General features: G+C 34.3%; 44 protein-coding genes. 28 read left to right on the forward strand and 16 right to left on the reverse strand.

The window, feature by feature from the left end:
- Positions 1 to 471: 471 nt before the first annotated feature.
- The 4 genes from CD155_RS02615 to CD155_RS02630 all read left to right on the forward strand — a co-directional run bounded on the left by CD155_RS02615 (position 472) and on the right by CD155_RS02630 (position 5,203).
- Positions 472 to 1,680, forward strand: a complete 1,209-nt coding sequence (locus tag CD155_RS02615) for an NAD(P)/FAD-dependent oxidoreductase (protein WP_070832126.1) — start codon at positions 472 to 474, stop codon at positions 1,678 to 1,680.
- Positions 1,681 to 1,792: 112 nt separating this feature from the next.
- Positions 1,793 to 3,274, forward strand: a complete 1,482-nt coding sequence (locus CD155_RS02620) for a M17 family metallopeptidase (protein ID WP_103212435.1) — start codon at positions 1,793 to 1,795, stop codon at positions 3,272 to 3,274.
- A 215-nt stretch (positions 3,275 to 3,489) separates the two neighbouring features.
- Positions 3,490 to 4,806, forward strand: a complete 1,317-nt coding sequence (locus tag CD155_RS02625) for a Na+/H+ antiporter family protein (protein WP_037541241.1) — start codon at positions 3,490 to 3,492, stop codon at positions 4,804 to 4,806.
- Between the two features lie 22 nt (positions 4,807 to 4,828).
- Complete coding sequence (locus CD155_RS02630) at positions 4,829 to 5,203, forward strand: PaaI family thioesterase (protein WP_002441773.1); 375 nt, start codon at positions 4,829 to 4,831, stop codon at positions 5,201 to 5,203.
- Between the two features lie 77 nt (positions 5,204 to 5,280).
- Here the strand turns inward: CD155_RS02630 and CD155_RS02635 are convergent, their stop codons facing one another.
- The 9 genes from CD155_RS02635 to CD155_RS02675 form a co-directional block, all read right to left on the reverse strand.
- Positions 5,281 to 6,438, reverse strand: coding sequence for an FAD/NAD(P)-binding protein (locus CD155_RS02635; protein ID WP_103212436.1), 1,158 nt, complete (start codon positions 6,436 to 6,438; stop codon positions 5,281 to 5,283).
- Between the two features lie 227 nt (positions 6,439 to 6,665).
- Entirely contained in the window at positions 6,666 to 7,022 is a 357-nt protein-coding gene (gene mnhG1, locus CD155_RS02640; RefSeq protein WP_002441776.1) for a Na+/H+ antiporter Mnh1 subunit G, read from the reverse strand.
- On the reverse strand, positions 7,000 to 7,293 hold the full coding sequence (gene mnhF1, locus CD155_RS02645; RefSeq protein WP_103212437.1) for a Na+/H+ antiporter Mnh1 subunit F: 294 nt from the start codon (positions 7,291 to 7,293) through the stop codon (positions 7,000 to 7,002). The genes mnhG1 and mnhF1 overlap by 23 nt, the downstream gene beginning before the upstream one ends.
- Positions 7,293 to 7,772 (reverse strand): Na+/H+ antiporter Mnh1 subunit E, encoded by a 480-nt coding sequence (mnhE1, locus tag CD155_RS02650; protein WP_002441780.1) that lies wholly within the window; start codon positions 7,770 to 7,772, stop codon positions 7,293 to 7,295. The genes mnhF1 and mnhE1 overlap by 1 nt, the downstream gene beginning before the upstream one ends.
- Before the next feature lies 1 nt (position 7,773).
- A complete protein-coding gene (mnhD1, locus tag CD155_RS02655) occupies positions 7,774 to 9,270 on the reverse strand; it encodes a Na+/H+ antiporter Mnh1 subunit D (RefSeq protein WP_103212438.1) in 1,497 nt (498 codons plus the stop codon).
- Complete coding sequence (gene mnhC1, locus CD155_RS02660; protein ID WP_103212439.1) at positions 9,257 to 9,604, reverse strand: Na+/H+ antiporter Mnh1 subunit C; 348 nt, start codon at positions 9,602 to 9,604, stop codon at positions 9,257 to 9,259. Before mnhC1 ends, mnhD1 begins: the two co-directional genes overlap by 14 nt.
- The gene (gene mnhB1 / locus CD155_RS02665) at positions 9,604 to 10,032 is read right to left on the reverse strand and encodes a Na+/H+ antiporter Mnh1 subunit B (protein ID WP_103212440.1); all 429 of its coding nucleotides are present in this window, start codon (positions 10,030 to 10,032) and stop codon (positions 9,604 to 9,606) included. The genes mnhC1 and mnhB1 overlap by 1 nt, the downstream gene beginning before the upstream one ends.
- Positions 10,025 to 12,430: a Na+/H+ antiporter subunit A gene (locus tag CD155_RS02670; protein WP_103212441.1), complete on the reverse strand. Its 2,406-nt coding sequence runs from the start codon at positions 12,428 to 12,430 to the stop codon at positions 10,025 to 10,027. Before CD155_RS02670 ends, mnhB1 begins: the two co-directional genes overlap by 8 nt.
- Positions 12,431 to 12,614: 184 nt before the next feature.
- Positions 12,615 to 12,995 carry a kinase-associated lipoprotein B gene (locus tag CD155_RS02675; protein ID WP_002441791.1) on the reverse strand — a complete coding sequence of 127 codons (381 nt, stop codon included), beginning with the start codon at positions 12,993 to 12,995 and terminating at the stop codon, positions 12,615 to 12,617.
- 65 nt (positions 12,996 to 13,060) lie between these two features.
- Between CD155_RS02675 and CD155_RS02680 the strand changes: the two genes are divergently transcribed.
- The 5 genes from CD155_RS02680 to CD155_RS02700 all read left to right on the forward strand — a co-directional run bounded on the left by CD155_RS02680 (position 13,061) and on the right by CD155_RS02700 (position 18,596).
- Positions 13,061 to 13,654 (forward strand): peptidylprolyl isomerase, encoded by a 594-nt coding sequence (locus tag CD155_RS02680; RefSeq protein WP_103212442.1) that lies wholly within the window; start codon positions 13,061 to 13,063, stop codon positions 13,652 to 13,654.
- 226 nt (positions 13,655 to 13,880) lie between these two features.
- Positions 13,881 to 14,261, forward strand: a complete 381-nt coding sequence (gene ygs / locus CD155_RS02685) for a S1 domain-containing post-transcriptional regulator Ygs (RefSeq protein ID WP_002441796.1) — start codon at positions 13,881 to 13,883, stop codon at positions 14,259 to 14,261.
- Between the two features lie 336 nt (positions 14,262 to 14,597).
- A complete protein-coding gene (locus CD155_RS02690) occupies positions 14,598 to 15,725 on the forward strand; it encodes an NADH-dependent flavin oxidoreductase (RefSeq protein ID WP_103212443.1) in 1,128 nt (375 codons plus the stop codon).
- Between the two features lie 326 nt (positions 15,726 to 16,051).
- Entirely contained in the window at positions 16,052 to 17,242 is a 1,191-nt protein-coding gene (locus CD155_RS02695; RefSeq protein ID WP_103212444.1) for an ornithine--oxo-acid transaminase, read from the forward strand.
- A 109-nt stretch (positions 17,243 to 17,351) separates the two neighbouring features.
- Positions 17,352 to 18,596, forward strand: coding sequence for a Glu/Leu/Phe/Val family dehydrogenase (locus CD155_RS02700; RefSeq protein WP_002441801.1), 1,245 nt, complete (start codon positions 17,352 to 17,354; stop codon positions 18,594 to 18,596).
- 68 nt (positions 18,597 to 18,664) lie between these two features.
- Here the strand turns inward: CD155_RS02700 and CD155_RS02705 are convergent, their stop codons facing one another.
- The 3 genes from CD155_RS02705 to CD155_RS02715 form a co-directional block, all read right to left on the reverse strand.
- Positions 18,665 to 19,756 (reverse strand): glycerophosphodiester phosphodiesterase, encoded by a 1,092-nt coding sequence (locus tag CD155_RS02705; RefSeq protein WP_103212445.1) that lies wholly within the window; start codon positions 19,754 to 19,756, stop codon positions 18,665 to 18,667.
- A 178-nt stretch (positions 19,757 to 19,934) separates the two neighbouring features.
- Positions 19,935 to 21,317 (reverse strand): argininosuccinate lyase, encoded by a 1,383-nt coding sequence (gene argH, locus CD155_RS02710; RefSeq protein WP_103212446.1) that lies wholly within the window; start codon positions 21,315 to 21,317, stop codon positions 19,935 to 19,937.
- Entirely contained in the window at positions 21,307 to 22,512 is a 1,206-nt protein-coding gene (locus CD155_RS02715; RefSeq protein ID WP_103212447.1) for an argininosuccinate synthase, read from the reverse strand. Before CD155_RS02715 ends, argH begins: the two co-directional genes overlap by 11 nt.
- A gap of 347 nt (positions 22,513 to 22,859) precedes the next feature.
- Here CD155_RS02715 and CD155_RS02720 point away from each other — a divergent pair, with 347 nt between their 5' ends.
- The 8 genes from CD155_RS02720 (at position 22,860) to CD155_RS02755 (ending at position 35,367) form a co-directional block, all read left to right on the forward strand.
- Positions 22,860 to 24,191: a glucose-6-phosphate isomerase gene (locus CD155_RS02720; RefSeq protein WP_103212448.1), complete on the forward strand. Its 1,332-nt coding sequence runs from the start codon at positions 22,860 to 22,862 to the stop codon at positions 24,189 to 24,191.
- 449 nt (positions 24,192 to 24,640) lie between these two features.
- Positions 24,641 to 25,216, forward strand: a complete 576-nt coding sequence (locus CD155_RS02725) for a TVP38/TMEM64 family protein (RefSeq protein ID WP_037541249.1) — start codon at positions 24,641 to 24,643, stop codon at positions 25,214 to 25,216.
- 4 nt (positions 25,217 to 25,220) lie between these two features.
- Complete coding sequence (gene lepB, locus CD155_RS02730) at positions 25,221 to 25,739, forward strand: signal peptidase I (protein ID WP_002441809.1); 519 nt, start codon at positions 25,221 to 25,223, stop codon at positions 25,737 to 25,739.
- A gap of 21 nt (positions 25,740 to 25,760) precedes the next feature.
- Positions 25,761 to 26,336: a signal peptidase I gene (lepB, locus tag CD155_RS02735; protein WP_103212449.1), complete on the forward strand. Its 576-nt coding sequence runs from the start codon at positions 25,761 to 25,763 to the stop codon at positions 26,334 to 26,336.
- Positions 26,337 to 26,470: 134 nt separating this feature from the next.
- A complete protein-coding gene (gene addB / locus CD155_RS02740; protein ID WP_103212450.1) occupies positions 26,471 to 29,938 on the forward strand; it encodes a helicase-exonuclease AddAB subunit AddB in 3,468 nt (1,155 codons plus the stop codon).
- Entirely contained in the window at positions 29,938 to 33,594 is a 3,657-nt protein-coding gene (addA, locus tag CD155_RS02745) for a helicase-exonuclease AddAB subunit AddA (protein WP_103212451.1), read from the forward strand. Before addB ends, addA begins: the two co-directional genes overlap by 1 nt.
- Before the next feature lie 200 nt (positions 33,595 to 33,794).
- Positions 33,795 to 34,703, forward strand: a complete 909-nt coding sequence (locus CD155_RS02750) for a fumarylacetoacetate hydrolase family protein (RefSeq protein ID WP_002441813.1) — start codon at positions 33,795 to 33,797, stop codon at positions 34,701 to 34,703.
- Between the two features lie 262 nt (positions 34,704 to 34,965).
- Complete coding sequence (locus tag CD155_RS02755) at positions 34,966 to 35,367, forward strand: YisL family protein (RefSeq protein ID WP_103212452.1); 402 nt, start codon at positions 34,966 to 34,968, stop codon at positions 35,365 to 35,367.
- Between the two features lie 62 nt (positions 35,368 to 35,429).
- Here CD155_RS02755 and CD155_RS02760 read toward each other — a convergent pair whose 3' ends face one another.
- Both CD155_RS02760 and CD155_RS02765 read right to left on the reverse strand, forming a co-directional pair.
- A complete protein-coding gene (locus tag CD155_RS02760; protein WP_103212453.1) occupies positions 35,430 to 36,746 on the reverse strand; it encodes a CoA-disulfide reductase in 1,317 nt (438 codons plus the stop codon).
- A gap of 72 nt (positions 36,747 to 36,818) precedes the next feature.
- Positions 36,819 to 37,640: a Cof-type HAD-IIB family hydrolase gene (locus CD155_RS02765; RefSeq protein WP_044466319.1), complete on the reverse strand. Its 822-nt coding sequence runs from the start codon at positions 37,638 to 37,640 to the stop codon at positions 36,819 to 36,821.
- Between the two features lie 111 nt (positions 37,641 to 37,751).
- Here CD155_RS02765 and CD155_RS02770 point away from each other — a divergent pair, with 111 nt between their 5' ends.
- The 4 genes from CD155_RS02770 to CD155_RS02785 all read left to right on the forward strand — a co-directional run bounded on the left by CD155_RS02770 (position 37,752) and on the right by CD155_RS02785 (position 43,928).
- A complete protein-coding gene (locus tag CD155_RS02770) occupies positions 37,752 to 38,060 on the forward strand; it encodes a metal-sulfur cluster assembly factor (protein WP_002433201.1) in 309 nt (102 codons plus the stop codon).
- Positions 38,061 to 38,531: 471 nt separating this feature from the next.
- Positions 38,532 to 40,355, forward strand: a complete 1,824-nt coding sequence (locus CD155_RS02775; RefSeq protein WP_002441817.1) for an acyltransferase family protein — start codon at positions 38,532 to 38,534, stop codon at positions 40,353 to 40,355.
- 255 nt (positions 40,356 to 40,610) lie between these two features.
- A complete protein-coding gene (clpB, locus tag CD155_RS02780) occupies positions 40,611 to 43,223 on the forward strand; it encodes an ATP-dependent chaperone ClpB (protein WP_103212454.1) in 2,613 nt (870 codons plus the stop codon).
- 189 nt (positions 43,224 to 43,412) lie between these two features.
- Positions 43,413 to 43,928 carry a YbhB/YbcL family Raf kinase inhibitor-like protein gene (locus tag CD155_RS02785; RefSeq protein ID WP_103212455.1) on the forward strand — a complete coding sequence of 172 codons (516 nt, stop codon included), beginning with the start codon at positions 43,413 to 43,415 and terminating at the stop codon, positions 43,926 to 43,928.
- Between the two features lie 127 nt (positions 43,929 to 44,055).
- On the opposite strand, the gene CD155_RS02790 is transcribed toward CD155_RS02785, so the two are convergent.
- Positions 44,056 to 44,250, reverse strand: a complete 195-nt coding sequence (locus tag CD155_RS02790; protein ID WP_002441823.1) for a YjzD family protein — start codon at positions 44,248 to 44,250, stop codon at positions 44,056 to 44,058.
- A 309-nt stretch (positions 44,251 to 44,559) separates the two neighbouring features.
- On the opposite strand from CD155_RS02790, the gene CD155_RS02795 reads away from it, so the two are divergent.
- Complete coding sequence (locus CD155_RS02795; protein WP_103212456.1) at positions 44,560 to 45,501, forward strand: beta-ketoacyl-ACP synthase III; 942 nt, start codon at positions 44,560 to 44,562, stop codon at positions 45,499 to 45,501.
- An 11-nt stretch (positions 45,502 to 45,512) separates the two neighbouring features.
- Positions 45,513 to 46,757, forward strand: coding sequence for a beta-ketoacyl-ACP synthase II (fabF, locus tag CD155_RS02800; RefSeq protein ID WP_103212457.1), 1,245 nt, complete (start codon positions 45,513 to 45,515; stop codon positions 46,755 to 46,757).
- A 56-nt stretch (positions 46,758 to 46,813) separates the two neighbouring features.
- Here the strand turns inward: fabF and CD155_RS02805 are convergent, their stop codons facing one another.
- Entirely contained in the window at positions 46,814 to 47,185 is a 372-nt protein-coding gene (locus CD155_RS02805) for a DUF3899 domain-containing protein (RefSeq protein ID WP_103212458.1), read from the reverse strand.
- Positions 47,186 to 47,429: 244 nt separating this feature from the next.
- Here CD155_RS02805 and opp3b point away from each other — a divergent pair, with 244 nt between their 5' ends.
- Genes opp3b through CD155_RS02830 form a run of 5 tightly spaced genes read left to right on the forward strand, consistent with a single transcriptional unit; the run spans position 47,430 to position 53,132 of the window.
- Positions 47,430 to 48,356, forward strand: coding sequence for an oligopeptide ABC transporter permease (opp3b, locus tag CD155_RS02810; RefSeq protein ID WP_070873019.1), 927 nt, complete (start codon positions 47,430 to 47,432; stop codon positions 48,354 to 48,356).
- Positions 48,356 to 49,426, forward strand: coding sequence for an oligopeptide ABC transporter permease (gene opp3C / locus CD155_RS02815; protein ID WP_103212459.1), 1,071 nt, complete (start codon positions 48,356 to 48,358; stop codon positions 49,424 to 49,426). The genes opp3b and opp3C overlap by 1 nt, the downstream gene beginning before the upstream one ends.
- Before the next feature lie 14 nt (positions 49,427 to 49,440).
- Positions 49,441 to 50,523, forward strand: coding sequence for an ABC transporter ATP-binding protein (locus CD155_RS02820; protein WP_070832044.1), 1,083 nt, complete (start codon positions 49,441 to 49,443; stop codon positions 50,521 to 50,523).
- On the forward strand, positions 50,513 to 51,457 hold the full coding sequence (locus tag CD155_RS02825; protein ID WP_070873012.1) for an ABC transporter ATP-binding protein: 945 nt from the start codon (positions 50,513 to 50,515) through the stop codon (positions 51,455 to 51,457). The genes CD155_RS02820 and CD155_RS02825 overlap by 11 nt, the downstream gene beginning before the upstream one ends.
- A 25-nt stretch (positions 51,458 to 51,482) precedes the next feature.
- Entirely contained in the window at positions 51,483 to 53,132 is a 1,650-nt protein-coding gene (locus CD155_RS02830; protein WP_103212460.1) for a peptide ABC transporter substrate-binding protein, read from the forward strand.
- The last annotated feature ends 170 nt before the right edge of the window (positions 53,133 to 53,302 follow it).

A 53,302-nucleotide genomic window follows, 5' to 3' on the forward strand; every position in this document is an offset into this window, starting at 1 on the left:
TAGGATTGAAAGAAGCTTGATATAAGCGCACTTTCAATTCAGACATCTACTGCCAATATGTTAAAGAAAGCTGAGACAATTAATTATGTCCCAGCCTCTTTTTTGTATTTTAAAAATATTTAAAAGGGTATAAGTCAGTGTGTAATTGTTTGGATAATATTTAATTTAATGGATCGTCTCTTAATTAAAATTGGTACACATTTACACTTCATTTTAGGAAGCATTCGTTAAATTAAAAATTTCACAATCTCGCTTGTTGTAACTTGAAAATGTAGTGTAAAAGCTATAAAATTATAGTTGGATTAAAAATTGTCTTTTGTGTGAACAACTAAAGATTTGGCCTGATTAAAAGACGTTATAATTTAAGATGTCGAGGAAGTCTATAATGATAAGGCAATTTACTTTGTCATAAGTTTATAGCCTTAATCTTCATTTTGGTTAAAATATTATGAAAGCTTAGGTGAATTAGAGATGGCTCAAAATCGTAAGAAAGTATTAGTTTTAGGTGCCGGCTATGCTGGTTTACAAACTGTTACTAAATTACAAAAAGAAATTTCTTCTGATGAAGCAGAAATTACTTTAATCAACAAAAATGAATATCATTATGAATCAACATGGTTACATGAAGCTTCTGCTGGTACTATCAACTATGAAGACTTAATTTATCCAGTTGAAAGTGCTTTAAAACAAGATAAAGTAAATTTTGTTGTGGCTGAAGTAACAAAAATTGATCGCAATGCTAAACGTGTTGAAACTGATAAAGGTGTATACGACTACGATGTTTTAGTTGTAGCATTAGGTTTCGTAAGTGAAACATTTGGCATTGATGGTATGAAAGACTATGCTTTCCAAATTGAGAACGTTTTAACTTCTCGTAAATTATCTCGTCACATTGAAGATAAATTTGCTAACTATGCAGCTTCTAAAGAAAAAGATGACAAAGATTTAGCAATCTTAGTAGGTGGAGCTGGCTTTACTGGAATTGAATTTTTAGGTGAATTAACTGAAAGAATTCCAGAATTATGCAGTAAATATGGTATTGACCAAAGCAAAGTAAAAATTACTTGTGTTGAGGCTGCACCTAAAATGTTACCAATGTTCTCTGACGAACTTGTTAGCTATGCTGTAAACTTCTTAGAAGACCGCGGTGTAGAATTTAAAATTGCTACGCCAATCGTTGCTTGTAACGACAAAGGTTTCGTAGTAGAAGTAAACGGAGAAAAACAACAATTAGAAGCTGGTACTTCAGTTTGGACTGCTGGTGTTCGTGGTAGCCACTTAATGGAAGAATCATTTGAAGGTGTTAAACGTGGACGTATCATCAACAAACAAGATTTAACTATCGAAGGTCATGACGATATCTTTGTAATTGGTGACTGTTCAGCGTTTATTCCTGAAGGTGAAGAACGTCCATTACCAACTACAGCACAAATTGCGATGCAACAAGGTGAACATGTTGCTAAAAATATTAAACATATCTTAAATGGTGAAGCTAAAGAAGACTTCCACTATGTTAACCGTGGTACAGTTTGCTCATTAGGTTCTCATGATGGTGTAGGTATCGTTTATGGCAGAGATATTGCAGGTAAAAAAGCTGCATTCATGAAGAAAGTCATTGATACACGTGCTGTATTCAAAATTGGTGGCATAGGTTTAGCTTTCAAAAAAGGTAAATTCTAAACTAAGTCATATTAACATATTATGTATTTTGCCTCCTGCTCACGAGCGGGAGGTTTTTTAATATTTATTTATATCACAATATACATACACACATGTGGAACGGAGGAAGATAATGAATTTTCAAATCAATAAAGAATCTAAACAGCCTATAGAAACACTTGTGATTGGTTTACCAGATCATATTAATCAATTAAATGATGTGAAATACTATGACGAATCAATGACCGACCAACTTAAAACGTTAAAACAGCATCACATTATTGGCAGTTCAGTAGGAAAAGTATCTTCAACTATGTTTTATATAAATAACCAACCTAAACGTTTGTTAACAGTTGGATTAGGTAACTTAAAAAATCTGTCATATCAACAATTATTAAAGGTATGGGGGCATACTTTTCAATATATAAAGGCAGAACATATCAATGAAGCAGAGTTACTCTTAGATACGTTTATCTCTAAATATAATCATCCTTCAGAAGTCGCTAAAGCGTTCGGCTTACAAAGTGAACAAGCCATTTATCAATTCGATAATTATAAATCAGATAAAAAGGCACCGTATCAACTAAATATTAGTATCCAAACTACTCATAAAGATATAGATTCTTATATTCAAGAAGGTCAGCAATTAGGACAGTCTATTAATCTTGCGCGAGAATTGAGTCAAATGCCTCCGAATATTCTGACACCGAAATACTTTGCCGAAGAAATTGATGATCATTTTAAAGAAAGTGAAGTTACGGTAGATATTAAAGATGCTGAAACGATTGTGTCTGAAGGGTTTGGTCTCCTTCATGCGGTAGGTAAAGGTTCTGTAAATGGTCCAAGATTAATTACGATGACATATAACGGTGGCAAGGAAGACGAAGCGCCACTTGCGTTAGTTGGTAAGGGAATTACATATGATTCAGGCGGCTATAGTATAAAGTCTAAGATGGGTATGCAGACGATGAAATTTGATATGTGCGGGGCTGCGAATGTCGTGGGTATGATAGATAGCATCGCGAAATTACGTTTACCTGTGAATGTGGTAGGAATTATTGCTTCTGCTGAGAATATGATTAACGAAGCCTCTATGAAACCTGATGATGTGTTTACTGCATTAAATGGTGAGACAGTTGAAATGTTAAATAGTGATGCTGAGGGTCGTATGGTATTGGGAGATGCTGTATTTTATGCCACACAATTCCAACCTCATCTTATATTGGATTTTGCAACATTGACTGGAGCTGCAGTAGTAGCACTTGGCGAAGATAAGGCAGCTGCCTTTCACTCTCACGCTGAAAATGAAATCAACAGCTTGTTAGGTACTGCAAGAGCTGTTGATGAAAAGGTATTTGAATTACCAATGACAGAAACGGAAGAGCAATTAATAAAGAAATCAGATGTTGCTGATTTAGTTAATCATACGAATGGGCATGGTAAAGCATTATTTGCAGCAGCGTTTATTACTCACTTTAGTGGTCAGACGCCACATATTCATTTTGATATTGCAGGTCCTGCTACGATTAACAGAGCTACATTCAAAGGACCTAAAGGACCTACAGGCTATATGATTCCTACTGTAATTGAATGGATGAAACAGCAATATAAATAAATATATTCACTCATAGAAATGGATAACAATATAAATTTAGAGATTAGTCGGATGACGGAAAATTCCCTTCAAAGTTTATATTTTAATTATGAATTTTTGTCCGGGGAAAACGTAAGCGACTGATCTCTTTTAACATTGACATTGAAATCATGTATTGCTACTATGTAGATTATAAATACTTTAGTTCGATAGAGTGATAAAGGATGGAGAGCGTCATGGTTAATGCAGTTGTCATAGCGGTAATACTAATGATTGTGTTATGTCTATGTAGATTAAACGTAGTCATTAGTTTATTTATCAGTGCACTTGTGGGTGGTTTAATTTCTGGCATGAGTGTTGAGAAAGTTATTAGTGTATTTGGAAAGAATATTACAGACGGTGCAGAAGTTGCATTGAGTTATGCTTTATTAGGAGGATTTGCGGCACTCATTTCTTATAGTGGGATTACTGATTACTTAGTCGGTAAAATCATTGAAGGCATTCACTCTGAAAATAGTAGGCTCTCTCGAATAAAAGTGAAAGTCATCATTATAATTGCATTATTAGCAATGAGTATTATGAGTCAAAACTTAATTCCAGTACATATCGCATTTATTCCAATTGTTATACCACCATTAATTAGTTTATTTAATGATTTAAGGATCGATAGACGACTCATTGGTCTAGTCATTGGTTTTGGATTATGTTGGCCATATGTTCTACTTCCTTATGGTTTCGGTCAAATTTTCCAACAAATTATTCAAAGCGGTTTCCAAAAGGCACATCATCCAATTGAATTTAACATGATTTGGAAAGCGATGTTGATTCCATCAATGGGTTATATTGTAGGGCTGATATTAGGCCTTATCGTTTATAGAAAGCCACGTGATTACGAGCAACGCAATGTGAACAATCGTGAAACAGTGACTGAATTAAAGCCTTATGTGTTAATCGTGACTGTCATTGCGATATTAGCTACTTTCTTAGTTCAAACATTTACAGATTCTATGATATTTGGTGCACTTGCAGGTGTACTTGTCTTCTTTGTTTCAAGAGTATATAAGTGGTATGAATTAGACGAACAATTTGTAGATGGTATTAAAATAATGGCCTACATTGGTGTAGTTATTTTAACGGCAAATGGATTTGCTGGAGTGATGAATGCGACAGGAGATATTGATACCTTAGTGAAAGGTTTAACGAGTCTGACAGGTGATCATAAATTGATTAGTATTATAATGATGTACGTGATTGGTCTTATCGTTACGTTAGGCATTGGTTCTTCATTTGCGACCATTCCAATTATAGCGTCATTATTTATACCGTTTGGTGCATCCATTGGTCTTGATACGATGGCACTGATTGCGCTCATTGGTACAGCGAGTGCATTAGGTGATTCAGGTTCACCCGCTAGTGATTCAACATTAGGTCCAACGGCAGGGCTAAATATTGATGGTCAACACGATCATATTCGTGACACATGTGTGCCGAATTTCTTATTCTATAATATACCTCTAATGATTTTTGGTACGATAGCTGCTATGGTACTATAAAATATGAAATGAGGTGTAAAGCATGACGAATCTTTTAGAGACATTTGAAATGCGAATTGAAAATGAAGACAACGGCAAGGTAATCATTTCTATGCCAGTCACTGACAAGGTAAAACAGCCTTTCGGTTATTTACATGGTGGGGCGAGTCTAGCTTTAGGTGAAACAGCATGCTCTATGGGAGCAGCAAATTTAATAGATACAAATCAATATATACCTTTAGGTTTAGAAATGAATGCGAATCATATACGCTCTACAAGAGAAGGTCGTGTAACTGCAACTGCAACGATTGTGCATCAAGGTCAATCAACTCAAGTATGGAACGTTGAAATAAAAGATGACAATCATCAATTAATCAGCATTATGCGAGGCACAATAGCCATCAAACCAATCAAATAAATATTATACAAATAAAGCGCGTCCTTAGATTGTTAAAAAACATGTTAGTTTACAATCTAAGGACGCGCTTTTTTATACTACGATATCTTTTTACTTAAACGGCTTAACGCTTTACTAATACGTTCAGCACCTTCTTTACCACCCATAATGTTTCGAGCAAAGGGACCTAATTCAAGATCAGCAAGTCCGCCCATCACAAATAATTGTGGTAGCCACTCAAGATCATACGTTAATGATGGATAACCACACTCATTTAGCGGGGCATCTTCTTCGTGAATCAGAGCGCGTACAAATGGTTGATCACCTAACTGATTTACAAATCCAGTTGCAAGTAGGATGTGTTGGTAAGGATAGGTGTGACATTCAGAAACAATTTGATTAGAACGCACTTCGTCAATAGGTGAATGATGTAGCTTTAATCTACCGGTTTGTTCATGCTTCTTCAAACGTAAGAATAATTCCATAGGCATTGACCCTTTATGGCGTTCTTGCTCTATGAGCTTCATCCGTTCTGCAGATGATGAAATCACTGATAATTGATTCATTCGTTTAGGACCCAACCATCCTGGATCTGCATCGAAATCATGTATTTCAATTTGTTTGTTAAGCCAAAGATGTATGATGTCATTGCTATTTTGATGGTTTAATAATTTCAAAGTTAAATGTGCAGCAGATATACCAGAACCTACAACATGATTTGTTTTACTGTCTATTTCAGCATTGTAATTAAGATCAAATATGTGAGTAACCTTTGCATTCTCTTTAAATTGTTCAGGTATGAAAGGCTTATGATTACATCCACTTGCAATCACAACACAGTCAGTCGTGACCATCTTGCCACTCTTTAATTGAACTTGCCACTTACCTCTATGGCGGTTTAATTTAGATACGGCACCTTGAATGTGACAATCATTGAGTTCGTACTGGTGCACTAAATCATGGACATGATGCATAAACATATCTCTTTGTGGACGTTTGTATGGACCATAATAAGCTGAGGTGTATTGATTTAATTTTGCGTATTGCTTGAGATGAAAGGGTTGGGGATGTATATGATGCACGAATGGTGACCTCAAGAAAGGCATGCTAATACGCTGGGTGAACTGATTAAATTGTTCACATAAAGTTGTATAAGGATCAATAATGGTCAATTGCTCTTTTTCTAAACCTTCGTGTCTTAATTTGATTGCTACCGTTGTTCCTTGAATACCACCACCGATTATTGTCCAATGCATTCAAACCGCTCCTTTATTTTTGAAAAGTTAAATCGAAATAATTACGATTTAAATAGTATCACATTTCATCTAAGAGTACAAAATAAATATCGGAAGGTAAGGTGCATTCGACTAAATTGCAAATTAAGAGAAAGATGTTGTGTAGCATCATCAAATAGGAGATTTTCACAAAAAAGTACCCTCAATAATTGGTTTTTTCCAACTTTTGAGGGCATATCGCATGAATTCTACAATTTCGTATCCTTCATATCGTCTTTTATTTCATCTACTTTTGTTTCTTTACTATAAGGTGTTTGAATATTATAAGCTGCTTTCATAATCATATGACTTGAAAGGGGACCGGTGATAAAGACAAAGATAATTCCAATAATTAATTGCATATTGACATAACCTTCAGTACCAATGAAATATAAGAAAGAACCGAAGAGTAAGAACATGGCACCAAGTGTGGCCGCTTTACCAGCAGCATGTGCTCTAGAATATACATCTTTTAATCGTAATAAACCTATGGCTGCAAAGGCACTTATTAAAGCACCTAGTACGACAAAGATTATTGCAATACTAGTGACGATCGTTGCTATCATGCTTAATCACCTTACCTTCATCCATAAATTTAGAAAAGACTGCCGTCCCTAAAAAGGCGAGTATACCTACCATTAAAATAACTACAATCATATATTTAATATTTAGTAAAATACTAAATAAGGCAATGACTGCCATCAATTGTAGTCCAATCGCATCTAGTGCAACTACACGATCGGCTAAAGAAGGGCCTAAAATGACACGTACAAGCATTGCTAACATTGATAATACGACAATAATAAGTGCAATGACGATAAATATGTTATGTGTCATTATTTTTCACCCACCTTTCTTACTACCTTTTCTAGAGATGATTTGATACTTTCTACTTCTTCTTCCTTAGTACTAAAATCAATCGCATGGATATAGATTTTCTTGCGATCATCACTGATACCTAATACTACCGTCCCTGGAGTTAATGTAATGAGATTTGAAAGTAATACGATTTGCCAATCTGTCTTGAGGTCTGTTTCATACACGAAGAATCCTGGCTTATTCGTAATACTTGGTTTTAAAATAATTTTCAGGACATCAAAATTAGCCTTAATCAATTCACTTAAAAATGTGAGCACTAACATAATGATGCGATACACTCTTACCAAGTAGAATCGACCTGGCATGACACGATGTAGGAGGTAGACAAGAACAAGGCCAAAGATGAAGCCCAATACAAAGTTATTTAACGTGTAACTGTCTGTAACGAATAACCAAATCATTGCGACTAATAAGTTTACGATAAATTGTGCGGCCATATTATTTACCTCCTAAAACGCTATGAATATAAATATTTGGATCAGTAAATGTTTCAGCGCCTTCTTTAATGATAGGGAACAGTACATCTGCCGATAATCCGAATAGGACTGTAATTACTGTCGATACTACTGCAATTGTAGTCAGGTATTTGACTTTCACTTTCTGCGTTGTATCATAGCCTCTTGCCTCGCCGAAGAAGCCTTTAAGGAAGATTCGAATCACTGAATATAGAACAATTAAGCTAGATAGGAGGACTATGATGCCGCTTAGGTAGAATCCCTTTTCAAATGTTGCCTGAACAATATAAAATTTCCCGTAAAAACCACTTAACGGTGGTATACCAGCAAGACTCAATGCAGCGATAAAGAATGTCCATCCTAAAATAGGATATCCTTGAATTAAACCACCAAACTTGCGTAAATCGGTCGATTTCGTAATCTTATACATCACTCCGATGAGTAAGAACAGTGAAGCTTTAACTAACATATCGTGAATCGTATAGTATATTGCGCCCATCATTCCTGCCTCGTTCATCATGGCAACGCCAACTAAGATAACGCCAACCGCTATCATAATATTGTAAAGAATAATCTTCTTCGTATCGTAATAGGCTATTGCGCCCACACATCCGAAAATGATTGTCATTAACGCTAAGAAAAGAATCACATAGTGTGAAAAGCTAACCGTACTATTGAAGAATAAACTCAATGTTCTTGCAATGGCGTATACACCCACTTTGGTAAGTAGTGCACCAAAGAATGTAATAATAGCAACAGGTGGGGCATAATACGCACCTGGTAACCATACATACATAGGGAATACACCAGCTTTAGTGGCAAAGACGAAAATAAATAAGATAAAGACGATATTGACGAGACCACTATCGTGAACAGATAGATTAGATAATCTTTCACTAATGTGTGCTAAGTTTAAAGTACCAACTACTGAATAAAGTACCGCGACACCCATAACAAAGAATGATGACGATACGACATTCACTAATATATATTTGATTGTTTCTTGGAGTTGGATTTTCGTGGTACCGATAACTAATAAACAATATGAAGACATTAAAAAGACTTCAAAGAATACAAACATGTTAAAGATATCACCAGTCGTAAATGCACCGATAATACCGATTAACATAAACATGATAGAAAAGTAATAGTAATAGCGTTCTCGATCTATACCAATGGAACGATATGAATATAAAATAATTAAAATCGTAATAATAATACTTGTGATGATAAGTAAAGCACTAAAAACATCTAATACAAACACAATGCTGTAAGGTGCTTTCCATGAACCTAATTCTACTTTCAAAGGACCATCGTGTAATACATTTCTTAAATTAATGATAGCCACAATGAGTGTGAGTGCTGAACCAATCAGTGCAACATAACGCTTGATTATCGGGCGCTTTCCAATAAAGATGAGTAAAATTGCAGTTAGAATAGGTATCACAAGGGTTAAAACGAGCAAGTTACTCTCTGTCATCTTCCGGCGCTCCTTTCATACGTTCAACGTTATCTGTACCTAGTTCTTTATAAGTTCTAAAGGCAAGAACTAAGAACAATGCTGTTGTCGCAAATGCGATAACGATAGCAGTTAAAATTAGTGCTTGTGGGATAGGATCGACATAGCTCGGAGTTCCTTTTTCATAGATAGGAACCGTACCATGTTTCAAACCGCCCATAGTAATTAAAAATAAATTTGCAGCGTGTGTTAGTAGCGTAGTCCCCATAATAATTCGTATCAAACTTTTAGACAAAACGAGATAGACACTAATTGCTGTGAGAATACCACTAACAAATATCATGATAATTTCCACTATTCGTTCTCTCCAATCGAAATAATAATTGTCATTACAGTTCCTACTACTGCACAAAGTACCCCAAAGTCGAAGAACATCGCAGTCGTCATATGCATAGGTTCAAGAAGGGGTAACGGAATGTCAAAAGTGACATGTGTGAAAAAGTTTTTTGACATGAACCAACTGGCAATAGGCGTACCTACGCAGAATAACAAACCTACACCTATTAGAATTTTAAAATCTAACGGGAAGACTTTACGCATTGTTTTAACATCGAAAGCGATTGTAATGACTAGAAGTGCACTCGCAAATAATAAACCTCCGACGAATCCTCCTCCGGGTGTATAGTGCCCAGCTAGAAATAGTGAGAATCCAAAGACGACGACCATGAAGAAAATGACGATAGCTGCGTATTGAAACATTAAGTTATTCTTTTGTCTATTCATGGTCAGTCACCTCGCTTGATTGATTTTTCTGTTTAAGGCGTAACTTAATCATTGTATATACACCTAAACCGGCGATACCTAATACAGATGATTCGAATAATGTATCCATGCCACGGAAGTCAACAAGGATAACGTTCACCATATTTTTGCCGTGTGCTAAATCGTAAACATGATCTTGATAATACTTCGTGATAGAACCAAAATGTCTATTTCCATAACCGATTAAACCTAAAATAATGACTACTAAACCTACGCCAATAGAAATCAAAGCATTCGTAACTTTAAATGAAGGCTTTTCATTGTAGCGGTTAAGGTTAGGTAAATGATAAAAGCATAATAAGAATAAAGCTGTTGAGATAGACTCAACTACAAACTGAGTTAAGGCTAAATCCGGTGCTTTAAAGAATATAAATAATACAGATATTGCATAACCGACTGCACTCAACATAATAATGCTAAATAAGCGTGATTTCGCAAATATAATCAAGAATGAGGCAATAAGTAAGAATATCACGATGCCACCTTCAAATATACGAAGCTGACTTACATCTTTAAAGGTAATGTGAAATGGCACACTTAGTAAGGTTACGAATGTAAGTAGTATTAAGATGCCAAAAATAATGACTAAATTATTTCTAGAAAAACCTGTAACATAGCTATTTGTCATATTTTCAGAATAGCCTGGAACTACACGACCTGTCGTGTCATACCAATAGTTAAACTTAAGTTGATTAGGTTGTGCTTCGAGTAACCGAACCCAATAACTAAACGTAAGAATAAGTAAAATACCGACCACATAGATGACTAAAGTAGAGATAAATGCCGGCGTAATTCCATGGAAAAGATGGAATTCAGCAGTGATTCCAGTTGTTTGACTTACTGCTTGTGTTGCAGGTTCAATAATTGATTGAGTTAATATGCTTGGGAAAAGTCCAAATACCACCACTAATATAGTTAAAATAATTGGAGATAAAAGCATTAACATCGATGATTCATGTGCAGATTTCGGTAAACTGTCAGGTTTATATTTCCCAAAGAATATATGCATAATAAATTTAATAGAATAAACAAAGGTAAATATACTTCCTACTATCGCAATAATTGGGAAAATAATACCTAATGTGTTTAAGCTCATTAAATCTGCATGAGTAACGTCAATCATAGCCTCTAAAAACTTCTCTTTAGATAAGAAACCATTAAATGGTGGCACACCAGCCATACTTAATGCGGTGATGATAGTCATCGTGAATGAAATTGGCATGATTGTAAGTAATCCACCTAATTTCTTAACGTTACGAGTACCTGTAGCGTGATCTACACCACCAGTAATCATAAACAATGCACCTTTAAATGTAGCATGATTAATTAAATGGAAAATTGCAGCGACAAAACCTGCAACATACAGCTGACTATCAGCACCTTGATAATGGTAACTCACAGCACCAATACCTAACATTGACATAATCATACCGAGTTGAGACACAGTTGAAAACGCTAGGATTCCTTTTAAATCCTGTTGTTTCGTTGCATTCAGCGATGCCCAAAATAGTGTGATTAGTCCTACTAAAGTGATGGTCCACACCCAACCTTCAGAGATTGCAAAGATAGGTGTCATTCTTGCTACTAAATAAAGACCTGCTTTAACCATTGTCGCAGAGTGTAAGTAGGCACTTACTGGGGTAGGTGCTTCCATTGCATCAGGTAACCATATGTAAAATGGGACTTGAGCCGATTTTGTAAATGCGCCAATCATAACAAGTACCATTGCTAAGATAAAGTATGGACTGTTTTGAATCTCGCTCGCTTTTTCAATCATTGTTTGAATGCTGAATGTATCTGCAGCTAAAGATAAGAGGATGATACCTCCTAATAAACTAAGTCCACCTAACACTGTTAAGATAAGTGACTTTTGCGCACCATATATAGAAGCTTTCTTCTCTCTCCAAAATGAAATAAGTAAAAAGCTAGAAAATGAAGTTAACTCCCAAAATAGATATAAAATAATTAAGTTATCAGAGAGTACAACTCCTAACATTGCGCCCATAAATAGTAATAAATAACAATAAAAATTCCCGAGTTGCTCAGATTTACTTAAATAGCCAATAGAATATAAAACAACTAAGCTACCTATACCTGTGATGAGTAAACTAAACAACAGTCCGAGACCGTCCACATATAAATTGAAGTTCATTCCAAAATGTGGCATCCAATTTAAGGTTTTCATTACGGTATTACCTGACATCGTTATTGAAATTAAAGAAATAAAATAAATAAATAAGACAATTGGGACAGGTAATACAAACCATCCTAAATGTATACGTTTAACGAATCGATATAGGATAGGAATAATGAGTGCAAATATTAACGGTAGGAGTACCGCAATATGTAACCAACTCACTATGTTGTCCTCCTTTAAAATATATTTATGAATAACATTATACATGAATGAACTTCTTCTGAAAAACCTCGTCAACGCTTATAGGCATTGATTTTAAAGGACTGTTAAATAAGAAGAAACACGTCAAAATTTGGGTAAAAATTTTTATAAATTCATGTCTATTGATGTTATTTTAATATGATTTTTAAGTGAATTTTCTTTTATATTGAATTGAATAATCTTCTTTAAGTGCGTTTAAATTTTTAAGTGATAGACGTGCATGTTCAGAATCGTCTTCTTCTAATTGGTGTTCTAAATTTGTAATGGCTTGTTGAAGTGAATCTTCATAGTTCATTTCTTCAACGTTGAATTCTCTCAGTTGTGAACGTTTGGCGTAACGTTTTTCGAAGTGACTTAGTGCTTTGCGTTCATGGAAGAAGACACCTTCAGTTTCATTTGGATTGTGCAAATCACCTTGTTTAGGATGTTTAATCACTTGTTCCACTTGGACTAAGACTTGATCACCATCATCTTCTTTAATACTCACACCGTAGCTTCCTGTCTTGTGAGCAAATCGATATAACATGCTATATTCCTACCTTTCAAATGTGTTAATATATGCATATATCATAACACGAATGGAGAATTTAAATGACGAACTATCCTCAGTTAAATAAAGAGATTCAAGATAATGAAATTAAAGTTGTCATGCATACGAACAAAGGTGACATGACATTTAAGTTATTCCCAGCCATTGCACCTAAAACAGTTGAAAATTTTGTTACACATTCTAAAAATGGATACTATGATGGTGTGACATTCCACAGAGTAATCAATGATTTCATGGTTCAAGGTGGTGACCCAACAGCTACAGGTATGGGCGGTGAAAGTATCTATGGTGGTGCTTTCGAAGACGAATTTTCATTAGAAGCATTCAATTTATATGGGGCACTTTCTATGGCAAACGCTGGACCTAATACAAATGGTTCTCAATTCTTTATCGTTCAAATGAAAGAAGTTCCTGAAAATATGTTAAATCAATTACTTGACGGTGGCTGGCCACAACCAATTGTAGAAGCTTATGGTGAAAAGGGCGGTACACCTTGGTTAGATCAAAAACATACTGTATTTGGTCAATTAATTGATGGTGAATCTACTTTAGAAGATATTGCAAATACAAAAGTTGGTGCACAAGATAAACCAGTTTATGACGTGGTTATCGAATCAATTGATGTTGAAGAATAAATTTAAAAGTTAAACGTTTGAGCTTTAAGTTGTAATGTGTTGATACAAACCATACGACTTAAAGCTTTTTTATTTTGGTTAATCTTAGAAGTCGAGTGGGGTAGCATTACGTTTCGCACAATAATTTTTAGAATAATTGAAATTTATTATCGTTTTAGTTAGTCCAAAAAAATGATTTATGCTATGATATGTGTGTTAAGAAAAATCGAAATAAGGGGTTATCACGTTGAATAATCACTACAAAGTAGGTCAACATATCAAGGTACGTGTGACTGGTATTCAACCGTATGGCGCATTTGTTGAGACCCCTGACCATACTGAAGGACTTATCCATATCTCTGAAATCATGGATGATTATGTCCATAACTTGAAGAAATTCCTATCTGAAGGGCAAGTTGTTAAAGCTAAAATTTTATCAATCGATGAAGAAGGTAAACTGAACTTGTCTTTAAAGGATAATGATTACTTTAAAAATTATGAACGTAAAAAAGAAAAGCAGTCAGTCTTAGATGAAATAAGAGAGACGGAAAAGTATGGGTTTCAAACACTTGAAGAACGCTTACCGGTCTGGATCAAACAGTCAAAACGTGCGATTCGTAATGACTGAATGACTGTACATTCGTGCCATATGTGATGAAGCTTGCGAAGGGCAAGTAATCACATAATAACGATAATCTTTACGACATTATCTCGTGAAGGTTATCGTTTTTTCTTATATTTAGGGACATAGAGGAATAACGAGAATCGTTTTACGAAATGATATTACTGTATCTCTCCCAAGTCATGCCCGCGACAAAGGAGTTAAACAATACGAAGTATGCTACTGTAACCCATCTCTTAGTGTTGCCTAGTTTTATATGCACGTGCAAGCAAATAATTAGGGTTGTATGAAACTTACATGATATATTCATGACAGCATTAAAATAAGGAGAGTATCAATAACATGAATAGTAAATATGAACCTTTATTCGAACCAGTCGTTTTACCAAATGGCGTAGAGTTACGAAATCGATTTGTTTTAGCTCCGTTAACCCATATTTCATCAAATGATGATGGTACGATTTCTGATGTGGAAGTACCTTATATTGAGAAGCGCTCTAAAGATGTCGGTTTAGCTATCAATGCAGCAAGTAATATTAACGATGTAGGAAAAGCTTTTCCAGGACAGCCATCAGTTGCGCATGATTCAGATATAGAAGGATTAAAAACACTCGCACAAGCAATGAAGAAAAATGGTGCTAAAGCGCTCGTTCAAATTCATCATGGTGGCGCACAATCACTACCTAACTTAACACCTCAAGGTGATGTTGTAGCTCCAAGTCCTATGACACTTAAAAGTTTTGGACAAGAAGAAGCTCATGATGCACGTGAAATGACATCAGATGAAATCGAACAAACTATTAAAGATTTTGGTGAAGCTACACGTAGAGTAATTGAAGCAGGGTTTGATGGTGTGGAAATTCATGGTGCTAACCACTATCTTATTCATCAGTTTGTTTCTCCTTATTATAATAGAAGAAACGATGTATGGGCTGATAACCTCAAATTCCCAATGGCTGTAATTAAAGAAGTTGTTAAAGCTAAGAAAGAATATGCTTCTGATGATTTTATTATCGGTTATAGATTATCACCTGAAGAAGTTGAATCACCAGGCATTTCAATGGAAATCACTGAACAATTAATTAACCAAATCGCTAATGAACCACTAGATTATATTCATGTATCCATCATGGATATTGATTCTGAAACACGTGAAGGTAAATATAAAGGAGAAAATCGTCTTAAACTTATCCATCATTGGATTAATGGTCGTATGCCGCTTGTGGGTATAGGTTCAGTATTTACACCTGATGATGCGCTACATGCTGTCAATGACGTGGGTGTAGAATTAGTTGCATTAGGACGAGAAATCTTACTTGACTATGACTTCGTTGGTAAAATTAAAGACGGTCGTGAAGATGAAATTATTAACGAATTCGATCCTAATAGAGAAGATAAGCATCATCTACCACCAAATTTATGGCAACAATTCAATGAAGGATTTTATCCATTACCACGTAAAGATAAATAGGAAATAAGTTTAATCCAAGTTCTACTTTTAACATGTAGGGCTTGGATTATTTTTTATACCAAAATATTGCAAACTGTATTTTAAAAATTGTGAAATTATAGAAAGTTTTGCTTGTAAATTGTAACAGAGTTGTGTCATTATACTTGTAAGGGCTTTCATAAATAAAATATACTTTTTCTAACTCTAAAATATTGTTGTGAAGAATGCCTTTGACACAGTGTTTGTTGGATTTTCATTTTCAATCAAAAATAAGTATGAGAGCCGTAAGAAATAAGTTATGATATTGGTAATACGTTTTCATTATTTTAAAACAAAGGGGAGATATTATGACTAAATCTGAAGAAATTATTGAATTAACAAACCACTATGGGGCACAGAACTACGTACCACTTCCAATTGTTATTTCAGAAGCAGAGGGTGTATGGGTTAAAGACCCAGAAGGCAATCAATATATGGACATGCTTTCAGCTTATTCGGCGGTGAATCAAGGGCATCGTCATCCGAAAATTATACAAGCATTGAAAGATCAAGCAGATAAAGTCACATTAGTTTCGCGTGCATTTCACAGTGATAACTTGGGTTTATGGTATGAAAAAATTTGTAAATTAGCAGGCAAAGATAAAGCGCTTCCGATGAATACAGGGGCTGAAGCAGTTGAAACTGCTCTTAAAGCTGCACGACGTTGGGCATATGATGTTAAGGGCATTGAACCTAACAAAGCAGAGATTATTGCGTTTAATGGTAATTTCCATGGACGTACAATGGCGCCTGTATCATTGTCATCTGAAGCGGAATACCAACGTGGCTATGGTCCATTATTGGATGGTTTCCGTAAAGTTGACTTTGGTGATGTAGATAAACTTAAAGCAGCGATTAATGAGAACACTGCAGCTATCTTGGTTGAGCCTATTCAAGGTGAAGCAGGCATTAATGTACCACCAGAAGGCTATCTTAAGGCAATTAGAGAATTATGTGATGCGCATAATATTTTATTTATTGCAGATGAGATTCAAGCAGGGTTAGGCCGTTCAGGTAAATTATTCGCTACAGATTGGGACAATGTTAAACCAGACGTTTATATTCTAGGTAAGGCATTGGGCGGTGGCGTACTTCCTATTTCAGTTGTCTTAGCTGATAATGAGGTGCTAGATGTGTTTACACCAGGGTCTCATGGCTCAACATTTGGTGGAAATCCACTCGCATGTGCCGTTTCAATTGCTGCATTAGATGTCATTGTTGATGAAGATTTACCAGGTCGTTCATTAGAACTAGGAGAGTATTTCAAATCTGAATTACAAAAAATTGAACATCCTTCCATTAAAGAAGTTCGTGGTCGAGGTTTATTCATTGGTATTGAACTTCATGAAAGTGCTAGACCATACTGTGAAGCTCTAAAAGAAAAGGGTTTATTGTGTAAAGAAACACATGATACGGTGATTAGATTTGCACCACCATTAGTAATTACTAAAGAGGAATTAGACTTAGCGATAGAGAAGATTAAAAGTGTGTTTGAATAAGTTCAAAAAGTTGTAACATTCGCTTTGTAAACTCTTTAAAAAGCGTATACTTGTGTTACAATAACATTTGAAAGCGAAATCATTAGTTAAAAAAGAGGCGAATAGGATCATGACTGAGAATAATAATTTAGTGACTTCCACACAAGGAATTATTAAAGAGGCATTACACAAATTGGGATTTGACGACGGAATGTACGATCTTATTAAAGAACCATTAAGATTTTTACAAGTTCGCATTCCAGTGCGTATGGATGATGGTACCGTTAAAACATTTACTGGTTACCGTGCGCAACACAATGACGCTGTCGGTCCTACTAAAGGTGGGGTACGTTTCCATCCGGAAGTTGATGAAGAAGATGTTAAAGCATTATCTATGTGGATGACTTTAAAATGCGGTATTGTTGACTTACCATATGGTGGCGGTAAAGGTGGTATCGTTTGTGACCCACGTCAAATGAGTATTCATGAGGTTGAACGTTTATCTCGTGGTTATGTAAGAGCTATTTCTCAATTCGTTGGACCAAACAAAGATATTCCAGCACCTGATGTATTTACTAATTCACAAATTATGGCATGGATGATGGATGAGTACAGTGCACTTGATAAATTCAACTCACCAGGATTCATCACAGGTAAACCTATCGTATTAGGTGGGTCTCAAGGACGCGACCGTTCAACAGCATTAGGTGTTGTTATCGCAATTGAGCAAGCGGCTAAACGTAGAGGTATGAATGTTAAAGATGCTAAAGTAGTAATTCAAGGTTTTGGTAATGCTGGTAGTTTCTTAGCTAAATTTTTATATGACTTAGGTGCCAAAGTTGTTGGCATTAGTGACGCTTATGGTGCATTACATGACCCTAATGGTTTAGATATAGATTATTTATTAGATCGTCGCGATAGCTTCGGTACAGTAACAAATTTATTTGAAGATACAATTTCTAACCAAGAATTATTTGAATTAGATTGTGATATTTTAGTGCCAGCTGCGATTTCTAACCAAATTACAGAAGATAATGCGCATGATATTAAAGCTGACATTGTCGTTGAAGCGGCAAATGGACCAACGACGCCTGAAGCAACACGTATTTTAACTGAGCGTGGCATTTTACTTGTACCTGATGTACTTGCAAGTGCTGGCGGTGTAACAGTTTCTTACTTTGAATGGGTTCAAAATAACCAAGGTTATTATTGGACAGAAGAAGAAGTAAATGAAAAATTACGTGATAAATTAGTTACTGCATTCGATACAATTTATGAATTATCTCAAAATAGAAAAATTGATATGAGACTTGCTGCTTATATTGTTGGTATCAAGCGTACGGCAGAAGCTGCACGTTACCGCGGTTGGGCATAATAAGAATCAAGTATAAAAAGACTTTGTGTAGCAATTCAAGCTAATCACAAAGTCTTTTTTTATATTCATTATTGTTGTGTTTTTGAAACTGCTTTATATTGATCCGCATAATTTGTGAAGACACCATCGACGCCATACTGATTTAATCGTCTCATATCATTTACGTCGTTAACTGTATAAGGGTGCACTAAGAATCCTAAATCTTTAAGGTGTCGAGTGTTTTTAATATTTAAATCTGTATATTCTGGACCTACGCCAATCGCATAAGACTTAATTGCTTTTAAATCTTGTTCTGAGGCATTTAATAATTCAAATTTATTCATCAATCTGATGAGTGGGACATGTGAGTTCATTTGATGTAACTTTTGTAAGCTATCTCCAGAAAATGACTGCAACATCACGTGACCATTTTTTAATGAGTGATTAGAAAGCATACCATGTTGATTTAAAGTATTAAGTAACTGTTTCTCCATACCTGGATAAACATTAGGGGATTTTGTTTCAATATAGTAGTTCGCATTTTTACCATATCTACTTAAAATTTCATCTAATGTAGGTACTTTTGCGTTTTTATATTTTTTATTCGCATATTCAGGATGTGCTTTGTTAAACCAACTTCCAGCATCCAACTTTTTCAATTGTTTCAAAGTATAATGATCTACTCGACCATGACCATTAGTGGTACGGTCTACAGTCTCATCATGCATTGCGACTAAATGACCGTCCTTTGTTCGCTGTAAATCAATTTCTATGTATGACGCGCCTAATTCGTTATGGCTTTTATCATAGGATTGAAATGTATGTTCAGGGGCATATCCACTTGCACCTCTATGCGCGATGGTAGTGAATTTTTCTCCAGTTAAATTTTTAGCCCATTTTTTGTGCTTATCATTTGTTTTACCACTTACAGAATCAGCTTCTGGTTGTCGTTTAAACTGAGGATGTTGAGAATTTTGATTTTTGCTGGATTGTGTTGTAGTGTTCGATGTTTGATGTGTTGCTGACTGTTGAGTTTGAGTAGATGTGCTTTTTGAATTCATAGAAGTGTTTTGGTTTCCTTTTAACCCAGTTTCATTGGCAAAAGTTGGTGCACTTACACTAGCTAGACCAATCGATAAAGCAGTCAAACTTGTGAAAATAACTTTTTTAGATTTGAACATAAAAACATCCTTTCAAATTAAAGTGATATCTTAAAATTACAATAATTTGAAAGGATGAAAGGCGATTTTACAATATATTAATTTAAAATTTAGTAACTTCAAAATTTATTAAAGTAATCTCAATAAACTGTATCATTTAGGTGTTTAATATTTACATTTGTGTTCTTATACTTACTAATTATGATTTAGCTAGTAAAGATTTCGCTACCTCTAATTGATGTTTTACAGATTCTTGTCCTGTTGATCCATAACTTTTACGACGTTTTAAGCAATTTTCCGGAGTTAAGTAGTCGTAAATATCTTCTTCAATACTCGAATGATGAGATTGATATTCAGATAAAGGTACATCTAGAAGGTAAATCCCTTGATGAATACAATCTAGAACGATCTTTCCAACGATTTCATGAGCTGTTCTGAAAGGCACATGCTTGCTTACTAAGTAATCTGCAAGTTCTGTTGCATTAGAAAAGTCTTTCTTCACAGTTTCACTAAGTCGATCTGTGTTAACTGTCATTGAAGCAACCATACCTTCAAATATACGTAAAGAACCTTTAATTGTGTGAATTGCATCAAATAGACCTTCTTTATCTTCTTGCATATCTTTGTTATATGCGAGAGGTAGCCCTTTGAGTGTAACCAACATGCTCATTAAGTGACCAGTCGTACGACCGACTTTGCCTCTGATGAGTTCAGCCATGTCTGGGTTTTTCTTTTGAGGCATAATTGATGACCCAGTTGAAAATGAATCTGATAGGGTAATGAATTTTGCTTCATCGGTTGACCAGAAAATGATTTCTTCGGCAAAACGAGAAAGGTGAACCATGGTAAGCGAAATATTATGCAATGTTTCTACGATGTAATCACGATCACTTACTGCGTCTAGACTATTTTCATATATATGCGCAAAGCCTAATAAATCTTGAGTTTCATGTCTATCAATCGGATGTGTTGTCCCACTTAAAGCTGCAGCGCCTAATGGGGAAATATCGATACGTTTCAGACTATCTTCAAAACGACCTTTATCACGTTCTAACATCCAGAAGTAAGTTAATACGTGATGTGCAAATGAAATAGGTTGTGCGCGTTGAAGATGTGTATACCCAGGCATAATCGTCTCAACATGTTGATCAGCAAGATTGACAATCGTATGCTGGAAGGATTCAATGAGCTCAATAATATGTTGGACTTGTGCTTTCGTGTATAAATGCATATCTGTTGCCACTTGATCATTTCTACTACGTCCGGTGTGCAATTTACCTCCAGCTTCACCGATACGTTGGATTAATTCATGTTCAATATTTAGATGTATATCTTCTAAAGAAGCTTTGAATTCAATATGACCTTCATTGAAATCTTTTTGAATTTCTTTTAACCCTTTAATAATTGCCTCTGCTTCGTCTTGTGAAATAATACTTTGATTCGCGAGCATCGTTGCATGTGCAATACTGCCTTGTACATCTTGATTGATTAGATTTTTATCAAAATCTATTGAAGCATTAAAGTCATCAACCCAATCTTCAGGTTGCGCTTCAAATCTACCTCCCCAAGCTTTATTGCTCATTACTATAACCTCCATGTAACATCGCATTGACCTGTGTTGGTAATCCATAGATGTCGATAAAGCCAACAGCTGCTTCTTGATTAAATGCATCTTCTTTAGTGTATGTCGCAAGCTTTTCATCATATAAAGTATATGGAGACTGTCTACCATTAACGATAGCATTGCCTTTAAATAATTTAACTCTCACATCACCTTCAACATACTGCTGTGTACTATCTATAAAGAGTTTTAGACTATCTGTAAGAGGTGAGAACCATAGCCCGTTATATATTTGCTCTGAAAATTGCTTTTCAATAACAGGTTTAAAATGTGCTACATCTTTCGTTAACGTAATGGTTTCCAATGCTTTATGCGCTTTAAGTAATACTTCCGCACCTGGTGTTTCATAAATTTCTCTTGATTTAATACCTACCATTCTATTCTCAACATGGTCAATTCTTCCTATACCATGTTTCCCGGCAAGATCATTTAAGTACAAGATAAGGTCATCGAGTGGATAAGCTTTTCCATCGATTTGAACTGGAATACCTTGTTTAAATGAAATGATAATTTCGTCAGCCTCATCTGGAGTCTCTTCAAGAGGTGTTGTTAAGTCAAAAGCGTCTTCAGGCGGCGCAGCATAAGGATCTTCTAAAATCCCACATTCATTTGCTCTTCCCCATAAATTTTGGTCGATAGAGTAAGGTGAATCGTGATTAATTGATACCGGGATGTTGTGTTGAATCGCATAATCAATTTCTTCTTCTCTACTCCAAGCCCATTCACGAACTGGGGCAAAAGCTTTTAAGTTAGGATTTAATGCTTTGATTGCCACTTCAAAGCGTACTTGGTCATTTCCTTTACCTGTACAACCATGTGCAATACCTACAGAATTTGTTTTTTCAGCTATTTCTACTAACTTTTTGGCGATTAATGGACGAGAAAGTGCAGAAACTAATGGATATGCATTTTCATACATTAAATTCCCTTTAATTGCATAGCTCACATAATCATCGCTAAATTCTTGAGTTGCATCGATAATGTGACATTCAATTGCACCCATATCTAACGCTTTTTGGTATACCACGTCTAAGTCTTTTCCTTCTCCCACGTCTAGGCAACATGCAACAACATCGTAACCCTTATCAATAAGCCATTGTACCGCAACGCTTGTATCTAAACCGCCTGAATAGGCTAAAACGATTTTTTCTTTCATAAGTTTACACCTCAAATAATTTTCAGAATTTTAATATGGCTACATCATAGCAGATTGTTAATGAAAATAAAACCATTTTATTACATAAATATTCAAAAGTGAAAATCCGGTTGTTTTTCTTTATAATGTTTAAAGTTCGACATAATGGTGTTTTAGATATATTTAAAAATTCTGTAAAATGAATAATGTATTAATAGTAAGCTGAAGAGAGAAAAGCTTGTTTAATTATATTTTGTGATAAAAGTCACAGAAAACTCACTTTTCAATAGAAGAGTTAAACTTGTGAATTGAATAGCACATACAAACTTAGTAAAATTAATTTAGTACATAACATAGGAGGCAATAAGATGACTCATATTCAATTAGATTATGGTAAAACTTTAGAATTTTTCGACAAACATGAATTAGAACAACAAAAAGATATCGTTAAAACGATTCATCATACTATCCATAAAGGCACTGGTGCAGGTAACGACTTCTTAGGTTGGTTAGACTTACCAGTTGATTATGATAAAGAAGAATTTTCAAGAATTGTTGAAGCATCTAAACGTATTAAATCAAATTCTGATGTGCTCGTAGTGATAGGAATTGGGGGTTCATATTTAGGGGCACGTGCAGCAATCGAAATGTTAACTTCTTCATTTAGAACAAGTACTGAATATCCTGAAATTGTTTTTGTAGGAAATCATTTATCTTCAAGCTATACACAAGAATTAGTTCACTATTTAGCAGATAAAGATTTCTCAGTAAATGTAATTTCTAAATCTGGTACAACTACAGAACCTGCAGTTGCTTTCAGATTGTTTAAACAATTAGTTGAAGATAAATATGGTAAAGATGAAGCTAAGAAACGTATTTTCGCTACTACTGACAAATCAAAAGGCGCATTGAAACAATTAGCAGATAATGAAGGCTATGAAACATTTGTTGTGCCTGATGATGTAGGTGGAAGATATTCTGTATTAACTGCAGTAGGTCTATTACCAATTGCAACAGCAGGTATCAATATTGAGTCCATTATGATTGGCGCAGCTAAAGCTCGCGAAGAATTATCATCAGAAGATTTAGATCAAAACATTGCGTACCAGTATGCAACTATTCGTAATATCTTATATAGCAAAGGCTATACAACTGAAATGTTAATTAACTATGAGCCTTCTATGCAGTATTTCAATGAATGGTGGAAACAATTATACGGTGAATCTGAAGGTAAAGATTTCAAAGGTATCTATCCTTCAAGTGCCAATTACACAACAGATTTACACTCATTAGGACAATATGTTCAAGAGGGACGTCGTTTCTTATTCGAAACAGTTGTGAAAGTCAATCATCCGAAACATGATATTACAATTGAAAAGGATAGCGACGATCTAGATGGATTAAATTACTTAGCAGGTAAAACAATTGATGAAGTGAATACGAAAGCCTTCGAAGGTACATTATTAGCACACACTGACGGTGGCGTTCCTAATATTGTAGTTAACATCCCTCAATTAGATGAAGAAACTTTCGGTTATGTTGTTTACTTCTTTGAACTTGCTTGTGCGATGAGCGGCTATCAATTAGGTGTTAACCCATTCAACCAACCTGGTGTTGAAGCGTATAAACAAAACATGTTTGCATTATTAGGTAAACCAGGATATGAAGATAAGAAAAAAGAATTAGAAGACCGTTTATAATATGTAATATGATTAGGTCTCGTTTTACCATATATCATTAAAAATAAATGCCAATGTCTTGAGTTATATACTCGAGGTGTTGGCATTTTTACGAGGCTGGGACATAATTAATTGTCTCAGCTTTCTTTAACATATTGGCAGTAGATGTCTGAATTGAAAGTACACTTATATCAAGCTTCTTTCAATCCTAGCCATCCTTGCCGGCGGGGCCTCAACACAGAGAATTTCTTTAAAAGAAATTCTACAAACAATGCAAGTTGGGAGAGGGACAACGAAAATAATTTTGCTAAATTATTGTTCTGTCCCACTCCCCATATTGCTCAATTTCATTTATAGAGCCTTACAACTAAGGACTGATTTATATTGTTAACAAAATTTTGTTGTTTCAAAAAGCGTAAATTACCACTATAATAATAAAGTAATATTAACCCTAGAAAGGATTTGATGTTTTGTCGTTTCATCAATTAGAAGAATGGTTTGACGTATTTCGGCAATTCGGATATATTCCTGGGTTCATCATGCTCTACCTTAGAGCAATTGTGCCTGTGTTACCTTTGACGCTATATGTTGTACTATTAATGCACGCATATGGTTCAATTCCGGGAATTATCATCAGTTGGTTAGGCATCGTAACTGGTACATTTACAGTATTTCTAGTGTGTAAGAAACTTGTGAATACTGAGAGAATGAAAAGTGTTAAAAGAAGAAAGTCCGTTCAGAGACTTATAAGTTTTGTAGATAGACAAGGTTTAATACCTTTATTTATATTATTATGCTTTCCATTTACACCAAATACGTTGATTAATCTAGTAGCGAGTTTATCTCATATCAAAGTTAAGTATTACTTTATTGTATTAACTATTTCAAAACTAATTTCAATCACTATTTTAGGAGTAATGGGAAGGGAAGTAACTACCATTTTTACTAATCCGATACGCGCGCTTATTATGCTATTATTACTCGTTGCACTTTGGTTTATTAGTAAAAAAGTAGAAAAACATTTCATGGGTTCTACTAAGGAGTGAAAATGTGCGACGTGCGATTAAATATTTGATTTCCTTAATTTTTGCAATTATTATTGTACTATTCATTCAAAGCTTTATTATTATAGGCGCAGTCATACCAGATCAAAGTATGTCCCCAACTTTAAATAAAGATGATAGAGTGATTGTAAATAAAATTAAAGTTACCTTCGATTTACTTGACCATGGTGATATTATTATGTATCGACAAGATGGGCGAGTTCATTTTAGCAGAATCATTGGTAAGCCTGGAGAATCAATTGAAATTAGAAATCATCATTTATACAGAGATGATAGACGTGTAAATGATAAATATGCCAAACATAGACAAATCAATAACATTGCATTACGTGATATTAAAAATTCGGATGGAGATACAATTCCGCCTGGTTCATATGTCGTATTAAATGATAAAGATAGTGACAAATCAGACTCAAGACGCTATGGTTTGATTGACAAAAAGGATATCATTGGCGATGTAAGTTTAAAATATTACCCATTTAAAGAATTTGCCTATCAATTTTAGAAATTAGAAGAGGTGTAAAAATTGAAAAAAGAAATTATGGAGTGGATTGTCGCCATTGCCGTAGCGCTTGCACTTATATTTATAATAGGAAAATTTGTAGCTAAGCCATACACAATTAAAGGTGATTCCATGGATCCTACGTTAAAAGATGGTGAACGTGTCATGGTTAACATCATTGGTTATAAAATCGGCGGTGTTGAAAAAGGAAATGTCATTGTCTTCCATGCTAATAAAAAAGATGACTATGTCAAACGTGTGATTGGGACACCAGGCGATAGTGTTCAATATAAAAACGATACATTATATATCAATGGTAAAAAGCAAGAAGAACCATATTTGAACTATAATGAAAAGCGTAAACAAATTGAGTATATTACTGGTACGTTTAAAGTTAAAGACTTACCAAATGCGAACCCTAAATCAAATGTGATACCTAAAGGTAAATATTTAGTATTAGGTGATAACCGTGAAGTAAGTAAAGATAGTCGTTCATTTGGATTGATAGATAAAGATCAAATCGTAGGTAAAGTTTCATTTAGATTCTGGCCATTTAGCGAATTTAAATCTAATTTCAATCCAGATCACACTAAAAATTAAGCAAAAAAACTTAACAGAAGAACATCAATGATGGGGATTTCTATAAATAAATTTTATAGAGATCTCCATTTCTATTTATATTAGAACATGACTTTGATGTGATAATATTAAAGGTAAAGGAGTGAGGGAATGTCATGGAATTAAATACATATATCGGTAGAGCTGGTACGGGCAAATCAGCATCTATGCTTGATTATATAAAGAACGAAATGAAACACGATCCATTAGGTGACCCTATCATTTTAATTGCTCCAACACAAAGTACATTTCAACTTGAACAAGCCTTTGTCAATGATCCTGAACTGAATGGTAGTTTAAGAACAGAAGTCCTTCACTTTGAAAGATTAAGTCATCGTGTTTTTCAAGAAGTGGGCGGGTTTACAGAGCAAAGGTTATCTAAAGCCGCAATGGAAATGATGATTTATCACATTGTCCAGCAACATGAGTCAGAACTTAAATTGTACCGTTCGCAATCCAGATATTATGGATTCAGTGAAAAGCTTGCTGAACAAATTCAAGACTTTAAAAAATACAGTGTCACACCTGAGCATTTAGAACAATTTATTTCTGAACATCAATTACAAACACGAACGCAACATAAATTAGAAGACATTTCTCTCATATACAGACATTTAGAAGCGCGTATGAGTGGAGAATTTATAACGACAGAGGATAGTTTAGAACAATTTATAGATCAAATGTCGCAATCAGAATGGTTAAAACGTGCCGAAATATTTATTGATGGTTTCCATAACTTTTCAACACTTGAATATAGAATGATTGAAGCCCTTGTTCAACACGCGAAGAAAGTGACAGTACTATTAACCACGGATGGTAATCAAGACCAGTTTAGTTTATTTAGAAAGCCCTCTGAGGTTTTGACTCACTTAGAGGACATTGCCAGTCACTTAAATATTGAGCTGAATAAAACACAATTTAGTCATCGTTACCGTTTTGAAAATGAGGAGCTCAAACATTTAGAAAGTGACTTTGATGCATTGCAAATGACGCCTCAAGAACATTCAAATGCTATAGAAATACTTGAATCTTCCAGTATGCGAGAAGAAGTGAATGAATTAGCACGAAGAATCTTAAGAGACGTGCGCGATCATCAATTAAGGTTTCAAGATATTGCAATTTTGTATCGTGATGAGTCATATGCCTATTTATTCGACTCTATTTTTCCTTTGTATGATATTCCTTTTAATATAGATACGAAAAAATCAATGTCACATCATCCGATCATGGAAATGATTCGCTCTTTAATAGAAGTGATTCAATCCAATTGGAATATTAATGCCATGCTACGTTTATTCAAGACTGACATACTGACGTCGCAACTTAAGAATAGTAGTTATTTGATAGATTTACTTGAAAATTTTGTCCTAGAACGTGGTGTTTATGGTAAACGTTGGTTAGATGAAGACATTTTTAATGTTGAGCAGTTTAACAAGATGGGACGTAAATCACATGCTTTAACGCCTGAAGAACGAGAAACATATGAAGAAGTCATTCGTCTGAAGAATCATGTGATTGATAAAGTGCTTTATTTTGAAAAAGCGATGAGCGAAGCAACTACTGTAAGAGATTTTGCGACTGCTTTTTACGAAAGTATGGAATATTTTGAATTACCTAATCAACTGATGACAGAAAGAGATGAATTAGATGTAGCAGGAGCGCATCAACAAGCTGAAGAAATTGACCAAATATGGAATGGTTTCATACAAATATTAGATGATTTAGTTACTGTATTTGATACACAAGATATGACTTTGAAACAATTTCTTGAGGTGTTCGATATAGGTTTAGAACAACTTGAGTTCGTTATGATACCTCAAACATTGGATCAAGTTAGTATCGGTACAATGGATTTGGCTAAAGTGGATAATAAGCAACACGTTTATATGGTAGGTATGAATGATGGTTCCTTGCCACAGCCAGTATCTTCTTCTAGTTTGATTACTGATGAAGAGAAGAAATATTTCGAACAAAATGCTGATATAGAATTAAGTCCTACTTCAGATATTTTACAAATGGATGAAGCATTTGTTTGTTATATTGCTATGACACGTGCACGTCAGAAGGTGACATTTTCATATAGTTTAATGGGCAATTCTGGTGATGAAAAGGAAATCAGCCCGTTTCTATCACAAATTAAAGACATGTATCATCATTTAGAGATCACTAACATTCATCAAGAACATGAAGAACAACCAATCAGTCTAATGCAACATGTTCATCAAACTAAAATTGAATTATTTGATGCCTTACGTGCGTGGTTGGATCAAGAGGATGTAGATATAAGATGGCTCGATGCGTATCAAGTCATACGAGATGATGAGCGACTCAATCGAGGTCTAGACTATTTAATCACATCACTTACGTACGACAACGAAACAATACAACTTAACGAATCTTTAACGCAACAATTGTATGGCAAAACAATCAATGCAAGTGTGTCTCGTTTTGAAGGTTATCAACAATGTCCGTTTAAACATTATGCTTCACATGGTTTACGTTTAAATGAACGTACTAAGTATGAATTACAAAACTTTGATTTAGGAGATATTTTCCATTCAGTGCTGAAACATATCTCTGATCGCGTTGAAGGAGACTTTAAAAACTTAGATCGCAAGAAAATCAGAGCATTAACAGAAGAAGCGCTGGAAATGATTTTACCTAAAGTTCAATTTAATTTATTAAATTCTTCGGCGTATTATAAGTATTTATCTAGAAGAATAGGTTCAATTGTAGAGACAACATTAAGTGCATTGAAGTATCAAACTGGATTTTCAAAATTTGTACCTCAAAGATTCGAAACAGGTTTCCGCAAATCTCCTAAAAATAAAGAGGAATTGGTAGCACAACCTTTACACACTAAACAAGGTATTCCTATTAATATTCGGGGGCAGATTGACCGTATTGATACGTATACTAAAGGTGATCATAGTTATGTTAATATCATTGACTATAAATCATCAACGAGCAGCGCTACATTAGATTTAACGAAAGTATATTACGGTTTGCAAATGCAGATGATGACCTACATGGATATCGTTTTGCAAAATCAAGAAAGATTAGGTCTCACAGATATTGTTAAACCTGGTGGTCTACTTTATTTCCATGTTCATGAACCGCGTATTAAATTTGAAAATTGGTCCAAAATTGATGAAGAAAAATTAGATAAAGAATTAATTAAAAGCTTTAAGATGAGTGGTCTTCTAAATAGTGATGAAGAAGTCATTGATGCGATAGATAGTCGTATGGAACCAAGTTTTACTTCAGATATTGTCCCTCTTGGTTTAACAACTAAAGGTGCAATCAGTAAGAATACCAGTCGTGTAGCCGATGAAGATGTTATTCGCCAATTTATTCAACATAACAAGAATAACTTCATCGACACTGCGACACATATTATGGATGGTCACACTGAAGTGGCACCTTTAAAATACAAAAACACATTGCCATGTCAATTTTGTAGTTATCAATCTGTATGTCATGTCGATGGCATGATAGATAGTAAACGCTATCGCACAGTAGATGAAACCATTAAACCTCTGGAATTAATTCAAAAAATGATCGACGAAGGTGGTGACAAGTGATGATTCCTACTAAACCGAATGATGTGATTTGGACTGACGCACAATGGCGTAGTATTTATGCGAAAGGTCAAGACGTGCTTGTTGCTGCTGCAGCAGGATCAGGTAAAACAGCTGTCTTAGTAGAACGTATTATTCAGCGTATCTTAAGAGATAAAATTGATGTTGACCGCTTATTAGTCGTAACATTTACAAATTTAAGTGCACGTGAGATGAAACATCGGGTTGACCAGCGTATTCAAGAAGCTTCAATAGAAGATCCGAATAATGAACATTTAAAAAATCAACGCATTAAAATTCATCAAGCTCAAATCTCAACGTTACATAGTTTTTGTTTGAAATTAATTCAACAACATTATGACGTATTAGATATTGATCCGAATTTCAGAACAAGTAATGAAGCTGAAAATGTGTTGTTACTCGATCAAACGATTGATGATGTTTTAGAACGCCATTATGATATTTTAGATCCAGATTTTATAGATTTAACCGAACAATTATCATCTGATAGAAATGATGATCAATTTAGAGACATTATTAAACGTATGTACTTCTTTAGTATTGCGAATCCTAATCCTTTCGAATGGTTGAATCAATTATCTCATCCTTATAGAGATGAAGAACAACAAGCTCAATTATTAAAATTATTAAATGATTTGGCTATGATTTTCTTAAAAGCAGCTCATGAAGAAATACAAAAGAGTTTCGATTTATTCTCTATGTTAGAGGATGTGGAGAAACATTTAGAAGTCGTTGAAGATGAGCGTCGATTTGTTTCTAAAGTGATAGAAGGAGAAGTCATTCACACTGACACGCTTGTGTCTCATCAATTTGTAAGTCGTTTTCCTTCTATATCCAAGAAAATTAAAGAAACAAATGAAGGTATGGAAGAGGCATTAAACGACGCTAAGAAACACTATGATCATTATAAAGAACTAGTCTCTGAAGTGAAAAATAACTACTTTTCAAGAAGCGCAGAAGATTTGAAGTTAGATATGCAAAAATTGGCACCGAGAGTAGCATATTTAGCTCAAATCGTTAAAGATGTGATTGAGGCGTTTAGCAAGCAAAAGCGTAGTCGCAATTTATTGGATTTCGCAGATTATGAACACTTTGCCTTACAAATTCTCACTAATGAGGATGGGACACCTTCTCACATTGCCGAAACGTATCGAGAACACTTTAAAGAAATACTTGTCGATGAGTATCAAGATACAAACCGTGTACAAGAAAAGATTTTGTCATGTATTAAAACGGGTGACGAACATAACGGGAATCTGTTCATGGTAGGTGATGTAAAACAGTCGATTTATAAATTTAGACAGGCTGATCCCAGTCTCTTTATTGAAAAATACAATCGCTTTACAAGTGATGGACAAGATTCAGGCATGGTTATTGACTTGTCGCAAAACTTCCGCTCTAGACAAGAGGTACTCTCTACAACAAATTATTTATTTAAACATATGATGGATGAAAATGTAGGAGAAATCACCTATGATGATGCGGCTCAACTTTATTACGGTGCGCCATATGATCAAGCTGAGAATCCCGTACAACTTCGTGCATTAATTGAAGCGGATAAGGAATCTAGTGATTTAACAGGAAGCGAACAAGAGGCGGACTACATTGTTGAACAAGTAAAAGATATCATCGAAAATAGACAAGTTTACGATATGAAAAATGGGACGTATAGAAATGCGACCTACAAAGATATAGTCATATTAGAGAGAAATACTGATAATGCTCGAAATCTTCAACAAGCGTTTAAAAACAGTGACATTCCCTTTCATGTTAAAAGTAAAAAGGGATACTTTGAACAAACTGAAGTTCGACTCGTATTATCTTTTTTACGAACTGTAGATAATCCTTTGCAAGATATTTATCTTGTTGGTTTAATGCGTTCAGTGATTTATCAATTTACAGAAGATGAATTAGCTGAAATTCGAGTGATAAGTCCTAACGATATCTATTTCTATCAATCAATAGAACACTATATTAATGATGACAACGCAAATGCTCAACTTGTTGATAAGTTAAAACGATTTATCAAAGATATAAAAAAATATCAGATTTATAGTCAAAGTGAACCTGTTTACCAATTAATTGATAAATTTTATAACGACCACTTTGTTATTCAATATTTTAGTGGTCTCCTCGGTGGCAAGGGTAGAAGAGCTAATCTTTATGGACTTATTAATAAGGCTATAGAATTCGAAAATTCTAGCTTTAGAGGATTGTTCCAATTTATTCGATTTATTGATGAATTGATTGACCGTGGAAGAGACTTCGGTGAGGAAAATATTGTTGGGCCGAACGATAATGTCGTTAGAATGATGACTATTCATAGTAGTAAAGGTTTGGAATTCCCATTCGTCATCTATTCTGGACTTTCTAAGAAATATAATGAAAGCGATCTGACTAAGCCAGTCATTTTAAATCAACAATATGGTTTAGGTATGGATTATTTCGATACTGAAAAGGAAATGATCTATCCATCTCTATCCTCAGTAGCTTACAGAGCAATTAATAGTAAGGAACATATTTCTGAGGAAATGCGATTAATTTACGTCGCATTAACACGTGCGAAAGAACAACTCATCTTGATAGGTAGGGTTAAAAAAGAAAAAGAATTAACCGATCTTGAACAATTGGCAATTTCTGGGAATCATATTGCTGTAAATGAGCGTTTAACTGCTAAGAATTCATTTAAATTAATCTATAGTATTCTTGCAAAGCATCAAAGTGCGTCATTACCTCATGATCAGAAGTTTGAAAAGGATATTGAAACACTCAATTCTGAAATGAAGCCAAGGGTATCCATCGTTGTAGATCACTACGAAGATGTATCTACTGAAGAAGTTACCCCTGAAAATGAACGCCGAACAGTGAGTGATATGGATGACATCAATAGTGGCGATGATGACGTTAAAGCTAAAATTCATCAACAACTGACATATCAATATCCATATCAAGAGGATACTTTGAAACCTTCAAAACAGTCTGTGTCTGAATTAAAACGTCAACTTGAAACAGAAGAAAGTGACACGAATTACGACAGAGTCAGACAATATCGTATTGGTGTTGCCACATATGAGCGCCCTCGATTTTTAAGTCAAAATAAAAAGCGTAAAGCTAATGAAATCGGTACTTTAATGCATACAGTCATGCAACATTTACCTTTTAAAGAAGGGCGTATGACTAGAGAAGAGCTAGACCAGTACGTGGATGAATTAATCGAACGTAATATTATTGAAGAAGATGCTAAAGCAGATATCAAATTTGATGAGATGATGAGTTTTATTGAAAGTGATCTGTATATGCAAATCGCACAAGCGGATAAAGTGTATACTGAATTACCATTTGTTGTGAATCAAGCGAAAGTAGATCAATTGCCTGAGTCGGAAGAAGACGTTTCAATTATTCAAGGTATGATTGATTTAATCTTCCAAAAGGATGGCGCATACTATTTCGTTGATTATAAAACAGATGCATTCAATAGAAGAAAAGGTATGACCGATGATGAAATTGGTCAACAACTTAAAGAAAAATATCAAATTCAAATGAAGTATTATCGTAATACGTTAGAGACAATACTTAAACAACCAGTTAAAGGATATCTCTATTTCTTCAAATTTGGTATGTTAGAAATTGATAAATAATCGAACAAATAAAAGAATAAAAAGTTAAAAATTTGCCATGTTTCTCGTAAGCGTATCGCATTCGAGAACATGGCTTTTTTAACAACTAAGAGACATATGTTCTGTAAGAAATTTCTTAATTTTCTTACTTATATATTTGTTATTTGAACTCAGATATAGTTATAATATGAAATAAGATATAGATGAGGAGTTGATTATGAATGAAATTTCTATCATTCAAACACAATGACAGAACTTCATACGGTGTCAAAGTAAAACGTGAAGATGCTGTTTGGGATTTACCAATGGTCTTTGCAGAATTTGGTGAAGAAGATTTCCATCCTAAAACTTTATTACAAGGCTTACAACAAAACCAAACACTAGATTTTCAAGAACAAGTGCGTAAAGCAGTAGTGGCTGCTGAAGATAGTGGAAGAGAAGAAGAATTTAAAATTTCATTTAACGATGTAGAGTTTTTACCACCTGTCACTCCACCTAATAACGTCATCGCATTTGGACGTAATTACCAAGATCATGCAAGCGAGTTAAATCATGAAGTTGAACGTTTATATGTATTCACTAAAGCTGCATCATCTTTAACAGGTGATGAATCAACAATTCCTAATCACAAAGACATTACTGACCAATTAGATTATGAAGGCGAATTAGGTATCGTCATCGGTAAATCAGGTGAGAAGATCCCTAAAGCTTTAGCCTTAGATTATATTTACGGTTATACAATTATTAATGATATTACTGACCGTACAGCACAAAATGCTCACGACCAAGCTTTCTTATCTAAAAGTTTAACTGGTGCTTGTCCAATGGGTCCATATATCGTAACAAAAGATGAGCTTCCTACTCCTGAGAATGTAAACATCGTTACTAAAGTCAACAACGAAATTCGTCAAGATGGTAGTACGGGAGAAATGATTCTTAAAATTGATGAATTAATCGAAGAAATTTCTAAATATGTTGCATTACATCCAGGCGATATTATTGCTACTGGTACACCTGCAGGCGTGGGTGCAGGTATGGAACCACCACAATTCTTACAACCTGGCGATGAAGTTAAAGTAACGATTGATAATATTGGTACGTTAACAACTTATATTTCTGAAGATAAATAATAAATGCTTTTCATTTATGTCTCTGTACTCTAATGAGTTTTAGACATGAATTTTTTAGAAACTACTTTATTATTTAAAGTGCATCCTAAAAGTTGGAGTAAAATTGAACTTTTTAGGGTGCGCTTTTTCTTGGAATAATATTATAAATTTAAAATGATGATTATTTTAATGAAGTTGTGAAATAAAAATAAGAGTGATGCTATCATTAACATTTCCTAAATATGTTATGATAGTTGAGAAAAATATATATGGGGGGACACATATGTTACATGTCCATATTTTAAGTTGGGTTTTAGCAATTATTTTGTTTATCGCGACTTATTTAAACTTTTCAAAAGTTCAAGGTGCAACACCTTACTTTAAACCATTACATATGGCATTGCGTTTATTCATGCTACTCACATTGATTTCCGGTTTCTGGGAATTAATAAAAGAGTTTGTTGCTGCTGCACACGGTGGCGGCGGTAACCACATGTTATTAACATTCAAAATGTTATGTGGTTTAGCGGTGATCGCTTTTATGGAAGTATCTATTGCGAAAAGAAAGAAAAAAGAAGAAGGGCATAAATTCTTTTGGATTACAATCGCATTAATTGTTATAACTATTGTCATTGGTATTATTTTACCATGGGGTCCTATAACTAAAATGCTTGGTTTAGGATAGAATTGAATATAAATAATAAGCTGCGTACGTTACCACAACGGTACATACGCAGCTTTTTAATTTTATCTTGCTTTGTAACCTATCATATTGATTAAATCTTTTGGATGACTGTAAGGAGGGGCATAAGCGACTTCAAATTCTGTTAATTCATCAACAGTCATTTGATTCATCATTGCCATTGACATAATATCTATTCTTTTGTCTACGCCTTCTTGACCGATTGCCGCAGCACGTAAAAGTTTACGAGAATCCTTTTCAAAGTAGACTCTTAAATGAAGGGGAGTATTTCTTGGGTAATAACCTGCATGTGCGCCTTGTTTCACTTCGACCATTTCATAATTGAAATAGTCAAGTTCATTAGGTTTTACGCCAACACTCGCAAGTGTATAATCAAAGAATTTAACAATATTTGAACCTAGATAGCCTTTAAATGAAATAGAAGCATCTCCAGCTAATTGTTCGGCAATAATACTTGCACCACGGTGTGCGCCCCATGCAAGCGGAACTTGTGCTTGCAAATCAACGTGACGATAAAACGATGTAATGACATCTCCTAAGGCATAAATATTAGGAATATTAGTTTGAAATTTGTCGTTCACTGGTACAAAACCATGTTCATCTAATTGAACATTTGAAGATTGAATAAACTTAGAGTTTGGATGTGTTCCAACACCTTCAATAATGAGGTCGTAATTTTCAACTTTACCAGAGGTGAAAGTGACTTGATGTTGATCAATTTTACTAATTTCTTCATTGAATCTATAAGAGATATTTCTTTTTTCTAATTCATCAATAATAGGTTGATTCATATCTTGATCCATTAGTTTGTTAATATGATTTGAGCGATGGATCAAAGTCACGTTCAAGCCACGTTCATGTAAATTTTCTAATACTTCTAAAGAAATGTAACCTGCACCTACGACGAGTGCATGCTTTGCATCCGTTTCACTTATAAATTGATCAATAGCTTCAGTATCTTCAAAGTTTCTTAGAGTGAATGCAATATCACTTTCAAACCCTAAAGAATTAGCGTCAGCACCAGGGCTTAATATAAGTGTGTCATATGATTCTTCAAAAGTTTCTCCAGATTGTCGATTGCATACAGTCACAGTTTGTTTATCATCATTAATTTCTATAACTTCATGATATGTTTTGACTTTAATTTGCTTTTTCTGATAAAAAGTTTCAGGTGTATAAGCCAATACGTTATCTCGTTCGTTAACGATTTCGCCGATATAATAAGGTAAAGCACAATTTGCAAAGCTCATGTCTCTGTCCTTTTCAAAAATAACTATCTCGCTTTCTTTATCTAAACGGCGAATTTGACTTGCGCAAGTAGCGCCACCTGCAACCGCACCGACGATAACAATTTTATTCACGATGTTAACTCCTTTATTTGTTTATAGGAAGGAGACTTCTAAGCACGTCTTCCCATTTACGATTTGTATATATTAGTAATAACGTAGATTTAAATCAAAGAAATCATTTAAGTAGCGACCAATGCCATCGTTATTATTACTGTATGTTGTATGATTTGCTACATCTTTTAAGTCTTGCAATCCATTGTCCATGGCAATACCGTATGTAGCATATTTAATCATTTCTATATCATTATCTTCGTCGCCAAATGCAATAATTCGATCGTCTGCGATATTGAGATATTGTTTTGCATATTCAATGCCTCGTGCTTTATTAATACCACGTTTAACGATTTCTATTACTGGAAAAGGTGCGCCCCAACGACGATGTTCAATATTTTCAGCATAAAAATGAGTGAGCATATCTTTAATTTCTGGAATATTATCTTCATCTGCTTCAACGAGTAAAGAAGTTGGAGATTCATTCAATTGCTCTAATAGATTACCTGTTTGTATTTTAGGATTCCCCATTGAAAAGCCTTCAAATAGACGGGGATCATGATTATTAATAAAGACATAATCTTTTACTTCAGCAATGATGTTAGTTACATGTGATTGTTGAAGAGCAGTAATGATATTCTTAGATATTTCAACATCTAAAACTTCATGAATTGTTTCAAAATCTTGAGCTTTTGGATGATGTACATAAGCGCCGTTAAAATTAACAACGGGTGTGTTCATGTTTAATTCATGATAGTAGATTTGACTTGCTCTATAAGGTCGACCAGTAGCAATCATAATGTAATGGCCGCGTTGTTGTAATTCAGTTAAAACTTGTTTTGTATAAGATGAGATTTCTTTGTTGTCGTTTAATAATGTTCCATCTAAGTCTAGACAAATTAAATATGGTTGCATAAATGACTCCTTGTGTTTCGTATTATCATGTATCAGTATCATAGCATTTTATTGGCGTTTTGTCGGATATTTGATATATTAGTATAAAGATAATTTAGAGAGGTGATACTCATGGAGGAAGCTTTAAAAGATAGCATCCTAGGAGCTCTTGAAATGGTTATTGACCCTGAATTAGGCATTGATATTGTCAATTTAGGTTTAGTATATAAAGTTGATGTAGACGATGAAGGTCTATGCACAGTTGAAATGACATTGACTTCTATGGGATGTCCTTTAGGACCACAAATTATAGAACAAATTAAAGGTGTTTTAGCAGAAATTCCTGAGATTTCTGATACAGAAGTTAACATTGTTTGGAACCCACCATGGAATAAAGATATGATGTCTCGTTATGCGAAGATCGCTCTAGGTGTTGGATAAATTTGTGTTTTTAAGGAATAGTTACACATTTTCTTTGTGAAAATGATAGTAGCTATTCTTTTTTGTGTGGAAAATGATAAAAAATATTTATGAAGTGATTATTTAACCTGAAATGGAGTTAAGAAATTTTTAATAAAATCAAACTGCTATTTAAATTGAATTAATGTTACAAATATATTACAATGTTTAACACTTACTACTTTTCGGGGAAAATTAATTCTCACATTAAAATAAATAACTTTATACTTTATTAATAGTATAATTAATAATATTGTGAAGAATTCGACATAAGTTGATAATGAGACACCAAGAATGGAACATAAGGTAATTAGTCAATTTACGGGAAAAATTGAATAAAATGTTTTATTCGAAGAGTGTGATTGAGAAGTTTGTCACTTCAATGAATCATTGTTAGAATCTCAATTTATTTATTTTTAGAAATTTATTATTAATAGGGAATGACTATAAAAAATGGAAAAAGAATTAAAGAAAGGTCATCAACGCGGTAAAAAAATGCGTTATATGCCTGGACTTGATGGTTTGCGCGCAATTGCGGTTCTTGGAATTATTATCTATCACTTAAATAAGAAATGGCTCACTGGCGGTTTCTTAGGAGTAGATACTTTCTTTGTTATCTCAGGTTTTTTGATAACAAGTCTATTATTAAAAGAATATGAAGAAACAGGAATTATTAACCTTAAAAGTTTCTGGATTAGACGTATAAAAAGACTTTTACCTGCGGTGTTAGCCTTATTGATTGTGGTTGGTTTTGCAACACTTGTTCTTGAACCTGATAATATCGTTAGGGTCAAGCATGACATTATTGCCGCAATTTTTTATGTATCTAACTGGTGGTATATAGCTAAAGATGTTAATTACTTTGAACAATTTTCATTTATGCCATTAAAACATCTATGGTCTTTAGCTATTGAAGAACAATTTTATCTGTTCTTCCCAGCAATATTAATTTTATTATTGATGACAATGAAGAAGTATAAAAATGTAGCGCTTGTATTTTGGATTATTTCTTTAATCTCACTATTATTAATGGTTGTAATTTCTCAACCACATATGAATCATTCACGTGTATATTTTGGTACTGATACAAGACTACAAACATTACTGTTAGGAGTACTTCTTGCATTTATGTGGCCACCATTTAAACTTAAGGCAAATCCACCTAGGGCACTAAAAGCAACTATTGATACTGCCGGAATAGTCGGTTTGTTATTTTTAGTTGTTTTATTCTTTACAGTTAAAGATGAAAGTGACTGGATTTACAATGGCGGGTTCTATCTCATCTCAGCTATGTCATTACTTATCATAGCGAGTGTCGTTCATCCTGCTACATTGGTATCTAAAGCCTTAGGTAATCCATTGTTTGTCTATATTGGTAAACGGTCATATAGTCTGTACTTGTGGCATTTTCCTATAATTAGTTTCATTCATAGTCATTATATAGACGGGCAAATTCCAGTTTATGTTTATTTCTTAGATATCATATTAACTGTTATGTTTGCCGAATTATCTTATCGATACGTAGAGACACCTTTCAGAAAGCAAGGACTTAAAGCGTTTGCTATTAAGAAGAGATTTAAACCTCAATTTATAAGAACTGTGGTAACAATTATATTAGCATTACCACTTATTCTGATACTTGCAGGTGCATTTGATAAATTAGGTAAAGATAAAATTTCTGATAAAGCACAATCATTTAATACAAATGAAAATGACAAATATCTCATCCATATGTTGCCTATTGATGACATTACGCTTACGAATGATGGAAAAACAAAAGAAGGTAAGAATGAGGATGAAGTGTATTCTGATATTAAACCATTACTAATCGGGGACTCGGTCATGGTCGATATTGGTGAACAGTTTAAATCTAGAGTTCCGAAGGCAAATATTGATGGTAAAGTGGGGCGAAACTTGTATCAAGCACTTCCATTAGTAGATAGCAATTATAAGAATTATAGTAAATCTTCTGACCAAGTTGTTTTAGAATTAGGTACTAATGGGGATTTCTCAAAAGAGCAATTAGATGATCTAATTGATAAATTTGGAAAAGCTCAAGTCTACCTTGTTAATACGAGAGTGCCAAGATCATATGAAGGCCATGTGAATCAGTTAATGGCAAATGCTGCTAAAAGTCATAAGAATGTAAAACTTGTTGATTGGTACAAACGTTCAGAAGGGCATACAGAGTACTTTGCTCCAGATGGTATACATCTTGAAAATAGCGGTGTCGAAGCTCTAACAGATGAAATATTGAAAAATATGAAAAAGAAATAGGTTTAATGAGAAACTAGTTTGACGTTAATCAGCTAACGTTGGGCTAGTTTCTTTTTATGTAATTAAAGGTATAAAGAAACTAGATATTGTAGAATTTATTTTCAAAAATTAATAGGGAAAAAAGGTCAAAAAATAAGTGTAAATTGTTGAATATTGATGAAAGAGGGTCTATAATATAATTAAGGTCAAAGAAAGTCAAAGTCAAAAAACATTTGCCTGTGACCTATTTACTCTAAATAAATAGAGGTGAAAAAATTGGATATTAATCAAATGACTTACGCTGTTCAAGGCGCTTTACAAAAAGCAGTCGAAATCAGTAAAGAATATGAATTACAAAATATTGAAAATGAAGCGCTTCTAAAAGCAACATTAGAAGAAAGTGAAAGTTTATTCAAAAGTGTATTAGAAAGAGCAAATATTGATGTCGAACAATTAACGAAAGCTTATGAAAATAAATTAAAAAATTATCCAACAGTACAAGGAGATAATGTACAATACGGACAATATATTAGTCCGAAAGCCAATGAATTATTAAATAAAGCAGAAACATATATGAAAGAATATGAAGACGAATTCATTTCTATGGAACATATATTACGCGCTGCTATGGACATTGATCAAACAACGCAACAATTTATTGGTAATAAAGCAGAAGTTATCAAAGAAATTATCACTAAAGTAAGAGGGGGAAATCATGTGACAACTCAAAATCCAGAAGTAAACTACGAAGCATTAGAGAAATATGGTCGTGACTTAGTAGAAGAAGTTCGACAAGGTAAAATGGACCCTGTGATTGGTAGAGACGAAGAAATTCGTAATACAATTCGAATTTTAAGTCGAAAAACTAAAAACAATCCTGTATTAATCGGAGAACCAGGTGTAGGTAAAACTGCCATCGTAGAAGGTTTAGCACAACGTATCGTTAAAAAAGACGTGCCTGAATCATTACTAGATAAAACGATTTTCGAACTCGATTTAAGTGCTTTAGTCGCTGGTGCGAAATATAGAGGTGAATTTGAAGAACGTCTCAAAGCAGTACTTAAAGAAGTTAAAGAATCAGAAGGTCGTATTATTCTATTTATAGATGAAATTCACATGTTAGTCGGTGCTGGTAAAACTGAGGGCGCAATGGATGCAGGAAACATGTTGAAACCAATGTTAGCACGTGGTGAATTGCATTGTATTGGTGCAACAACATTAAACGAATATAGAGAATATATTGAAAAAGATTCTGCCTTAGAGCGTCGTTTCCAAAAAGTAGGTGTCAGCGAACCAGATGTTGAAGATACAATTTCAATCTTACGTGGTTTAAAAGAACGTTATGAAGTGTATCATGGTGTTCGTATCCAAGACCGTGCGCTAGTCGCTGCGGCTGAATTATCAGATCGTTATATTACTGATCGATTCTTACCTGATAAAGCGATTGATTTAGTAGACCAAGGTTGTGCGACAATTCGTACTGAAATGGGCTCTAATCCAACTGAATTAGACCAAGTTAATCGTCGTGTAATGCAATTGGAAATTGAAGAAAGCGCATTGAAAAATGAATCTGATAATGCAAGTAAACAACGACTACAAGAACTACAGGAAGAGCTTTCTAATGAAAAAGAAAAACAAGCATCATTACAATCTCGTGTAGAACAAGAAAAAGAAAAAATAGGTAAATTACAACAAAAACGAGCTGAATTAGATGAAAGTAGAAAAGCCCTCGAAGATGCACAAACAAATAACAACCTTGAGAAAGCTGCTGAATTACAATACGGTAAAATTCCACAATTAGAGAAAGAATTAAGAGAGCTAGAAGAAGTCTTCCAAGATGAAACAGGTGAAGACAGCGACAGAATGATTCGTGAGGTTGTATCTGACGAAGAAATTGGAGATATTGTAAGTCAATGGACAGGTATTCCAGTTTCTAAACTTGTAGAAACTGAAAGAGAGAAATTATTGCACCTTGGCGATATACTTCATAAACGTGTCGTTGGTCAAGACAAAGCAGTAGACTTGGTTTCTGATGCCGTAGTTAGAGCACGTGCAGGTATCAAAGATCCAAATAGACCTATTGGTAGCTTCTTATTCTTAGGACCGACAGGTGTAGGTAAAACTGAATTAGCTAAATCACTTGCTGCTTCACTATTTGATTCTGAAAAACACATGATTCGAATTGATATGAGTGAATATATGGAAAAACATGCAGTCTCTCGTTTGATTGGTGCCCCTCCAGGCTATGTTGGTCATGATGAAGGCGGACAATTAACTGAAGCAGTTAGACGAAATCCTTATTCAGTTATTTTATTAGATGAAGTAGAAAAAGCGCACAGCGATGTCTTTAATGTGCTACTTCAAATATTAGATGAAGGTCGACTTACTGACTCTAAAGGACGCAGTGTTGATTTCAAAAATACAATTATCATCATGACAAGTAATATTGGATCACAAGTGTTACTTGAAAACGTTAAAGACGCTGGAGAAATTAGCGAAAGTACTGAGAAAGCGGTAATGGATAGCTTACATGCTTATTTCAAACCTGAAATCTTAAACCGTATGGATGATATTGTATTATTTAAACCATTATCAGTTAGTGATATGAGTATGATTGTCGATAAAATCTTAACTCAATTAAACATTAGATTATTAGAGCAACGTATCTCAATTGAAGTATCTGATAAAGCTAAAAAATGGCTAGGTGAAGAGGCTTATGAACCACAATTTGGTGCTAGACCATTAAAACGTTTTGTTCAAAGACAAATCGAAACACCACTTGCCCGCATGATGATTAAAGAAAGTCTACCTGAAGGTACAACAATTAAAGTAGATTTAAATTCTGACAATGAATTACAATTTGACGTTGAAAAAGCAGAAAATATTTAATGAAATAGAATGAATCAAACAAAGATCCAAGAAAGTGTGTGCAAGTCACTTTCTTGGATTTATTTTTTATTAAAGAATATTAATTTAAACGTCAGGGGTTTTGTAGTAGTATATATTTATACTTTTATTTTGTAATAATACACGTATGTATTTATATATATCAATCATTAAATTAAAGGAGAAGACAACATGAAAATCAACACTAATTTTAACAACAACATTATACCTTATGACTATGCTACAGGTGCACAACCGATTGACTTAATTAACAATAATCCTATTAAATCATTTCCATTTAATGTAGTAGATTTGCCACCAGGTACGCAATATATTGCTTGGACTTTAATTGATTATGATGCCGTTCCAGTATGTGGTTTCCCATGGATTCACTGGGTCGTGGCTAACGTGAGTGTCAATAGCGATACAATCGATATTGTTGAAGACTTTTCTAGAAATAAAGGTAACTTTGTACAAGGTAAGAACAGCTTTGCAACAGGTTTATTGGATGAAGATTTTTCAGAGATTGAAAATCATTATGTAGGACCTACGCCTCCAGATAAAGATCATTACTATGAACTTGTAGTTTATGCTTTAAGTGACAAGCTTAACTTAAAAAATGCTTTCTATTTAAATGAATTATTGCATCAAGTAGATTCTAAATTATTAGATAAAGCAAAAATTAATTTAGTAGGAAGAAAAGTTTAATGAAGCACCAACATTAATGACTTTATGAATGATTTAATAAGCTGTATTTGTTAAAAATAAAATAGAATAAAAAAGACGAGGTACGTTTGACTCTGATGTCAACGTATCTCGTCTTTTATTCATGATGTTATGATTCGTATTGATCTGAACCTTTACTTGGTTTCATGATGGCACCAAAAATTGCTACAAAAATTGTAAACACAACAGCCATAATAATAGGGTTAATTACATTTAATGCTGGACCACTGTTTAAACTGTTTAATACAAAGTTTACCATTTCTAGCAATAATACTGCCCATATAAATGTCATGAGGTATTTCATTTGATTTGACCTCCGCTTTTATAATCGATATCTCTATTTTAAGTGAAATATTTAAATTTGTATAGTGTAAATCAATGCTTAACACATACATTGTAGCAATTTTGATGTGACTGATGTTTTTAAAATGATTGAGTGTTGCATAGGCATTTTAAAAATTAAAATTGAAATAATATTGAAGCGGATACTTTTTTAAGTGTATAAATATAGTCCTTTAACCAACGAGGAAAAGTGAATCTACTTGAGTTTAAAAACAAGTATGTGTTAAATTAATACCTGGTATTAAAAATTTATTTAAGAAGGTGTACGACCATGAACGTGGGTATTAAAGGTTTCGGCGCATACGCTCCGGAAAACATTGTAGACAATGCCTATTTTGAGCAATTTTTAGAAACATCCGATGAATGGATTTCTAAAATGACTGGTATTAAAGAAAGACATTGGGCAGATGAAGATCAAGACACATCTGACTTAGCATATAACGCAAGTATTAAAGCAATTGAAGATGCAGGAATTCAACCTGAAGATATCGATATGATTATCGTAGCTACAGCTACAGGCGATATGCCATTCCCAAGTGTGGCTAATATTTTACAAGAGAGATTAGGCACTGGAAAGGTAGCCACAATGGATCAACTCGCTGCATGTTCAGGATTTATGTATTCAATGATTACAGCTAAACAATATATCCAATCTGGTGATTATAAAAATATTTTGGTTGTTGGTGCTGACAAATTATCTAAAATTACAGACCTTACAGACCGTTCAACAGCTGTGTTATTCGGTGATGGTGCCGGCGCAGTAGTGATGGGCGAGGTTTCTGAAGGTCGAGGTATCATCAGTTATGAAATGGGTTCTGATGGTAGCGGTGGAAAATACTTATATTTAGATAAAGAAACTGGTAAATTAAAAATGAATGGTAGAGAAGTATTTAAATTTGCTGTAAGAATAATGGGCGATGCCTCAACACGTGTTGTTGACAAAGCTGGTTTAACTTCAGATGATATCGATTTATTTATACCTCACCAAGCAAATATTCGAATTATGGAATCTGCAAGAGAAAGATTGGGTATAGAAAAAGAAAAGATGAGTGTTTCTGTTAATAAATATGGTAATACTTCAGCAGCTTCTATACCATTAAGTATTAACCAAGAGTTGCAAAACGGAAAAATCAAAGATGACGATAATTTAGTCTTAGTTGGCTTCGGCGGTGGCTTAACTTGGGGCGCAATCGTTATCAAATGGGGAAAATAGGAGGATAACGTATGAATGAAAAAAACAGAGTTGTTATAACGGGTATCGGAGCCTTATCTCCTATCGGTAACGATGCTAAAACAACATGGGAAAATGCTTTAAATGGAGTTAATGGTATTGATAGAATTACACGTATTAATACTGATAATTATAACGTGCATTTAGCAGGTGAATTAAAAGACTTTAACATTGAAGATCATATAGATAAGAAAGAAGCGCGTCGTATGGACCGTTTCACACAATATGCAGTTGTTGCAGCAAGAGAAGCGGTACAAGATGCGAAATTAGATATCAATGATGATACAGCTGATCGTATTGGTGTATGGATTGGCTCAGGTATTGGTGGTATGGAAACATTTGAAACGGCACATACAACACTAGTCGAAAGAGGACCTCGTCGTGTGAGTCCATTTTTCGTACCAATGTTAATTCCTGATATGGCTACTGGACAAGTATCTATTGACTTAGGTGCTAAAGGGCCTAACGGTTCCACTGTTACAGCATGTGCGACAGGTACGAACTCAATCGGTGAAGCATTTAAAGTCATCCAACGTGGTGATGCTGATGCGATGATAACTGGTGGTACAGAAGCGCCAATTACTGACATGGCAATTGCTGGATTTAGTGCAAGTCGTGCTTTATCTACAAATGATGATAAAGAAACCGCGTGTCGTCCATTCCAAGAAGGTCGTGATGGCTTTGTTATGGGTGAAGGCGCAGGAATCGTTGTCCTTGAATCATTAGAATCAGCTAAAGCACGTGGCGCAGAAATTTATGCGGAAATAGTAGGTTATGGTTCAACTGGAGATGCTTATCATATTACTGCACCAGCGCCAGAAGGTGAAGGCGGTTCAAGAGCAATGCAAGCTGCTTTAGATGATGCAGGAATCGAAGCGAAAGATGTTCAATACTTAAATGCACACGGCACAAGTACGCCAGTAGGTGACTTATATGAAGTTAAAGCAATCCAAAATACATTTGGAGACGCTGCTAAAACATTAAAAGTAAGTTCAACTAAATCAATGACTGGTCACTTATTAGGTGCAACAGGTGGAATTGAGGCTATCTTCTCAGCCTTATCTATCAGAGACTCTAAAGTAGCACCTACAATTCATGCTGTGACACCAGATGAAGAATGTAATTTAGATTTCGTTCCTAATAAAGCTGAAAATTTAGAAATTACTTATGCGATGAGTAACAGCTTAGGCTTTGGTGGACACAACGCAGTGTTAGTATTTAAGAAATTTGAAGATTAATTGAATATAAATAAAAATCTTCAAGTGGGTTTATAGATGACGCACTTGAAGATTTTTTATATTGAAAATGAAATAACAATAGCTAAAACGAAATATAAGAGATTAATGAGTAATATAGGGATCACCCATGATGAAATCATGTAGTGGTCCTTTTTAATATGTTTAGGGTTAAAAAATTCATCATCTTCTATGGTTTGTTTTTTCTTAGTTGAAGAAAGTTGATATTTTAAACGACGAAAACCATAACTGGTTGCATCGAAAATACCTTCTTGAACGATGAGTAAAGCAAAAACAACGATAAAAATAGTTAAAGATACATAAAATATTATATTAATGAAATTCAGTAATTCATGTGCAGACAATAGCCATATGATAAATGACAAGAAGGGCGTCAGTCCAGTGCCAATTAGTATAGATTTAAAACGCATAGGTGTACACCTCCGTTAACAATATTATACATATTTTACCTCATTACTATGATTACGAAAATATTGTAATGGAGTTTATTGCTACAATACATATTACATTGTTAATTTATTATTTACTATATTACTTTAAAGTAAAACTATATTGCAATTGTATGAAAACTGTATATATAATATGTATAAATATTTCTGAAAATTGCGAAGGGAATGTTAATTTTGAAAATTTAATATTATAGGGGGAGATTAAATGACGAGGTATATTCTTAAGAGATTAGGTTATATGTTTGTATCATTATTTATCATTATTACGATTACATTTTTCTTAATGAAATTGATGCCAGGTTCACCATTTAATGATGCAAAGCTGAATCCACAACAAAAAGAGATACTTAATGAAAAATATGGTTTGAACGATCCAGTTGCTGTTCAATATTTTCATTACATCAAAAATGTGGTCACAGGAGATTTTGGGAATTCATTCCAATATCATAATATGCCAGTTTGGGACTTAGTGAAGCCAAGACTGATACCATCTATGGAAATGGGTATTACAGCAATGATTATCGGGGTAATTGTTGGGCTTATATTAGGAGTTGCTGCTGCCACAAAGCAGAATACATGGGTGGATTATACAACTACTGTTATCTCCGTTATTGCAGTTTCAGTTCCTTCATTTGTTTTAGCTGTACTACTACAGTATGTATTTGCAGTTAAATTAAGATGGTTTCCAGTTGCGGGGTGGGAAGGCTTTTCAACTGCAGTTCTACCTTCACTTGCGTTATCTGCAACTGTATTAGCAACTGTAGCAAGATACATAAGGGCAGAAATGATTGAAGTACTAAGTTCAGATTATATTCTTTTGGCGCGAGCTAAAGGTAATTCTACGTTAAGGGTCTTATTTGGGCACGCCTTAAGAAATGCGCTCATACCTATCATTACAATTATCGTTCCAATGTTAGCCAGTATTTTAACAGGTACATTGACGATTGAGAATATATTTGGCGTACCAGGATTAGGGGACCAGTTCGTCAGATCGATTACAACAAATGATTTCTCAGTCATCATGGCTACAACAATACTTTTCAGCACTTTATTTATTGTGTCTATCTTCATTGTAGATATTCTTTACGGCATCATTGATCCAAGAATTCGTGTACAAGGAGGTAAGAAATAATGAGTGATATGAAAAGACCTATTAAATTAAACGATGATGTATCTAACGCGGCAATGACACATACTTCAGAGGGAATATCTGATTCAGATTTTGTTATCCGAGAGTTAGATTTAAATCAAGAACCTGAAATGCAGCGTGAAAGTAAAAACTTTTGGCAAGATGCATGGAGTCAACTTAGAAGAAATAAATTAGCTGTAGTTGGAATGATTGGTTTACTAATTATTATTATTTTAGCGTTTGTCGGACCATTGATGAATAAACATGACTACGCTGAACAACACGTAGAATACCGTAATTTACCGGCAAAGGTTCCTGTATTAGATAAAGTTCCATTTTTACCATTTAATGGGGAAGGTGCAGATGGAAAGGATGCTTATAAAGAAGCAGGTGCTAAAGAAAATTATTGGTTTGGTACCGACCAACTTGGACGTGATTTATGGACACGAACTTGGAAAGGGGCACAGATTTCATTATATATCGGTATCGTTGCTGCACTTTTAGATATTTTTATTGGAGTTGTGTATGGTGCAATTTCAGGATTTTTTGGGGGTAGAGTGGACGATATAATGCAAAGAATTCTTGAAATTATTGCCTCTATTCCAAATCTAATTGTCGTTATTTTATTTGTATTAATCTTTGAACCTTCAATTTGGACAATCATATTAGCGATGTCCATTACTGGTTGGCTTGGAATGAGCAGAGTTGTACGTGGTGAATTTTTAAAATTAAAAAACCAAGAGTTTGTAATGGCTTCTCGAACACTAGGTGCTTCCAAATGGAAATTAATATTTAAACATATTTTGCCAAACACTTTAGGTGCGATCGTTGTTACTTCTATGTTTACTGTACCTAGCGCGATATTCTTTGAAGCATTTCTCAGCTTTATAGGAATAGGAGTACCGGCACCACAAACGTCGTTAGGTTCACTTGTAAATGATGGACGTGCAATGTTACTTATTCATCCACACGAATTATTTATACCAGCAATCATTCTAAGTTTGTTAATTTTATTTTTCTATCTATTTAGCGACGGGTTACGTGATGCATTTGACCCTAAGATGCGTAAGTAAAGGAGGCAAAAGTTATGACAGAGAGAATTTTAGAAGTCAATGACTTGCATGTGTCCTTTGATATTACTGCAGGGGAAGTGCAAGCTGTTAGAGGTGTAGATTTTTATTTAAACAAAGGGGAAACGTTAGCTATTGTAGGTGAGTCTGGTTCAGGAAAATCAGTAACAACAAAAGCTATTACGAAACTTTTCCAAGGGGATGCCGGAAGAATTAAAAAAGGAGAAATTTTATTTTTAGGTGAAGATTTAGCACAAAAATCTGAAAAAGAATTAATTCAATTAAGAGGCAGAGATATTTCAATGATTTTCCAAGACCCTATGACATCATTAAATCCAACGATGCAAATTGGTAAACAAGTCATGGAACCCTTAATTAAGCATAGAAATTATAGTAAATCACAAGCGAAGCAACGTGCGCTAGAAATTTTAAACTTAGTAGGTTTACCACATGCGGAAAAGCGATTTAAAGCATATCCACATCAATTCTCTGGCGGTCAGCGTCAAAGAATTGTTATCGCAACAGCATTAGCATGTGAACCCAAAGTACTTATTGCAGATGAGCCAACAACGGCTTTAGATGTGACGATGCAAGCTCAAATACTCGATTTGATGAAAAAGCTTCAAGATAAAATCGAGACATCCATTATTTTTATTACACACGATTTAGGCGTTGTAGCAAATATTGCAGATAAAGTGGCAGTGATGTATGGGGGACAGATGATTGAGACAGGAGATGTAAATGAAATTTTTTATGATCCTAAACATCCTTATACGTGGGGATTGCTTTCTTCAATGCCTGATTTAACTACAAGTAATGATACTGACTTAATTGCAATTCCAGGGACACCACCTGATTTACTTCATCCTCCTAAAGGTGATGCCTTTGCACGTCGTAGTCGATATGCTTTGGATATTGATTTTAAAGAAGAGCCACCATGGTTCAGGATTTCACCAACACACTTTGTCAAATCTTGGTTATTAGACGAACGTGCGCCTCAAGTGACACCACCTGAAATGGTTCAACGACGATTAAGACATATGCCTAATAACTACGAGCAACCACAAAAAGTAGAGAGGGTGTCGTTTAATGGAAAATAGCGAAAAGGTTCTATTAGAAATAAAAAATTTAAAACAATATTTTAATCAAGGTAAGAAAAATGAAGTCAGAGCGATTGATAATATAAGTTTCAATATCTATAAAGGGGAAACTTTAGGTTTAGTTGGAGAGTCTGGTTGCGGAAAATCAACTACTGGTAAAGCAATCATTAAATTAAACGACATTACAAGTGGAGCAATAGAGTATGAAGGTATTGATATTCAAAAAATTCGAAAGCGTAAAGATTTATTGAAGTTTAATAAGAAAATACAGATGATATTCCAAGATCCGTATGCATCGCTCAATCCACGTCTTAAAGTGATGGATATTGTAGGAGAAGGTATTGATATCCATAAACTTGCTAGTAGTAAGCGGGATCGAAAGAAACGTGTATATGACTTGTTAGAAACGGTTGGTTTAGGTAAAGAACATGCAAATCGTTATCCTCATGAATTTTCAGGAGGGCAAAGACAACGTATTGGTATTGCACGCGCATTGGCTGTGGAACCAGAGTTTATTATCGCTGATGAGCCGATTTCTGCTTTAGACGTATCGATTCAAGCTCAAGTAGTCAATTTATTGCTTCGTCTGCAACGAGAGCGTGGGATAACATTCTTATTTATCGCGCATGATTTATCTATGGTTAAATATATTTCCGATAGAATTGCAGTGATGCATTTTGGAAAAATAGTAGAACTTGGTCCTGCAGATGAAATTTATAATCACCCTTTACATGACTATACGAAATCTCTATTAAGTGCTATTCCACAACCTGACCCTGAGAGTGAAAGAACACGTCAACGTGTGTCTTATGAAGAAGATGCTTCTCTTAACGATTATCGACATTTGAATGAAATTAGACCAAATCATTACGTTTTTACAACGAAGGAAGAAGCGGAAAAATTAAGTGAAGCTTACGCTACTCAGAACATTTAACTTAAAGGGGAGGGGGAAATGAGAGATGAATAAATTTAAATTCTTAACGATTATATTGAGTTTAATCATTGTTTTATCCGCTTGTAGTAATAAAAAAAGTTTATACTCAGACGAAGGACAAGTTTTCAGAAAGGTTATTCCTCAAGATATGACAACATTGGATACAGCCTTAATCACTGATGCTGTATCTGGAGATATCGTTGCTCAAGCTTTTGAAGGTTTATACTCTATTAATAAAAAAGACAAAGCAGAACCAGCGATTGCTAAATCCTTTCCAAAAAAGAGCAATGGTGGTAAAACATTGACGATTAATTTGAGAAAAAATGCAAAATGGTCTAACGGCGATCCAGTCACAGCACAAGATTTCGTCTTTGCGTGGCGTAAAGTAGTCAATCCAAAGACAGCATCAGAATTTGCTTACATCATGTCAGATATTAAGAATGCTGATGCTATTAATTCAGGTAAAAAGCCTGTAAAAGACTTAGGAATTAAAGCATTAGGAAAATATAAATTACAAATTGATTTAGAACGACCAGTGCCATATATTAATGAACTTTTAGCACTCAATACCTTTAATCCTCAGGATGAAAAAATTGCCCAAAAATATGGTGAACAGTATGGTACAACTGCAGATAAAGCAGTATATAATGGACCTTTTAAAGTAACCAATTGGCAAGTAGAAGATAAAATTCAAATGGTGAAAAATGATAAGTATTGGGATAAGAAACATGTCAAGCTCGATAGAGTGAACTTTAAAGTATTAAAAGATGGTCAAGCTGGGGCTTCACTCTACGATACGGGGTCTGTTGATGATACAACAATTTCATCTGAACAAGTTGATAAATATAAAGGGAATAAAGCGCTTAACTATAGGTTAACAGCAGGAACTTTCTTCATTAAAATGAATGAAAAACAAATACCTGAGTTTAAAAATAAATATTTAAGATTAGCAATTGCTCAATCTATTAATAAAAAAGGATATGTTGATTCAGTTCTTAATAATGGTTCATTACCATCGAATAACTTTACGGCTATTGGAACTGCTAAAACACCGGAGGGAAAAGATTTTGCAAGTACAATAAAATCTCCATTAACTTATAATGATAAAAAAGCACGCACGAATTGGCATAAAGCTCAAAAACAATTAGGTAAGAAGAAATTTGAGTTTACAATGAATACGGAAGATACACCAGCTCAGAAAATTTCAGCAGAGTATATTAAATCCCAAGTTGAAAAGAACTTACCAGGCGTTACATTAAAGATTAAACAAATGCCATTTAAACAGAAAACGACATCAGAACTATCTGGTAATTTTGAAACAAGTTATTCTGGTTGGGTACCTGATTATCCAGATCCAACTGCATTTTTACAAACTATGACTAAAGGTAATGCTCAAAATAATACGGATTGGAGCAACAAGGAATACGATCAGTTATTGAAAGATGCAAATGGCAAACTTTTAAGAAAAACAGATGAGCGCAATGCTGCATTACAAAAAGCAGAAAATATTTTGTTAAATGATGCACCAGTCGCCCCTATTTATCAAAAAGGCGAAGCACATTTAACTAATCCACAAGTAAAAGGACTTGTTTATCATAAGGTTGGACCAGATACTACATTGAAAGATGTGTATATCGATAAATCTATTGATAGAAAAACAGGCAAGAAAAAATAAAATAATCTAAAGTAGAAGCGGTACTGGATAGTTGAAGCCAGTGCCGCTTTTGTGGTTTATAGAGCTGATCTAAGTTTTGTTCCAAATGAGTGAAGTGTTTCAGTATGTATATATTTAAAAATATAATTCGCACATCTTTTTTATTTTGATAAACATTATAGAAATTAAGA

The organism is Staphylococcus caprae (assembly GCF_002902725.1).
Classification (GTDB): domain Bacteria; phylum Bacillota; class Bacilli; order Staphylococcales; family Staphylococcaceae; genus Staphylococcus; species Staphylococcus caprae.

Coding starts and splice junctions, on each gene's coding strand:
- CD155_RS02615 (WP_070832126.1), top strand. CDS start 472: ATGGCTCAAAATCGTAAGAAAGTATTAGTTTTAGGTGCCGGCTATGCT.
- CD155_RS02620 (WP_103212435.1), top strand. CDS start 1,793: ATGAATTTTCAAATCAATAAAGAATCTAAACAGCCTATAGAAACACTT.
- CD155_RS02625 (WP_037541241.1), top strand. CDS start 3,490: ATGGTTAATGCAGTTGTCATAGCGGTAATACTAATGATTGTGTTATGT.
- CD155_RS02630 (WP_002441773.1), top strand. CDS start 4,829: ATGACGAATCTTTTAGAGACATTTGAAATGCGAATTGAAAATGAAGAC.
- CD155_RS02635 (WP_103212436.1), bottom strand. CDS start 6,438: ATGCATTGGACAATAATCGGTGGTGGTATTCAAGGAACAACGGTAGCA.
- mnhG1 (WP_002441776.1), bottom strand. CDS start 7,022: ATGATAGCAACGATCGTCACTAGTATTGCAATAATCTTTGTCGTACTA.
- mnhF1 (WP_103212437.1), bottom strand. CDS start 7,293: ATGACACATAACATATTTATCGTCATTGCACTTATTATTGTCGTATTA.
- mnhE1 (WP_002441780.1), bottom strand. CDS start 7,772: ATGGCCGCACAATTTATCGTAAACTTATTAGTCGCAATGATTTGGTTA.
- mnhD1 (WP_103212438.1), bottom strand. CDS start 9,270: ATGACAGAGAGTAACTTGCTCGTTTTAACCCTTGTGATACCTATTCTA.
- mnhB1 (WP_103212440.1), bottom strand. CDS start 10,032: ATGAATAGACAAAAGAATAACTTAATGTTTCAATACGCAGCTATCGTC.
- CD155_RS02675 (WP_002441791.1), bottom strand. CDS start 12,995: ATGTTATATCGATTTGCTCACAAGACAGGAAGCTACGGTGTGAGTATT.
- CD155_RS02680 (WP_103212442.1), top strand. CDS start 13,061: ATGACGAACTATCCTCAGTTAAATAAAGAGATTCAAGATAATGAAATT.
- CD155_RS02690 (WP_103212443.1), top strand. CDS start 14,598: ATGAATAGTAAATATGAACCTTTATTCGAACCAGTCGTTTTACCAAAT.
- CD155_RS02695 (WP_103212444.1), top strand. CDS start 16,052: ATGACTAAATCTGAAGAAATTATTGAATTAACAAACCACTATGGGGCA.
- CD155_RS02700 (WP_002441801.1), top strand. CDS start 17,352: ATGACTGAGAATAATAATTTAGTGACTTCCACACAAGGAATTATTAAA.
- CD155_RS02705 (WP_103212445.1), bottom strand. CDS start 19,756: ATGTTCAAATCTAAAAAAGTTATTTTCACAAGTTTGACTGCTTTATCG.
- argH (WP_103212446.1), bottom strand. CDS start 21,317: ATGAGCAATAAAGCTTGGGGAGGTAGATTTGAAGCGCAACCTGAAGAT.
- CD155_RS02715 (WP_103212447.1), bottom strand. CDS start 22,512: ATGAAAGAAAAAATCGTTTTAGCCTATTCAGGCGGTTTAGATACAAGC.
- CD155_RS02720 (WP_103212448.1), top strand. CDS start 22,860: ATGACTCATATTCAATTAGATTATGGTAAAACTTTAGAATTTTTCGAC.
- addB (WP_103212450.1), top strand. CDS start 26,471: ATGGAATTAAATACATATATCGGTAGAGCTGGTACGGGCAAATCAGCA.
- addA (WP_103212451.1), top strand. CDS start 29,938: ATGATTCCTACTAAACCGAATGATGTGATTTGGACTGACGCACAATGG.
- CD155_RS02750 (WP_002441813.1), top strand. CDS start 33,795: ATGAAATTTCTATCATTCAAACACAATGACAGAACTTCATACGGTGTC.
- CD155_RS02755 (WP_103212452.1), top strand. CDS start 34,966: ATGTTACATGTCCATATTTTAAGTTGGGTTTTAGCAATTATTTTGTTT.
- CD155_RS02765 (WP_044466319.1), bottom strand. CDS start 37,640: ATGCAACCATATTTAATTTGTCTAGACTTAGATGGAACATTATTAAAC.
- CD155_RS02770 (WP_002433201.1), top strand. CDS start 37,752: ATGGAGGAAGCTTTAAAAGATAGCATCCTAGGAGCTCTTGAAATGGTT.
- CD155_RS02775 (WP_002441817.1), top strand. CDS start 38,532: ATGGAAAAAGAATTAAAGAAAGGTCATCAACGCGGTAAAAAAATGCGT.
- CD155_RS02785 (WP_103212455.1), top strand. CDS start 43,413: ATGAAAATCAACACTAATTTTAACAACAACATTATACCTTATGACTAT.
- CD155_RS02790 (WP_002441823.1), bottom strand. CDS start 44,250: ATGAAATACCTCATGACATTTATATGGGCAGTATTATTGCTAGAAATG.
- CD155_RS02795 (WP_103212456.1), top strand. CDS start 44,560: ATGAACGTGGGTATTAAAGGTTTCGGCGCATACGCTCCGGAAAACATT.
- fabF (WP_103212457.1), top strand. CDS start 45,513: ATGAATGAAAAAAACAGAGTTGTTATAACGGGTATCGGAGCCTTATCT.
- CD155_RS02805 (WP_103212458.1), bottom strand. CDS start 47,185: ATGCGTTTTAAATCTATACTAATTGGCACTGGACTGACGCCCTTCTTG.
- opp3b (WP_070873019.1), top strand. CDS start 47,430: ATGACGAGGTATATTCTTAAGAGATTAGGTTATATGTTTGTATCATTA.
- opp3C (WP_103212459.1), top strand. CDS start 48,356: ATGAGTGATATGAAAAGACCTATTAAATTAAACGATGATGTATCTAAC.
- CD155_RS02820 (WP_070832044.1), top strand. CDS start 49,441: ATGACAGAGAGAATTTTAGAAGTCAATGACTTGCATGTGTCCTTTGAT.
- CD155_RS02825 (WP_070873012.1), top strand. CDS start 50,513: ATGGAAAATAGCGAAAAGGTTCTATTAGAAATAAAAAATTTAAAACAA.
- CD155_RS02830 (WP_103212460.1), top strand. CDS start 51,483: ATGAATAAATTTAAATTCTTAACGATTATATTGAGTTTAATCATTGTT.